Origin of the sequence: Algibacter sp. Ld11, assembly GCF_045066735.1 — a bacterium.
Lineage (GTDB): Bacteria > Bacteroidota > Bacteroidia > Flavobacteriales > Flavobacteriaceae > Algibacter.
Genome location: NZ_JBISHH010000009.1, coordinates 173015 through 215974, shown reverse-complemented (window position 1 = coordinate 215974; position 42960 = coordinate 173015). Strand labels below are relative to the sequence as shown.

The window sequence follows — 42960 nt, the reverse complement described above, 5'->3', positions numbered from 1 at the left end:
GATACCTTAAACGGCACTCTAGTAGATGATACCTTAATCAACATCACTTTAGATAATGATGGCGGATTAACGGGCGTTACTATTGATGCTGACGGAAACGTTATTGTACCAGCAGATGCAGACTCAGGAAACTACACCTTAACGTATACCATTTGTGAAAAAGCCGTACCAAGTAACTGTGATACCACGACAGTTGATATCGTAGTAGACGGTACCATCGATGCAGTTATCAACGACTTCACAGCAAGTCCAGTAGATGGCGTTGCCGGAGGAACAGCAGGCGATGTTACAGCCAACGATACCTTAAATGGCACTCTAGTAGATGATACCTTAATCAACATCACATTAGATAACGATGGCGGATTAACCGGCGTTACTATCGATGCAGACGGAAACGTCATTGTACCAGCAGATACAGACTCAGGAAACTACACCTTAACGTATACCATTTGTGAAAAAGCCGTACCAAGTAACTGTGATACCACGACAGTAGATATCGTAGTCGATGGTACCATCGATGCTGTAATCAACGACTTCACAGCAACTCCAGTAGATGGTGTTGCCGGAGGAACAGCAGGCGATGTTACAGCGAATGATACTTTAAATGGCGCTCTAGTAGATGATACCTTAATCAACATCACTTTAGATAATGATGGCGGATTAACGGGAGTCACTATCGATGCTGATGGAAACGTCATTGTACCAGCAGATGCAGACTCAGGAAACTACACCTTAACGTATACCATTTGTGAAAAAGCCGTACCAAGTAACTGTGATACCACGACGGTAGATATCGTAGTAGATGGTACCATCGATGCGGTAATCAACGACTTCACAGCAAGTCCAGTAGATGGTGTTGCCGGAGGAACAGCAGGCGATGTAACAGCCAACGATACCTTAAACGGCACTCTAGTAGATGATACCTTAATCAACATCACTTTAGATAATGATGGCGGATTAACGGGCGTTACTATTGATGCTGACGGAAACGTCATTGTACCAGCAGATGCAGACTCAGGAAACTACACCTTAACGTATACCATTTGTGAAAAAGCCGTACCAAGTAACTGTGATACCACGACAGTAGATATTGTAGTCGATGGCACTATCGATGCAGTTATCAACGATTTCACAGCAACTCCAGTAGATGGTGTTGCCGGAGGAACAGCAGGCGATGTTACAGCCAACGATACCTTAAACGGCACTCTAGTAGATGATACCTTAATCAACATCACTTTAGATAATGATGGCGGATTAACGGGCGTTACTATTGATGCTGACGGAAACGTCATTGTACCAGCAGATGCAGACTCAGGAAACTACACCTTAACGTATACCATTTGTGAAAAAGCCGTAACAAGTAACTGTGATACCACGACAGTAGATATTGTAGTCGATGGCACTATCGATGCAGTTATCAACGATTTCACAGCAACTCCAGTAGATGGTGTTGCCGGAGGAACAGCAGGCGATGTTACAGCCAACGATACCTTAAACGGCACTCTAGTAGATGATACCTTAATCAATATCACTTTAGATAATGATGGCGGATTAATCGGCGTTACTATCGATGCTGATGGAAACGTCATTGTACCAGCAGATGCAGACTCAGGAAACTACACCTTAACGTATACGATTTGTGAAAAAGCCGTACCAAGTAACTGTGATACCACGACAGTAGATATCGTAGTAGACGGTACCATCGATGCTGTAATCAACGACTTCATAGCAAGTCCAGTAGATGGCGTTGCCGGAGGAACAGCAGGTGATGTTACAGCCAATGATACTTTAAACGGCACTCTAGTAGATGATACCTTAATCAACATCACTTTAGATAATGATGGCGGATTAACGGGAGTCACTATTGATGCAGACGGAAACGTCATTGTACCAGCAGATGCAGACTCAGGAAACTACACCTTAACGTATACTATTTGTGAAAAAGCCGTACCAAGTAACTGTGATACCACGACAGTAGATATTGTAGTCGATGGCACTATCGATGCAGTTATCAACGACTTCACAGCAAGTCCAGTAGATGGTGTTGCCGGAGGAACAGCAGGCGATGTTACAGCCAACGATACCTTAAACGGCACTCTAGTAGATGATACCTTAATCAACATCACTTTAGATAACGATGGCGGATTAACCGGCGTTACTATCGATGCTGACGGAAACGTCATTGTACCAACAGATGCAGACTCAGGAAACTACACCTTAACGTATACCATTTGTGAAAAAGCCGTACCAAGTAACTGTGATACCACGACAGTAGATATCGTAGTAGATGGCACTATCGATGCGGTAATCAACGACTTCACAGCAACTCCAGTAGATGGCGTTGCCGGAGGAACAGCAGGCGATGTAACAGCCAATGATACCTTAAATGGCACTCTAGTAGATGATACCTTAATCAACATCACATTAGATAATGATGGCGGATTAACCGGCGTTACTATCGATGCTGACGGAAACGTCATTGTACCAGCAGATGCAGACTCAGGAAACTACACCTTAACGTATACCATTTGTGAAAAAGCCGTACCAAGTAACTGTGATACCACGACAGTAGATATCGTAGTAGATGGCACTATCGATGCAGTTATCAACGATTTCACAGCAACTCCAGTAGATGGTGTTGCCGGAGGAACAGCAGGCGATGTAACAGCCAACGATACCTTAAACGGCACTCTAGTAGATGATACCTTAATCAATATCACTTTAGATAATGATGGCGGATTAACGGGAGTCACTATTGATGCTGACGGAAACGTCATTGTACCAGCAGATGCAGACTCAGGAAACTACACCTTAACGTATACCATTTGTGAAAAAGCCGTACCAAGTAACTGTGACACCACGACAGTAGATATCGTAGTAGATGGTACCATCGATGCTGTAATCAATGACTTCACAGCAAGTCCAGTAGATGGCGTTGCCGGAGGAACAGCAGGTGATGTTACAGCTAACGATACCTTAAACGGCACTCTAGTAGATGATACCTTAATCAATATCACATTAGATAATGATGGAGGATTAACGGGCGTTACTATTGATGCTGACGGAAACGTCATTGTACCAGCAGATGCAGACTCAGGAAACTACACCTTAACGTATACTATTTGTGAAAAAGCCGTACCAAGTAACTGTGATACCACGACAGTAGATATTGAAGTTGGTGGAACTATTAATGCTGTTGTAAACGACTTTACAGCAACTCCTATAACTGGAAAAACAGGAGGTACTGCAGGTGATGTTACTGCTAACGATACCTTAAATGGTGTTGTGGTCAATGATTCAGAAATTAATATAAACTTAGATAATAATGGAGGCCTTGTAGGGGTAAGTATTGATGCTAATGGAAATATAATCGTACCAGCAGGAACAACTTCAGGAACATACACAATAACTTATACCATTTGTGAAAAAGCAGTTGCAACGAACTGTGATACTACAACAGCACTTATTGCTGTTGAAGACGCAGTTATCGAAGCTATAATTGATGATTTTAGTGTAACGCCTATAAATGGATATGATGGAGGAATAGTAGGAGACGTTACTCTTAATGATGCTTTAGATGGTGTTGTAGTAACAGATTCTCAAATAACAATTACATTAGATGATAATGGAGGTCTAATAGGCGCAAGTATTAGTGCTTTAGGAGAGGTAAATGTGCCAGCTGGCACACCTGCTGGTTCCTATGTGTTGGCTTATACTATATGCGAGAATTTGAATCCAAGTAATTGTGATAGTACAACAGTTACAGTTGAGGTTGATGCTGCAACAATTGGAGCTACTACTGATGATTTTACTTCAAACCCTATAAATGGATTAGAAGGTGGTGTTGCTGGCGATGTTACGCTTAACGATACCTTAAACGGAGATCCTGTTGATGATGGAAAAATATTTATTACTGATGATGGTGGTATTCCAAGTGCAAGTATTGATGCCGATGGGAATTTGATTATTCCGCCAAATACACCTGAAGGCACTTATACAATAGAATATACTATTTGTGAGAATCTTAATCCAACAAACTGCGATTCTGCAAATGTTACAGTATTAGTTGGTGCAGCTATTATCGATGCTGTTAATAATGATTTTACAACAACTTCTTTTGATGGTTTAGATGGAGGAACAACAGCTTCAGTATATACAAATGACACTTTAAATAATGACCCTTTTGTTAATACAGCAGTGACTTCAAGTATAGTTAATGATGGAGGTTTAACGGGAGTAACAATTAATAACGATGGAACAATTAATGTCCCTGAGAATTCAGTTGGCGGCACTTATAACGTTGAATATCAAATTTGCGAAGTTTTAAATACTTCAAACTGTGATACTGCAATTGCCTTAATTGTAGTTGATTTACCAATAATTGAAGCCATTGTAGATGATTTTATATCAAGTCCGGTAAACGGAACAAATGGTGGAGCTGTTGGAAATGTACTTGGTAATGATACAATCAATGGAGATCCATTAACTTCAAGTGAAGTTAATGTTACATTAACTTCTGATGGTGGTTTAACAGGTGTTATTATTGGAACAAATGGAGTTGTCGAAATTCCGGCAGGAACTTCTGCAGGAACTTATACTATTACCTATCAAATTTGTGATGTTATAAATCCAACCAACTGTGCTACAGCAACTGCAGTTTTAGAAGTTGGAGCAGGAACGATAGATGCTATAAATGACGACTTTACAGCATTGCCAATTATTGGTTCTGAAGGTGGGGCGCCAGGAAATATTCTATTGAATGATACACTAGAAAGTAGTGCTGTATTAGCTTCAGAAGTAACAATAGCTATAATTAATGATGGTGGATTAACAGGTATTATCATTGATGCCAATGGAGATATCACTGTGCCTCTTGGAACTGCAGCAGGAAGTTACAATGTGATTTATCAAATATGTGAAAACATAAATTCAGGAAACTGTGATAATGCAGTAATTACTATTGTTGTTGAAGCTCCAATTATTGAAGCTGTAAACGATGATTTTACAACAGCACCAGTTAACGGATTAACAGGAGGTATTACAGCTTCTGTATTCGGAGGAGATACTATTAACGCAAATCCTTTTGCAAATAATGATGTTGTAGTGTCGTTAACAGATACTGCAGGGTTAAATGGAGCAACAATAAATACAGACGGAACAATAAATGTTCCAGCCAACACTCCGGCAGGAACATACGTTTTAGAATATCAAATCTGCGAAGTGCTAAACCCTTCAAATTGTGATACAGCAACAGTAACTATTGTTGTTGGAGCTGCAAATATTGATGCTATTAGTGATGATTTCAGTGCAACTATAATCGATGGTGAAACAGGAGGGACAGCTGGAGATGTCACATTAAATGATACTTTAAATGGAGTTCTTGTAGACGATAATTCAATTGATATTACTTTAGATGATAATGGCGGATTAATTGGAGTTGCTATCAATAATGATGGAAGTATAATTGTACCTCCAAGTTCAACTTCAGGAACGTATACCATAACATATACTATTTGTGAAAATTTAAATCCGACTAATTGTGACACAACTACAGCTATTGTGTCAGTAGGAGAAGCGGTTATAGACGCAATAGTTGATGATTTCACAGCAACACCAGTTAACGGTATTGATGGAGGTGTAGTAGGAGATGTTACTTTGAATGATACACTTAATGGAAACCCTGTAACAGATGCTAATATTTCTATTACACTTAATGATAATGATGGTTTAATAGGAGCTAGTATCGATATTAATGGACTTGTAAACGTTCCAGCAGGAACACCAGCCGGTAGTTATGATATTACATATACTATTTGTGAAAATTTAAACCCAACTAATTGTGATACTACAACAGTAACCGTATTAGTTGAATCGGCAGCAGTCGATGCAATGGTTGATGATTTTAGTACAACTCCAATAAACGGAACTACAGGAGGAAATGTTGGAGATGTTACTAGCAATGATACTTTAAACGGAGATCCTGTTTTGGACACAGATATCACAATTACTTTAGACAGTAATGGAGGATTAAATGGTGTTTCAATAGATATTAATGGTAATGTAATTGTGCCTTCAGGTTCTATGGCAGGTACTTATGTTGTTTCTTATACAATTTGTGAGAATCTAAATCCTTCTAATTGTAATACTTCAACAGTAACTATTATAGTTGAAGCAACGCCTATCGATGCAGTGGAAGATAATTACACGGCTACAGCAACAGAAGGTATTACAGGAATTACATATACAGATCTTTTAAATAATGATACTTTAAACGGAGTAACTGTAGATGTTAATGATATTTCGTTAACACCAAACACTAACGGACCATTAACAGTAAATGCGGACGGAAGCGTAGATGTTGCTCCTAACACAGCACCTGGAACATACACCGTAACTTATACAATTTGTGAAGTTGCAGTTCCTGGAAATTGTGATACAGCAACTGTAACCATAACGGTAAATACATCAACGGCTACACCTGTCGATGTAGAGCCAGATACAGTAGAAGCAGAGCAAGATGCACCTTTAGTGGTTGATGTTTATGAAAATGATAATTACGTTCCAATAACAGGCACATTAGTAACTACAGATCCAACAAATGGAACCGTAGTAATTACAGATCCAAACGGAACACCAAACGATCCGAGTGATGATGTTGTAACATACACACCAGATTCAGGATTTAGCGGTACAGATTCATTTGATTATACAGTTTGTGATAGTGAAACACCACAAAGTTGTGATACTGCAACTGTATCTTTAACGGTAAATGCCGCAGCATGTTCAAGTTCTGTTGATACAGATGGCGATGGTTTTACCGATTGTGAAGAAACAACAGGTATCGATGACCCAAGTACAGAAGCAATTCCAACGGGGATTTCAGATGAAACAGATCCATGCAGTCCAATATCAACTGGGTGTGTTGCAGAAATAACTGTTACTAAAATAGCAGATGTAGCAGGAACAAATTTAGGAGAACAAATTAGTTATTCTATTTACGTTGAAAATATTGGAGATTACGATTTAACAGAGATCGCTTTGATAGATACATTCTTAGACGCAAATGATGAAACATTAACATTAACTAGCGAACCAACTTTTGACGGAGCAGATTTAGGTAGCCCAGAAGGTACCTTATTAATAGGAGAAATAGCAACTTACATAGCTACATTTACAATTAATGAACAAGCTTTAAATGCCGGTGGAGTTAGTAATAGTGTTTCTGTATCGGGAAAAACAGCTAATAATCAAATTGTTGCCGATATAAGTGATGATGGTGACGATTTTGATGGCGATCTAGAAGAAGATGCTACAGTTACAGCACTTGGCTGTGTATCTGTTATAAACGAGTTTTCTCCTAATGGAGATGGTCTTGGGGACACTTTAGTTATTAATTGCATAGATAATTACCCAAATAACAGTTTAGAAGTTTATAACCGTTGGGGGAATATAGTTTACAAGAAAAAAAGCTATAGTAGCACTAATGAATGGGATGGAACTTCAGATGGTAGAAGTACTGTACTTCAATCAGAAAAACTTCCAGTAGGAACATATTATTATGTTTTAGACTTAGGAAACGGGTCAAAACCTATGGTAGGATGGTTATATATTAACAGATAATATTATCTTTAAGAAATAGATTTTATAAAAATGAAAGAATTTAAATTAAATACGCAGTCTTTTCTATTATTAATATGCTTCATCATATTTAGTAGTTTAGATGCCGTTGCGCAGCAAGATCCGCAGTATACTCAATACATGTATAACACCATGAGTATCAATCCGGCATATGCAGGGCAAAGAGAAGTTTTGAGTATAACAGGTTTATATAGAACGCAATGGGTTGGTATCGATGGAGCCCCAAAAACACAAACTTTAGGTATTCATTCACCATTAAGAAACGAGCGTATTGGTATAGGGCTATCTGTTGTAAATGATGCTTTAGGACCAGCAGAAGAAACCTATATTGATGCTAATTTAAGTTATAGCATACCTTTGGATTACGATTATACAACGCTATCGTTTGGAGTAAAAGCAGGACTTCATCAATTAAGTACCGACTGGAGTAAAGGTCAGTATCAAACCTCAGACCCTCTATTTAATGAAAATGTCAGTAGATTATCTCCTACCGTTGGGGTTGGTGTGTATCTCAGCAATAGAGAATGGTATTTAGGCGTTTCTGCCCCTAATTTATTAACCACAGATCATTATGATGATTTTATAGAATCGATAGCTACAGAGCGTATAAATTTTTATGCCATTGCAGGTTATGTATTCGATATTAATAATGATTTAAAACTGAAACCGTCAGCATTTATAAAAGCCGTTTCTGGAGCACCGGTAATTGGCGATATATCATTAAATGGATTGTATAGAGAAAAATTAACGCTTGGTTTAGCATGGCGTTGGGACGATTCTGTTAGTTTGCTTACTGGTTTTCAAATATCAGATGGCTTATACGTAGGTTATGCTTACGATTTAACAACCACGGGTTTAAATAACTACAATAGTGGTTCTCACGAAATTATGCTCCGTTTCGAATTACGAAAAGCAGGACGTTTATTATCCCCAAGATTCTTTTAAAGCCTAACTTTATGAAAATGAAAATACACATACTAACTATATTTTTAAGTCTAAGTGCAGTACTTAGTTATTCGCAAAAGGCCGATTATCAAAAAGCAAATAAAGCTTACGATAATTTTTCGTATGCAAAAACGAGCGATATTTTATTAGAAGTTGCGAATAACGGTTATACCTCGGTTACGCTATTGAAAAAATTAGCTAATTCGTTATATTTTAATAATGAAATGAAAGAAGCATCAAAATGGTACGGAAAACTTTTTGAGGACTTCGGCGATACGAATTTAGACAGTGAGTATTATTTTCGATATGCTCAAGCATTAAAAGCAACGGAATCTTATGAAGAGTCGGATGCTTGGATGCAGAAATTTTATGATACAAATAAGGACGATTTAAGAGGGAAAGCTTTTGCTAGTAAAAAAAATTATCTAGAATCAATTTTATCAGTTAGCCGAGATTTAGAAGTTGTAAATATGGATTTAAATACCGAAAAGTCAGATTTTGGTGCCAATCAATATAAAGACCAATTAATATTTGCTTCCTCAAGATTAGGAGAAAAAATATACCAATGGAACAAGCAGCCTTACCTAGATTTATACAAAGCAACAAAACAAGCCGATGGTTCTTATAAAAATGTAGAGGCCCTAAATGATGATATTAATACCAAGTATCACGAGTCTACAGCAGCATTTACGCCAGATGATGAAGTGATGTATTTTACTAGAAACAACTATTACAAAAAACGCTATAAAAAAGATGATGAAGGCGTAAATAGATTAAAAATATTTAGGTCTACAAAAAATATAAATGGTGATTGGAATAACGTAGAACCTGTTCATTTTAATAGTAGCGATTATAGCGTAGCACACCCAACTATTAATGTGCGAGGAACAAAATTATACTTTGCTTCAGATATGCCAGGAACTATTGGTCAATCCGATTTATACGAAGTAGATATTCTAGAAGATGGTACTTTAAGTAATCCTGTAAATTTAGGAGGATATTTAAATACAGAAGCTCAAGAAACGTTTCCTTTTATAAATGAAAAGGGCGATTTGTATTATTCCTCAAACGGGCTTTCAGGTTTAGGTGGTTTAGATGTTTATGTAGTTAGAGATTTTGAAAATAAGCGTGAAAGTAATCAACCTTTAATCGTTGAAAATCTAGGAAAGCCAATAAATAGTCCCAAAGACGATTTTGGTTATTACGAAAATTTAGGAACTAAAGAAGGTTTCTTCACATCAAACAGAGAAGGCGGAAAAGGCGATGACGATATTTATAGTTTTAAAGCGATAGAGTGTGAGCAAACTGTAAAAGGAACTGTTTTAGATAAAAACACGCAAGAATTACTAGCTGAAGCGACGGTAACATTATATTCCAAATCTGGAGATAAAATAGAAACTGTTATTACAGATCAGGCAGGAGCGTATAGTTTTTCTAAGTTAATTTGTAATGAACCTTTTTTAATTCGTGCAGAAAAGACGGATTATATTGGTGACGAAAAGAATTTTGTAACCTTAATGGGTACAGAAGATATGGTGATTGATTTGAATTTGGAAATCGATATTCAGGCCATTACACCATGTGCCGATTTAGCTAAAATTTTAGATATCCCTGTGGTGTATTTCGATTTTGATAAATATAATATTAGATACGATGCTGAGGTCGATTTACAAAAGGTATTAGTTTTAATGAATCAATACCCAACATTAAAAATAGATATTCGCAGCCATACAGATTGTAGAGGTACCGATGCGTATAACGAAACGTTATCTAGTAATAGAGCTAAGTCTACCAAAAACTACTTAATAAGCAAGGGTATAGATGCTAGCAGGTTAACGGCTAAAGGTTATGGCGAATCTCAGTTAATTAATAATTGTGAATGCGATTCTAATAACCAATCTACTTGTACAGAAGAAGAGCATAATAAAAATAGACGCAGTGAGTTTATAGTAACAAGTATAAACGGAAAGTCTTGCTTAGATAAATAGAAGCAAAACATAACGCATAAAAAAAGCCACTTTTTATAGTGGCTTTTTTTATGTAAAAATATATTTTAAGAGTATTCAGAAACAAAGTGAAACTTAATACTTGGGTATTTCTGTTGTGTCATTTGTAAAGAGAAAGATGAATCGGCTAAAAACACTAATTGGTCTTGTTTATCCTTTGCAAGAAAACGTTGTTTTACTCTCACAAACTCTTTGTACTCCTCGTTTTTAGGGTCTTCTGGTTCAACCCAGCAAGCTTTAAAAACATTTAAGTTCTCGTAGGTACATTTAGCACCATATTCGTGCTCTAGTCGGTATTGTATAACTTCATATTGAAGTGCTCCAACAGTTCCAATTACTTTTCTTCCATTGAGCTCTAAAGTAAATAACTGTGCTACACCTTCATCCATTAACTGGTCGATACCTTTAAAAAGTTGTTTCGATTTTAATGGGTCGGCATTATTAATATATCTAAAATGTTCTGGAGAAAAACTCGGTACACCTTTATAATTTAAAATTTCACCTTCTGTTAAAGTATCACCAATTTTAAATGTTCCGGTATCTTGTAAACCTACAATATCACCAGGGTAGGAGATGTCTACAATTTCTTTCTTTTCAGCAAAAAAGGCATTCGGACTAGAAAATTTCACTTTTTTATTATGACGAACGTGTAAATAAGGTGCGTTACGTTTAAACTCTCCCGAAACAATTTTAACAAAGGCTAAGCGGTTTCTGTGGTTAGGATCCATATTGGCATGTATTTTAAATACAAAACCAGTAAATTTATCTTCGTCAGGTTTTACTAAACGCTCTTCACTTTGCTTTGGTCTTGGTTTTGGTGCAATTTCAACAAAACAATCTAGCAATTCGCGAACTCCAAAATTGTTTAAAGCAGAACCAAAAAACACAGGTTGTTGCTCACCATTTAGGTAAGTTTCTTTATTGAACTCTGGATAAATACCTTCAACAAGTTCAATTTCTTCACGAAGTGTATTTGCAGCTTTTTCACCAACCAGTTTATCTAATTCTGGTGATGCTAAGTCCGAAATTTCAATAGTTTCTTCTATATCTTTTCTACTATCACCACTAAATAAATTAACGTTTTTCTCCCAAATATTATAGATGCCTTTAAAATCGTAACCCATACCAATAGGGAAACTTAAAGGCGCTACTTTTAGACCGAGTTTTTGTTCTACTTCATCTAACAAATCAAATGCATCTTTACCTTCACGATCCATTTTATTGATAAAAACAATCATAGGTATGTTACGCATGCGGCAAACTTCAACTAGTTTTTCTGTTTGTTCCTCAACACCTTTTGCAACATCAATAACAACAATAACGCTATCTACAGCGGTAAGTGTTCTAAACGTATCTTCAGCAAAATCCTTGTGCCCAGGTGTATCTAGTATATTTATTTTTATACCATTATACTCAAAAGCTAGTACAGATGTTGCTACCGAAATTCCACGCTGACGTTCAATTTCCATAAAATCACTGGTGGCCCCTTTTTTAATTTTATTACTTTTTACGGCACCAGCTTCTTGTATTGCTCCACCAAATAATAATAATTTTTCTGTTAAGGTTGTTTTACCTGCATCGGGATGCGAGATAATACCAAAAGTTCGTCTGCGTTGTATTTCTTTTAAAAAACTCATAAATTTATGTTGAAAAGCGATTGCAAATATAGCCGTAAAAATACATTTATTATAAGGTTTTAAATTTTAAAAAGGATAAACTCCTTGTAATTATCATTATCCATTCATTTTAGGCATACATTGGCCCCTTGGCTTCTTCCGTTTAAATAAGTATTATTCTTTTTTTTAAAAATTAGTTGGTATTTTTGTCTTCTATGATTGAAGAAAAAGTTGTTTTAGTAAACGAAAAAGATGAGCAAATTGGTTTAATGCCAAAAATGGAAGCTCATGAAAAAGCAGTTTTGCATCGTGCATTTTCTGTATTTATTTTTAATGATAAGAATGAGTTAATGTTGCAGCAACGTGCATTAACTAAATACCATTCGCCTGGACTTTGGACTAACACATGTTGTAGCCATCAACGCGATGGTGAAAGTAATTTACAAGCAGGTAAAAGACGTTTGCAGGAAGAAATGGGTTTTGTTACCGAACTAAAAGAAACCACATCTTTTATTTATAAAGCACCCTTTGATAATGGCTTGACGGAGCATGAATTCGACCATATTATGGTAGGGCATTATAATGATGCTCCCGTTATAAATCCGGAAGAGGTTGAAAGTTGGAAGTGGATGCTTGTGGAAGATGTGAAAGATGATATGGCTAAACATCCAGAAGAATATACCGAATGGTTTAAAATTATTTTTGAAAAATTCTATGAGCATATAAATATATCTTAATATGGAAGTTACAGTTAACAGAAAAGCACATTTTAATGCGGCACACAGGTTGTATCGCAAAGATTGGAGTTTTGAAAAAAACGATGCCGTTTTTGGTAAATGCAACAACCCTAATTTTCATGGGCATAATTACGAGCTTATAGTTAGCGTTACCGGTGAAATAGATAAGGAAACAGGTTTTGTAATGGATATGAAGGTTTTAAAAGACCTTATAGAAGTTGAAGTTGAAGATCAACTTGATCATAAAAACTTGAATTTAGAAGTTCCCGAGTTTAAAAATTTAAACCCAACAGCGGAGAATATAGCTGTGGTAATCTACAATAAACTAAAGCCGAAGTTAGATGCAAAGTTAGCTTTGGCGATAACACTTTATGAAACTCCAAGGAATTTTGTAACCTATTCAGGGAAATAAATACACGTTTCTCATTATCTAATACAAATAAATCTAAGTTTTTAATGTGGTAATAACAGTACAATATTAAAATAGTACTAAAAATGTAAACGGTTTAGAAGTTTATGTTTAATTTTGTAAAAAATTTAAAAGCAATTAAAATGGCAAATGTTAGAAACCTAAAAAAAGACATTAATTATGTTTTAGGTGATATTATAGAAGCAGTATATGTTTGGGAATATGCAAACACAGATAAAGATACTAAGCAAAGTGAAGCAATTATTGATGAAGCGATAGCTACTTTTGACGAATTAATAGTTAAAGTAAATGCTAAAAACGATAACGCAAAAGCGCATTTTAAAGCTATTAACGCAGAGTTAGAAACGAAAGGATTGGCTTTAATCGAAAAAATTAACAATTTAGGATAAATTTTTTGACAATAATGTTGCACATGTAATTTTAGATACTATATTTGCACTCGTTAAAAAAGCCGATGTAGCTCAGCTGGCTAGAGCAGCTGATTTGTAATCAGCAGGTCGTGGGTTCGAGTCCCTCCATCGGCTCTTAAAAATAAAAAAGACCTTTCAAATTTGAAAGGTCTTTTTTTATGCTTAAAATGTAAGGTTTTCTTATTTCTTTTCGGAAGCTTTAATGTCATCAATAAATTTTTGTAATTCCTGTCCGTATTTAGATGCTTTTACATTTTCGGTTAGCGATACGTTAATAGTATCTAATAAGCTTGTTTTAGCATTGTATATTTCGGTTAAAGCTAAATAAGGAGCAACCTCGCTATCTTTATTGTTAAGCGCGAAATTAACCGTAAACAAGTATCTACGTTTTAAAATGCTATTGTATTGCTTTTCTAAAGTGTTTAACTTTGTGGTATCTCCAGCAATTTGTGCATCGAACTTATCTTTTATTAAATCTAAGTTTCTATCGTTAAATTTACTAATCATGGTTTGGTAATCTTCCAATACTTTTTGCTGTTTAGATCCTGTAATTTTAGCATCAAACATAAAGTTTTTAAGAGAAGTATTTATTTCTGTAATCCCTTTATCTGCAAAAAATGAAATGCCATCTTCTTGTTTACTGTTTTTATCTAAAAATAAAAAGAAAACCTCTGGAGACTCTAACTTACTATGTAATTCAAAATTTGGATTTCCGTTTATAATTAAAGAATCAACATTAACAAGTGCGGAATCTTTTACTTTTTTAAGATAAACAGTCCCTTTTTTTAAACCATCAATATGGCCTTTAACCGTTAAATCGTGTTGTTCTTCTCCACAAGAAACTAATAAACAAACTAGTAATAATACAAGTACTCTATTCATATAAAATTATGCTTTTTTTTAGTGAAGCAAATATCTCACTTTTATATTTTAAATGCTAATGCCGATAATTGAAATATTTTAGTTAAAACTATCTAAAAAAAGATAAGAGTGTAAAGTTTGGCACGCCGTTTGCTTTTAGATTAAACGTTACGCTTTATGTAAAAGTTTATTGAGTGGTTACTTTAAACTGTAAAGGTGTAACTCATATTTTGATTGGTTAGTTAGAAAAAAAGCATCCGTTTTCGGATGCTTTTTTTGTTTTATAGATCTTCAATTTTTAATTTTTGGAAGTCGTAATTTGTGCATTTCACCGATTTTTTTGAATATTTAGTCTTGAATTGTTAAAATTTAGTGTATTTCATCGATTTAAAAGGTTTTTAATCGTGTGGTTAGGTTTTAAAGTTATATATTTGAATAGTTCTAAATAACACATTTTTTAGATCAATGGATTAATTAATTAGTATTTGCATTATGTAGTTGAAATGGAATCCCAAATCTAACATCATAATACTAAAGCAAATGATAGAAAACCGAGTTTGAGGGAACTCGGTTTTTTTTATGCTCAATTTTTAGTGATGCATTATTTTAGCTAACTTCGCTACTATGAATTTTAAATATCTCTACTTAGTTTTACTCACTTCTGTATGTTCGTTTGCGCAACTACCAGATGGTTTTGTTTATGTAAAAGACATTATACCAGATATACATGTAGAATTGCGCTACAATACTGGTAACAATTTTGTTGGGAAACCAGTAGACGGTTATAAATCCAACCGTTTAATTTTAACAAAGCAAGCCGCAGAAGCTTTGCGTTTAGTGCAAGAAGAATTGGAAGATAAAAATTTATGCTTGAAAGTATATGATGGATATAGACCGCAACAAGGCGTAAATCATTTTATGCGTTGGGCTCGGGATTTAAATGATACAATAAATAAAACAATTTTTTATCCTGAAGTTAAAAAACGCACCTTATTTAAAGCCGGATATATAGCAACTAAATCCGGGCATAGTAGAGGTAGTACTGTCGATTTAACAATTATGGATGGAAATACAGGCGAAGTTTTAGATATGGGAAGTCCTTTTGATTTTTTCGGAGAAGCCTCGTGGGTAAATCATTCTCAAATATCAAAGGAGCAAAAAGAAAACCGACAAATACTTCAAAAGGTTATGCTTAAACATGGTTTTAGAAATTATTTTAAAGAATGGTGGCATTTTACACTTAGATGGGAACCATTTCCTAAAACATATTTCGATTTTCCTGTTGAATAGAGCTAGGGTTCTTATAGAGAATATTAGGTTGTGAGAGGCAAAGCATAGAAGTTGAAAAATCACTCAATAATTTCACAATCACGAATATATATATTTTGTAACGGCCAATCTCCTTTTCCTGTTTTTACAGCTGCAATTTTATCAATAACCTCCATGCCACGAGTTACATGCCCAAAAACAGTGTAATCGCCATCTAGAAAATGCGATCCACCATGTTGTTGAATAATAAAAAACTCGTAAGGTGACGCTAGTTTATGTGGGTTTTCAATGGCGCTGCTTGGCATAGAAATAACTCCTCTATCATGCTTAAAGCCACGCTTAGTATCTGGTGGTAACAAGTATTTACCAATTTTCCCTCGTTTTCTCGATATTTTAATATCGTCGCTATTCCCTGCTTGTACCATGTAATTATCAATAACACGATAGAATTGGGTGTCTACAAAGTATTTTTGTTTCGTTAAAAATATAAAATTCGATCTATGGAATTTAGTTTCATTGTAAAGTAAAATATCAAAACTTCCAAAGTCGGTAGTTATTCTTACTTTATTCTCTTTGTGGTGTTTATCATATTCTAAAAAAAACTCCATGGCGCTTCTAGAATCCAACTTTTCAAAAGGGGGTTCTTTCTTCTTTACGGTGTCTTTTTTTATGGTTTTTGTAACTACAGTTTCTGGAGTAGATTTCTTCTTAGATTGTTTATCTTCACAATTCAGAAATAAAAAAAAGAAACATAAAAGCAAACCTATACGCATATCAATGAATTTTGATGAATTTTTAGAATCGATTTCAAAAATAAAAAATATACCGCTACCAGCCGAGACTTCTCAGTTTAAAATGGTACCACCTTTTCGGCAAGAACTTTTAAGGCAACAAAAGGAAGCTATTAAAAATGCTAAAAAGGCAGGAGTTCTAGCCTTGTTTTATCCCAATATTAAAAATGAAACCACTTTTGTTTTAATCTTACGTAAAATCTATAAAGGTGCGCACTCAGGGCAAGTCGCCTTTCCTGGGGGAAAATTAGAGTCTAGCGATAAATCTTTGCAAGACGCTGCTGTTCGCGAAACCTTTGAAGAGGTTGGTGTACCCATAAAGGATATTAAGGTTATTAGAGAATTAACCGAAGTTTATATTCCGCCAAGTAACTTTTTTGTGCATCCTTTTATAGGTGTTTCTTACAAAGAACCTCATTTTATTAAACAAGATGATGAAGTTGAGGCTATTATAGAAATAAAATTACAGCATTTTTTAGATGAAAACATCGTGATTCAAAAAACAGTTAAAACCTCGTATAGTCTTGAAGTCGAGGTGCCTGCCTTCAATTTGAACGGTCATGTAGTTTGGGGAGCCACAGCAATGATGCTAAGTGAAATTAAAGACTTATTAAAACAGCTTTTCTAATCTACTAGAATTGTTACATTTGTATTTTAGTATATTAACTAATCAATTTGACGTGTGAGTTATGGGATTGTTTAAAAGAAATCCGTTCGGACATATATTGTTTTTAAAGAAATGGCTGATTAGAATTTTCGGTGTGATAACACATAGAAGGTTTCGTGGCTTTAATGAACTTCAAATTGAAGGCTCTGAAATTATAAAAGATTTACCCGGCACCAATGTACTTTTTGTATCAAACCATCAAACCTATTTTGCAGATGTTGTAGCCATGTTTCATGTGTTTAATGCGAGTTTAAGCGGAAGAACAGATTCTATTAAAAATATAGGCTATATCTGGGATCCAAAACTTAATATCTATTATATAGCAGCAAAAGAGACTATGAAAGCAGGTTTATTGCCAAAAATATTAGCTTACATGGGATCTATTAGTATAGAACGTACTTGGAGATCGGAAGGTAAAGACGTAAATCGCCAGGTTAAAATGAGCGATATTTCTAGTATTGGAAAAGCCTTAGAAGATGGATGGGTTATTACCTTTCCGCAAGGTACAACCACACCTTTTAAACCTATTAGAAAGGGAACGGCACATATTATAAAGCGATACAAGCCTATTGTTGTACCAATAGTTATTGATGGTTTTCGTAGGTCTTTTGATAAAAAAGGACTGTTCATTAAAAAGAAAAATATTTTTCAATCTTTCGAAATTAAAGAACCTTTAGAAATAGATTACGAGAACGACACGCATGCTGATATTGTTGAAAAAATAGAATATGCCATAGAGCAACATTCATCTTTTTTAAAAGTAGTTTCTCAAAAAGATCTTGCAGCTCTTGAAGAATTGAATAAAAAGCGCGAATGGTAAAACATTATGCTTTTAATGTTTACCGTTTACACTTAATTTAATGCCAAGAACAGCCTCCAACGATCAGGTGTTTTCAAACTTAAAAAACTATTTTGGGTACGATTCTTTTAGAGTAAATCAACAGGATATTGTAGAATCTGTACTCCATAAAAAAGACTGTTTGGTTATTATGCCTACAGGCGGTGGGAAATCTATTTGTTTTCAACTTCCTGCCTTATCTTTTAAAGGTGTTACCATTGTAATTTCGCCACTTATAGCGCTAATGAAAGATCAGGTCGATGGTTTAAACGCCAACGGTATTCCTGCATCTTATTTTAATAGCAGTCAAAGCAGTGATGAGCAATTTGCTATTATAGAAAGTGTTATTACAGCAGAAATAAAATTACTTTATGTTGCGCCAGAAAGTTTGGCCGCGTTACAAAATATTTTAACCGAAAAGTATATTAGCTGTGTTGCTATAGATGAAGCACATTGTATTTCTTCTTGGGGACACGATTTTCGTCCGTCATATCAACAGTTGGGTTTTTTAAAATCTACACTTCCAAATATTCCATTTATTGCATTAACGGCCACTGCCGATAAAGCAACAAGAGAAGATATTGTAAAACAATTACGGATAGAGCATGCGCAACGCTTTATTTCATCCTTTGATAGAAAAAATATTAGTTTAGAAGTTCGTACAGCCAATAACCGAATTTCTCAAATTATCAAGTTTATAAATGCTAGACCTAATCAGTCAGGGATTATATATTGCTTAAGCCGAAAAACTACTGAGCAATTATCCAAGAAATTAAAAGCAAATAAAATTCATGCGGAAGCCTATCATGCAGGCTTAAATTTTGAAAAAAGAAGTAAAGTTCAAGAATCTTTTATTCGGGATAAAACCCAAATTGTTTGTGCTACAGTTGCTTTCGGTATGGGTATCGATAAGTCTAACGTACGTTGGGTAGTACATTATAACATGCCTAAAAATATTGAAGGTTATTATCAGGAAATAGGTCGAGCAGGTCGAGACGGATTAAAATCTCACGCGTTATTATTCCATAGCTATGCCGATATTATTCAACTGCAAAATTTTGCAAGTGGAGCTGCTAATGAAGCCGTTCAAATTGCTAAATTAGATAGAATGAAGCAGTTTGCAGAATCTACTACTTGCCGACGAAAAATTTTGTTGAGTTACTTTGGGGAGTTACTTGGAGGGGACTGTGGTAATTGTGATGTTTGTAAAAATCCACCACAGTTTTTTGATGGAACCATAATTGCTCAAAAAATACTTTCGGCTGTTTATCGTTTACAAGAAAAAGAAGCCATGGGCATTATTATAGATGTACTTCGTGGTTCTCAAAATGCAGCTGTTCTAGCAAAAGGTTATCAAAATGTGCGAACATTTGGAATTGGGAATGATATAGCATGGAAGCATTGGCAACATTTTGTGATTCAACTTATAAATCAAGGGTTTTGTGAAATCGCTTTTCATAAAAATAATGCGTTACAGCTTACAGAGTTTTCGAATAATGTTTTGTTTAAAGGAGCTAAAGTAGCATTAACAAAACCATTAGTAATTACAGAAGTGAAACCTGTAGTAAAGGAGAAGCGTACCCGTAAAACAAGGACTAAAACCACAAAAAGAAGGACTAAAACGACTGCTACGACCGATAATCTATTTGAGCGCCTTCGTAGGTTGCGATATAAAATAGCGCAAGAAGAAGATATTCCAGCGTATTTGGTTTTTAGTGATGCCACGTTAAAAGAAATTGAAAAAGAACGCCCTTTGAGTGAAGACGACTTTTTAAGGATTAGTGGAGTAGGGCAACGTAAACTTGAGGTTTACGGTGATGAGTTTATGACTGAAATCATGAATTTTATGGGGTCTAAGCCTAAGAAAGCTAAAAAAGGAGACACTTATTTAAAAACTTACGAGCTTTATAAATCGGGGTTGTCTATAGACGAAATTGCTATGCAACGGAAATTGGGCACTACTACGGTTTATTCCCATATTGCTAAATTATACAGTACGGGGAAAGAAATAAATTTATACGATTTTGTTTCTAAAAGTGATGTGGAAGCTGTTATAAAAGCGAAGAAAGTGCTCGGTGATCCAAAAGCATTACGGGCATATTTTGATTATTTTAACGAAAGTATCGATTATTTTAAAATTCGCTTAGCATTAAGTATTATTGAAAAAGACTAATTGTTTTAGTTCGAGTTTTGTTTAAAATAAGAGAACTTCGTTTTAAGCCTATAAAATTTATAAATTATGAGTTCACCTTTATTTGAAGATGAAATTTTCGACAAGCAAAATTATTCGGTAAATCGATTGCCAAAAGGGGATTATGAATATTGTGTTTTTAAAAATTGTGATTTTTCTGAAGGGTTTCTATCAGAGGTTCGGTTTTTGGAATGTGAGTTTATTGATTGTAATTTGAGTTCCGCAAATTTAACAGGAACTTCTCTGCAGGATGTTAAATTTATTGGCTGTAAAATTCTAGGTGCGCATTTTGAAAGTTGCAATCCTTTTGGTTTTGCTGTGTCCCTCGAAAACTGTCAGCTAAATCATGCGTCGTTTTACCAAGTTGATTTAAGTAAGACCAAAATAATTAATTCTAAACTACAAAACGCAGAGTTTACTGAGGCCAATTTAAGCTCTTCTATTTTTGATGACTGCGATTTTAAAGATGCTAGTTTTCAAAATACTAATTTGGAAAAAGCTGATTTTCGAAAAGCTATTAATTATAGTATTCACCCAGAACAGAATAGAATTAAAGGAGCTAAGTTTTCTTTAGATGGTTTGGAAGGTCTTTTAGTGTGTTATGGTATTGTGGTTGAGAAGTGAGTTTCGTAAGGTTAAGTATTTGGATTAGGTCTATCATATCTAAGATAGAAAATATCACATTTTATTCTTATCTAATGTGAAAAATCTACTCACGAACAAACTTAAACAACCAACAAGTTTGTGATAAAGCTAAGCTTCGGTATTTTCGCCCGCGTTAGGGATTGCAGAGAAAAGCCCACAGCCCGACATAGGAGGTGCGAGGACTTGCAACGTAAAGCCCGACCCGTTAGGGAAACGCCCAATTATTTTACAGCTAATTCAGCTAAAAAACTTTCTATTAATCCTTTGGGGTGGCTTGTTTGTGGTATGGCAAAATCGAACCAATTTTGTAAGTTGTCTTGTAGTCCGGCATTGTTTAAATAGTTGTGCAATGCGAGGTTTAGACCTTTGGTGTATTTTGGATGATTGGCACCTTGTTCATCTTTATGATATAAATCGTTTTGTGCAAAACCTTCGAAAGTAGGACCTGTTATTTCTATGCCAAAGGCTTCTGGGTTTTGACCAATTGGGCTGTGTATTGTTGTTGTAAATTGGTGCCAAAAAGCGGATTGTATACAGTTTCTTTCGAATAATTGCCTTACAACTTCAAGAGAGTCGATGGTTTCTTGTTCAGTTTGGGTTGGAAATCCATACATCAGGTAAGCGTGAACCATGATGTTATTTTGTGAGAAATGATGGGTTACTCGTGTAACTTGAGCAATATCTACGCCTTTTTTCATTTTGGAAAGTAGACGGTCCGAGGCGACCTCTAGTCCGCCGGTTACGGCTATGCAACCCGATTGTGCCATGATTTGGCATAAATCAAAATCGAATGTTTTTTCGAATCTAATGTTTGTCCACCACGTAATTTTTAGCTTACGTTCTATAAGCTCTTTTGATAGGGCTCGCAACATTTTTGGTGGTGCAGCTTCGTCTACAAAATGGAAGCCTGTAATGCCGGTATCTTTTATTATTTTTTCAATTTTATTAACTAAATCTACTGCAGTTGTGTTTTGGTAGTTGCCAATATAATCTAAACTTACATCGCAAAAGGAGCATTGTTTCCAGTAGCAGCCGTGAGAAATGGTTAGTTTATTCCATCGCGCATCGGTCCACATGCGGTGCATAGGGTTTACTACATCTAAAAACGAAATGTATTTATTAAACGGCAATCCGGAGTAATTGGGTGCGGGTAAGTTTTTGTGATGATAAATTGTATTGGGAGTTTTATTTTTATAAACCACCTTATTGTTTTCTAAAACAAAGGTGCGTTCTAGTTGGTCTATATCAATATTGCCATCCAGGTAATTTACCATTTTTAACAAAGGACCTTCGCCATCATCGAGAGAGATAAAATCGACAAATTCAAAAATTCTAGGATCTTCTAAGGAGCGTAATTCGGTGTTGCAATAGCCTCCGCCAAAAGCCACGTAAATATGAGGGAAAAGTTGTTTTATAAATTGAGCACAGCGTAAGGCGGCGAATAAATTTCCCGGGAATGGAATAGTAAAACATACTAAATTTGGATTTTGACCTTCAATTTGAGCGACCAAAATGTCGAGCATTTTTTCTTCAATAATTGTTGGCTGATAACTTAAGAACTCATCCAGTTGATTAAAACTACTTGCTGAGGTCGCTATTTGTTCGGCATATTTGGTGAATGCAAAAAACTCGTCGACGTTGGCTTGTATAAAATCTCCTATTTCTTCAATAAAAAGAGTGGCGTAATGCTTGGCTTTATCTATAATACCTATATCGCCAACTGCCCATTCAATTTGGGTATTAACATGTTTTAAGCGATGACCCAGTGGTAAAAAATTAGCTCTTATTATTTTATGCGCTGTTTCGATATCGTGCTTTTGAAGGAATGCAATAACGGTATCTACTCTAGATATGTAGAGCGATTTCATTTTACGAACTTCAGGGTAATTATCATTGTCTAAAGCTTTCGCCTCTTCAAAAATAGTTCTCAAAAAATCGCTTTTAAAAACAGCTGTAAATAGTTCTATGCTTAAATCGTAATGTGGTACAGATATATCGTGTACTTCCAAGAAGCCCTTAAGATAGGCTGTTGCTGGATATGCCGTGTTTAATTGTGTAAACGGTGGTGTTATAAAAAGGACTTTGGCTCGCATGCTGCAAAGATAACCTTCTTACAAAAGAAATAACAACGTGTAAATATAATATTTATCGAATAAATAATTGAACTTGATTGACAGCTGAACTGTTCGCAGGAATGCCACCATTCCATGTATTTACGCTACCTATAGAGTAAAACCAACTACCACTATTTACGGATCCATCTAAGTACGTGCTCCCTCCAGACAGCTCTAAACCTCCCCAAAAGCTCTGGGTCATGTCAATGTTAATAGCTGTGTAACCAGTTACTGGCCTCGTTGCCGAAGCACTCGTTCTTGGGTCGAAGGTTTGGCTCCAATGATTTCTTAAACCTAATGTTGGATAATATATTCTAAACTCGTAGGCTGCAGCGTTTTTAATTTCGTCTAGTTTACTTAAAATAGAATATTTATTAGTGGTTAAACCTGGAGATGCGACGTTAAATTCACTGGCTTCTGCATCATTTGCCCAGTAACCTCCAGCTGTATTATGATTGAATACTAAGGTCCATCCTCCACCGTCATTGGTCATGTCGCAATAACAATCGTAGGCTGGAGTAGGGCCATTCCCATCTGGATCTATAGTGTAAATACCATCACTTGTAGCGCCAGCATTTAGATAAGCTAAGCAATTAGCTAATATTGGCGATACTGTAACATTGATATTGCAGGTGTCTCCTTTTTCTAAATAAGTAATAGTAAAGTTATCTGTTTGTTCGGATATAGGAGTTCCAGATCCGTTTAATGTGATGGTATTTAACCCTATGGCATTAAATACTCCAGATGCAGAAAAACTATAGCCATTTACCGTATTTGTAGTAATGGTATAAGCTTCTATAGAGTTAACAAGAACATCTACAGTAATAGTATTTGTTACGTTCAACGGTGAGCCCATAGCATAACCACCATTTGCCGCGGGAGAACTACATTGTAAAGAATTATTTGGAGACTCTCCTAAACATCCAGACCAAGTTGTGCCTTTGTAATATTGAAAACAGTTGCTGTCTAGATTGTAAATAAACAAACCTTCTACAGGAGATGCTATGGCATTTCTTTCTGCAGAGGTCATTCTCGGAAGTAAAACACCTTGTGTTTTAGAATTGATTTCTAGTATGGATGATGGGTCTGGTGTTGTTGTTCCGATGCCTACTTGAGAAAAAATAGGGCTATAGGTAAATAGGCATATTAGCAATGCCAGAGGGATTTTTTTCATTATGTCGTGTTCTTAGGGGTTACTAAAATAGATGAAAAAAATTAAAAGTAAAGACTTGTTTGTATTTTATTTTATTGCAGGCTATTAGCTTTATGGGGCGGTTTTTATTTGCTGTGTTCCGAGGGTTCACAAAAAAAGCATCTCATTATTCTATAATGAGATGCTCGTTATAACTAAAAGGATGTCTATAATATTGTGTTATAGTCCTTTTTTTAGTTCCTCTATAGTTTTAGCCATAACAACACCAGGTAATTTTACTGGAGCTGCAACTTCTGCTAAAAATGTTCCTTTAACTTCACCTGTTTTGTAAGTAGTAAAACCAATTCTGTATAAACCAGCGGTTAAAGCTTTGGTTGGGCTTCCAACTTCACTTTTGTATCTTAATAAAGAGTTATAGCTGCTTCCACTAGGTTGCTTAGGCATTTCGCTACTGTCATCATTACTAGCAAGCCTTGTCCAAGTTGCATTTTTAGCAGCATCTACAGTAATATCTTCTTTTTTGAAAATAGTAGAACGCTCTAAAGTAATGTAAGTATCGAAATAATCGCTAGAAGATGCATTTTCTGTGTAAGCCGCCGATTCTATGGCATCTTTAATTTTTGTTTTAGCTACAGGAGACAACATTCTAACTCCTAATTCTGGAGCAACAGCAGGAACCCATAAATAAATGTAGTAGAATTTTTTACCGTCTACAACTTCATCTTCATTTCCTGCAGAAGCATATCCTAAATAAGATATAACATCTGTGTAAGGTACTTTAATTGTTTTTGGCCCTATTTTCTTTTCAATAGAACTTCCAAACTTTTTTAATTTTTGTGCTTCTGCGTTAAATATTGCACAGAAAGCAAATATTGATAATGCTGCTAATTTAATTCTCATGTTTTTTTTTAATTGAAATTTGTTAATAATAGACATCCTTATATTTTTATTTAAGTTCGAAAGTTACAGTAACGCTATGTGGTTGTAAACTTGTAGTACCGTAACTTTGTATATACTGCGTGTTTGTGTTTAAATCTGAAATACTTACTATTTCTCCAATAGTTTTGTTTATCTGTTTAGAAATAAGTTCTGCTTTTTTTCTAGCATTTTCAATAGCTTTTGTTGAAAGTTCTGAAAGTTCTTGATTGGTTAGCTTTTTAGGTTCTACTTCGCTACTGGCAATTGATGCACCTGAAGATTTTAAATTTATTATTTTTCTAGCTTCATCTTTATTTGTTGTTCGTAAATAGTAATATGCCGCTTCTCTGCTTTGCCCGTAAGACATAGCGAGCTCGTAGTAGGTATTTCTTTTGAACCTGCTAAAATCTATTCCTATTTCGTCTAATTTTTTTATGTAATTACGTTTTACGTCTTCTAATGATGTGGCTTCCACTTCCACTTGGCCGTCGTAAACCATTATTTGTTGTAAGGCGATTATAACGGTGTAATTTTGGTCTGCTATTCTTTTTTCTGTTTCTCCAAGAACTTCAATAGTGTTGTTTTGTTCTTGCGAAACTAATGGAATTGTAAAGAATAAGGCTACTAAATAAATGAGTTTTTTCATGATAATAAAAATTAATTTTTAGCTTTTTAGAAGAATAATATTGAAGCCACTATCATCCAGGCTCCTACAAATAAACCAACAATACCAAGCTTACCTTGTTTAGGTGCTAATTTCTCTCTAAGTGCTACTGCTTTTTCTTTTGCAGCTTCATTTTTTGATAAAACAAACTTGTTAATTAAGCTAAATCCTAGCATAAAACCTAAAACAGCTTGTACAAGACTTCCTGCTAATAATGTTGCCCACCAGATTGGGAATGTTGTAATCCAACCTAAATTTAAAATTGAAAAAATAATACCCCAAACCCCATAAAAACATAAAATAAGTCCAATCCAACCTTGGTAAGGCTCTATTTTTTCTAAAAGTTCTTTTGCATTGGGTTTCTTTGAAAGCAGTAGAGAAGGTACTGCGATAATACTTAATAAAATTAGTGTAATTCCGAAAGTCATAATTTTGATTTTTATTTGTTTTTTTAATAAGCATGCTAAGCTTTGTTTGAGTTTAACTCACCATGTGTCTTATTTTCTTGTACAAAAGTATAGTAATAGGTATCCTAGAATAACCCCGTATTAAGTGAAAATGAATACCCTGAAAACAGGGTGTTTTGTTTTATTTAGCTCATAATCAGTTTCTTATTTTTTTTTCGGGTATCAATTTTTTTATGTGAAAAGCCAAAATGTAGCGTTTAGAAATAAAAAAAGACTCTTTAAAAAGAGCCTTGGAGTTGTAGTGGTAAAAAAGTTTTCTAGTTAAGATGAGACGTAACCTTTTTTTATAGCGTATTTAGTAAGGCCAGCAAGGTTTCTAACATTTAGTTTAGTAATTAAGTTTTTTCTGTAACTTTCTATTGTGTGTTTGCTTAAAAAAAGTTTGTCTGCAATTTCTTGAGTTGTAAATTCTTCTGCAATTAAGGAGATAACTTCAACCTCTCGCTTTGTTAGTTTAATTTCTTTTTCTTTGTTTTTTTCAAACTTATTTTGAAGGTAAATATCTTTGATTTCTTTTGCGAAATATTTTTCTCCTCCTAAAATAGTTGCAATAGCTTTTAGAAATTCTTCTTTCTGTGCGTTTTTTTGCAGGTACCCGTCTACATTACTTTCAATTAAATCATCAATAATTTCAGGAGTGTTATGCATGCTTACCACTAGAGTTTTTATACTTCTATGGTTTTCTTTTATCCATTTGTTTAAAGCGATGCCATCTACATCGGGCATGGTTACATCGGTAATAACCAAATCGATTTGTTCTTCGGTATTTATTGATATGTATTTTTGAACGTGGCCACCATGCTTAGCTGTAAATAGAATATTGTAATTACTTTCTGTTTTTAGAATACTTGATAAGCCATCTAAAAACATTTTATGGTCGTCGGCAATAATAAGGTTATGCTTCATTTATTTTTATTCTAAGGGGATTTCTATATTAATACTTGTACCTCTGTTTATTTTTGAGTCAATATGTAAGGTGCCATGGTAATCTTTTACTCGGTTTTTAATATTGGTAAGGCCAATACCAAGTGTTGTTACAGAGGTGTCAAAGCCTTTGCCGTTATCTTCATAAACAAAAAATATACATGCGTTAAGTAAATCTAGTTGAATGTCTATAGTGTCGGCTTCGGCGTATTTAAGAGTATTGGTTGTGAGTTCTTGGCAAATAGAAAATAATTCGTTTTGAAGTATTTTATTGAGGCTGTTTATTTTTTCTTCATCATAAAAATTAATATTAATTTTTACGTTACTCGCGTCTTGTACTGTTTTTATATATTCTGTAATTAAAGATACAAAATCGTTTTCTCTAATTTTTTTCGGCAATAAATTATGCGATAGGTTTCTAACTTGCTCATAAGTATCATCGAGTTGACTGTAAATTAATTGTACTTTATCTGGATGGTTCGTGAGCTGACTGAATTGTAATTTTATAGCCGCTAGATTCCCGCCAATACTATCGTGCATTTCTTGAGCAATCTTTTTTCGTTCTAAATCTTGCCCTCTAATAGAAGCTTTTATAATTTTTATTTCCTGATCTTTTTTTAATGAATTAACCCGTTGTGTATTAACCTCTTTTTCTTTTAAGTTCAGCAAACTCTGGGCTTGTAGTTTTTGGTAGTAAATAACCAATAGGCCAATAGTGGGCACTAGTAAAATGAAAAAGGCTCCTAACACAATGTATTTAATGGTTTTTTCTCGATCTAACTCTAAGGCTTTTAATTGCTCTTTTTCTTTTAATAAAGCTATTTCGTTTTTACGTTTTTCTGCGTGATTTTGTAATTGCAAAACTTCATTTTCATTTTGTTTGGTAATAATAGCTTTCTGAAGTTCGTATTTTTCTATAGCAGCATCTTTGTTCTTAATATTTAGAGTTTTATTTAAGTTTTCTATTTTTAATAATTTTATTGTTTTCTCCTTTTCAAGCGTTTCAAACTTAACTTCCAAGCGGTTAATTTCTTGTTTTGTTTGTAAATTATCTATAGAGTCTTTTAGTTTAGAATATCGCTTACTGTATGTGTAAGCTGTGCTATAATCTTCTTTTCGAGCCGCTAGTTTTTCTAACATCAAATAACTATTCATCTGAATATTTAGTGCGTCAGAATTAATAGCTTTAGTTAAGGTGTTGGCGTAGATTAAAATAGCTTCGTCGTTTCTTTGTTTATTGTAAAATAAGGTTCCTAATTTATCCGATATGATAAGTTCTAAATTTTGAAAATTATTTTCAAGGCTTATTTTTTTAGCTTCACCGTAGGTGTAAATGGCATTGTCAATCTCGTCGTTATTGGCGTAATTGTCTCCTATGTTAATAATAACGTTTATTAAAGCCTGTATTTTACTAGAGTCTTTTTGGCAAATTGCTTTGGCTTTCTGTAAATAAATATTGGATATTTTATATTGTAAAAGCGATGAGTAAATAGAACCTAAATTTATGTAGCTTCCTAAAATAATTTCATCATCATTAGAGTATGTAATGCATTTTTCAAAAAGTTTTTTAGCTTCTTCTGTTTTGTTTAAAGCAATGTAGGTGCTTGCTAATCCGTGTAAATGCGTGTAGTAAAGGTTTGTTTCTTTATGTTTTTCGCTTAATTCGGCACCTTTAATATGCCATTTTTTGCTTTCGTGATATAAGCCTTTATTTTTATTATTAAGAGCGAGTAACTGGTAGGCTAATATGGTTAACCGATTTGCTAAAGAGTCGTTAACAATAGATTTGTGTGAAAGCGCTTGGTTAGTGTAATAAATAGAAGAATCTACCGCGGTATAATTGTTATGGTAATAAGCAAGCAATAAATTGGTGTTTGCGATAGCTTTATTGGTTTTAAAAGTATGTAATAAAACATGTGCTTTATTATAAGCCTTTTTTGTAGAACCAGAATTAAAATAGTGATATATAGAGTCTACTTGCTTATCTTCTAGTTCGCTAGATATGTGTGTTTGTGCTACACAAATAGTGCAATAGCATGAAAATAAATATGCAATTATGTTTTGTAACTTAAAAGGCATTTGCAAATGTAGGCTTTGTGGCAAGCATTAATATCCCTGAATTCAGTGATTTGATGTATTCAAAGAGCGAGGGTGTTTTACTATAAATATTTAACTTTAAAACAATTAAGGTTTTGCAGTATGGTTTAACGCTGTAAATTTAAATATAATATCTTTCTTAGTCATTTAAATTCGTTAATAACTCGTTATAAAAGGCGGTTTAAGTAAGTTGTAAAATCCTTATTTTGCACCTTCTATTTTAAAGCCGAATAAGTGAAAGTCTGTATAGCCGAAAAACCAAGTGTTGCCCGCGAAATTGCTACCGTTCTAGGAGCAAATACTAAACGCGATGGCTATTACGAAGGTAATGGTTATGCAGTAACATACACCTTTGGGCATTTATGCACGCTTAAAGAACCTAACGATTATAAACCCTATTGGAAAAGCTGGGATTTGAATAATCTACCTATGTTGCCAGAAAAATTTGAAACTAAAGTGGTTGCGAATGATGGTATACAGAAGCAATTTAGAATTGTAAAAAGTCTATTTGATAAAGCCGATGTGGTTATAAATTGCGGGGATGCCGGGCAAGAAGGAGAACTTATACAGCGTTGGGTAATGAACGAGGCTGAATATAAAGGCAAAGTAGAACGTTTATGGATATCCTCATTAACAACGGAAGCCATAAAAGAAGGTTTTCAGAATTTAAAACCCTCTGAAGATTATGATAATTTATACTACGCAGGATTTTCTAGAGCTATAGGTGATTGGCTTTTGGGAATGAATGCAACAAGATTATACACTGTAAAACATGGTGGGTATAAACAAGTATTGTCTGTTGGACGTGTGCAAACACCAACATTAGCGATGGTTGTTGGGCGGTTTAAAGATATTGAAAACTTCAAGCCGCAACCGTATTGGGAATTACAAACGCTGTATCGCGAAACGCTTTTTAGTTATGAAGAAGGCCGTTTTCTTAAAAAGGAAGATGGTGAATCTATGGCGAACAAGGTAAAGGAGAGTGAATTTGAAATACAATCTACCACAAAAAAGAAAGGTAAAGAATACGCGCCAAAACTCTTCGATTTAACAGGGCTTCAGGTTTATTGTAATACGAAGTTTGGGTTTTCTGCAGATGAAACTTTAAAAATTGTTCAGAAATTATACGAACAAAAAGTAGTTACTTACCCAAGAGTAGATACCACCTTTTTACCAAACGATGTGTATCCCAAAGTAGCTGGAATACTTCAGAAACTTACAAATTACTCAACCCTAACACAACCGCTTTTAGGAAAGAAAATAAAGAAATCAACGAGAGTTTTTAATGATAAAAAAGTAACCGATCACCACGCTATTATTCCAACGGGAATTCAAATTAATTTGCAATACAATCAGCAGCAAGTGTACGATATTATCGTAAAGCGCTTTATAGCTGTTTTTTATGATGATTGTACGGTTTCTAATACCACAGTTTTAGGAAATGCAGCTCATGTTGTTTTTAAAACCACAGGAAAAGAAATTTTACAAAAAGGTTGGCGTGTTGTTTTTGAAAATCCCAATGCAAAAGAAAAAGAGTCTGGTATTTTACCAACCTTTGTAAAAGGTGAAAAAGGACCACACGAACCCTCGTTTTTAGAAAAGGAAACCAAGCCGCCAAATCAGTTTACGGAAGCAACATTATTACGTGCTATGGAAACTGCAGGTAAGCAGGTAGACGATGAGGAGTTGCGAGATTTAATGAAAGAAAACGGTATTGGAAGACCATCTACACGAGCCAATATTATTGAAACACTCTTTAAGAGAAAATATATAAAACGTAACAAAAAACAAGTATTACCAACGGTTACAGGTGTTTTGTTGATAGATACTATACAAAATGAACTATTGAAATCTGCCGAACTCACTGGGTCTTGGGAGAAACAATTAAAAGATATTGAAAAAGGTACATATAGTGCTGGTGCGTTTATAAAAAACATGAAGCGCATGGTCGATGCCTTGGTTTACGAGGTAAGAAGCGAAACTAAGCGTGCTAATATTTCTCAGGCCAACGTGGTTAAAAATAGAGAGGCAAAAGCAACGGTTAAAAAGCAAGCCGGAATTATGGCAGAGGTTTGCCCGAAGTGTAAAAAAGGACAACTTTTAAGAGGGAAAACAGCTTACGGTTGTAGTGCTTATAAAGATGGTTGTAAGTTCGTGTTGCCTTTTAGTTTTGGCGATAAAAAAATATCAGAAAAACAATTTATTCGATTACTTCAAAAAGGGTCGACAGTAAATTTAAAAGGCTTTAAAACTGAATCTGGAACCGTGGAGGGTTTACTTCGTTTTGATGATGATTTTAAATTGAAACTGGAACCAAAAGTTAAGGTTGAAGCTAAACCAAAACCAAATGCGCCTACTCAAGAAAGTGCCGATAAATTAACCTGCCCAAAATGTAACACAGGTACGGTTATAAAAGGAAAATCGGCCTATGGTTGTACCGCTTATAAATCGGGATGTGATTTTAAAATGACATTCGATACTGTTAAATCTAAAATTAACGGACAAAAACCAACCAAAGAACTTGTTTATAAAATACTAAAAGGGGAAGTGTAATATCTTTTCCATGCATTGTTGTTATGTCTGCGTACAAGAAGATATGATGCGAGTTTTCAAATTCATAGTTATGCGATACCTCCTAACATCTCTATAATGAAAGTCTTTTGAATTTTAAATTAGTTTATTTATTTCGCATTAAATTCTAACATATCATCAATAGTATTAGTGGTAACCGAATGATAATTTTCACGCGCTTTTTTGTAAATAGCTAGTGCTTCAGCTGTTTTGTTATTTCTTTTAAAAGCCTTGTAAATAGTTGATACATACCAACGGCGTCCAACTTGAGTTAAAAACGTTTCAATCCTTTCATCTACATTATTGCCGTGGTAATTATGGTTTATAGCTTGCTCGTACCAAACCATAGCAATATACGAGTTGTTAGAATTTGTTAGGTTGAAGGTTTTGTCTAGTGTTTCCATTTGCTTAACCGACATGTTTTCTGGAAAATTACGAACAAAATGTACCCATTCTTGCGGTGTCCAAGTAGTTGTTATTGCTGTGTCTATCGAATTCGTTTTAACAAAATTTCTAACTATATCTTCAACCTTTTCAAATTTGTCTGAAACAATAATAGCTTGATTTTCTGGAATACCTGGTTGGTAAATCCATTTTTCCGTGTTAAACGTTATCCCATTTTTTTCTAACAAGTTTTCATTTAGATATTTAATGAATTTTTCAGTATTGGTAGTTGAAAACGCGTGAGATTCAAAATAGTTTTTTAAGAAAGCATCAAATTTTTCACGGCTTACAGTTTCTTCCAACGTTCTTAAAAACAGATACCCTTTATCGTAAGCAATACTATTCATGCCATCATCTGGATTTCTTCCTTCTAAATGCAGTTTCAATTTGGTATCTTCTGGTGTATCTTTAAAACCTTCAAGTTCTTCTTCTAAATCTTGTCTGCCAATTCTAGCCAGCATATTAGCGCGATCTTTTCCGTAAAGGGCTTCCATAATACGCATTTCAAAGTAAACGGTAAAACCTTCGTTAAGCCAAAAATCATCCCAAGTGGCATTGGTAACTAAGTTCCCAGACCACGAATGCGCCAACTCGTGAGCAATAAGTGATGTTAAACTTTTGTCGCCTGCAATTACAGTGGGTGTAGCAAAAGTTAAACGCGGGTTTTCCATGCCTCCAAAAGGGAAACTAGGAGGCAAAACAATAACATCGAATTGCTCCCAAGCATAAGTTCCGTAAAGTTTTTCTGCGGAAGCCACCATGTTTTCCATGTCCGAAAATTCAAAGTGCGCTTTGTCTAGCATCGATTTTTCGGCATAAACACCTGTACGGTTGCTAATAGGTTTATAAGCAATATCTCCAACGGCGAGTGCTATTAAATAAGGTGAAATAGGTTGTGCCATTTTAAAATTGTAAACACCATCTTGTGTTTTTGTTTTTGGATTTTCGGCACTCATAACTGCCATAAGTTCGGCCGGAACTGTAACTTTAGCGTTGTATGTTAATCTAATTTGTGGACTATCTTGTATCGGGATCCAAGTACGTGTTAAAATAGCTTGACCTTGTGTAAATAAAAAAGGTTGTTCTTTATCGGCTGTTTGTTGAGGTTTTAGCCATTGTAAAGCTTCTGTTCTATCAGTGGTTTTGTAGAATACGGTAACGCGTTTGGTATCTTTTTTAATTGAAATACTTAAAGGGATTCCTAGTGTTTTATCGAAGTTACCGATAGCGAAATTTGTGTCTTCCCCATCAGCTTGCACGTTTTCAATATCTAAATATTTGGAGTCAAGAATAATTTCCGAGGCATCGTTATTATTAATAAGGTAAGATGCTGTTCCAGAAATAATTTCGGTAGCAAAATCAACTTTAATATCTAAATCTAAATGAGTAATTACAGCCTCATTTGGTTTTGCGAAAGAGTGTGGCTCTTCAATATAAATCATTAAAGGAGTTTGTTTTGTTGTGTCGTTGCAGCTTGAAAGTAATAAAAGCGTACAGCTAAGAACAGAAACTAGGATTCTCATATAAAATTGAAATAGTTTGAATGTAAGAACGAAGTTAGTCGTTTTTGTTATAAAATCCATAAATAAATGAAGGACGAATAAATAAAACGTACATTCGCACTTTAATAATTCGAGGTGATGTTTAAAAAATAAATTGTCATCTCAAGGACTCGAAAAAAGAGTTTTACTAAACAATTTATATGTCATTTCAATCTTTAGGCTTATCCGAAGCCTTGCTAAAAGCGATTAGCAAAAAAGGATACACTACCCCAAGTCCAATACAAGAAAAAGCGATTCCTCCAGTTTTGGAAGGTCATGATGTTTTAGCTTCGGCACAAACAGGAACAGGGAAAACTGCAGGTTTTACATTACCACTTTTACATATTTTATCGGAAAACCCGAAAGAAAAGTATAAACCTATACGTGCTTTAATTTTAACGCCAACGCGTGAGTTAGCAGCCCAGGTTTATGCTAATGTTAGAGAATATAGTGAGTTTTTAAATTTACGTAGTGCCGTTATTTTTGGTGGTGTAAACCAGAAGCCACAAGTAGCAACACTTCGTCAAGGTATTGATGTTTTAGTGGCAACGCCAGGGCGTTTATTAGATTTACAAAATCAAGGGTTACTATCACTTAAACGTGTGGAGATTTTTGTATTAGATGAAGCCGACCGTATGTTGGATATGGGTTTTCTACGCGATATTGAGCGTGTTATTAAATCTATGCCAGAAAAACGCCAGAATTTAATGTTCTCCGCAACGTTTTCTAAAGGTATTAAAAAGTTGGCTCATGGTATTTTAAATCATCCGGTTCAGGTTGAAGCGACTCCAGAGAATACTGCAGTAGAGGCGATTACTCAAAAAGTATATCGTGTGGCTAAAGGTTTAAAAACAGGCTTAATTATTAAATTAATTTCTGATGGAAATTGGAAACAAGTTTTAGTTTTTGCACGTACAAAGCACGGCTCTAACAAACTATGTGAAAAACTGGATAAGGCCGGTATTTCGGCAGCAGCTATTCATGGAAATAAAAGTCAAGGTGCTCGAACCAAGGCTTTGGCTGGTTTTAAAAGCGGACGCATTCGTGTGTTAGTCGCAACGGATATTGCAGCACGTGGATTGGATATTCCGTTATTACCACATGTTATCAATTTTGAAATCCCAAATATTCCTGAAGATTACGTGCATAGAATAGGTAGAACGGGTAGAGCAGGAGCCAATGGTGTTGCTTTATCTCTTGTTAGTGCAGATGAAACTTCTTTTTTACGAGATATCGAAAAGCTTATTGGAAATAAACTTCCGGTTGAAGTTTTGGAAGGTTTTGAGCCAGATCCAAACGCTTCTACGGCACCTATAAAGCAAGGACAAGGACGTAATAGAAACTCTAGACCATCTAATAAATCCGGGAATTCTAGTAGAAGCAACAATAAAAGTAGTAATTCTAGACGTCCGAAACGTAATACAGATAGACGTAAATAAAAGATGAAGCAAGTTTTAAAAGATAAAATTATTGAAGTTTGCGATAAAAAAATAGCAGCAAAAGGAGACACCGTTGGTGTTTCCTTTTATGCATTTTTTAAAAATAAAAATGATAATCCGGAATTGTTAATGGAAGCCGCTACTTGGTGGATTGAAACCCATAGACTGGATCATTTTGAAAAAGCAGTTAAAATAAAAGCATTGGTCAATGGAATCTCAACCAAATAATCCCTTACACGGCGTTAAATTAGAACAAATTATAAACGATTTGGTCGCGCATTATGGTTGGGAGTATATGGGGTATAATATTAAAATTAAATGTTTTACCGATAATCCATCGGTGAAATCTAGTTTAAAATTTTTGCGTAGAATGCCATGGGCTCGTACAAAGGTTGAAAACATGTATTTAAATATGCTGAAGAATAAGGAACGCTAGTGGTTCTTTTTTTTTGCTTTATTTATTGCAGTGTTCTAATCTTATCCGAAATGTTTCCGCGTTCACCAATTCGGGCTACCAGAAGTATCATTTTCACTGTAAATTTATGATTTGTAATGCTTTTTGAGAATTCGGTTATATCGAAATCTCTTTGCAGTATAGCTTGATCTTTAGAGGATATATTGGGTTGATTAACCAGAGCATTAGCAAAAGTCCAAGCACCGTCTCGTGCCACAGTCATGCTGAAGTTTATTAAAAAATCATCGACCTTATTCGTTAATTTTAGTATTTTTAATAGAGTAGGCCAGATTTCAGATAAATCTTCTAAAACCTCCGCAACGAGTGCGCCTAAAATGGCGTTAATTTTATTAAAATCAGCCTGTAAATCACTAATTGTAGTTGGGTTTGATATTTCCGCAGCAGCAATACCAAGATCTAAATTAATATGTGCATTCATTCCTAAAAGTAAATGTTGTAATACTATTGGACGCCATTGCGTAGCTGTTTCAAAGGCCGATAACCACGATTCAGAAATAGGTTTACCTGCTTTGTAATTGGAGTAAGCGATTAGATAGCGATTTGCGAAAATGACGTCTAATTTCTCCATACGAGCATCATCATCGAAATAATTTGTGCCTAGTTTATTTTTTACGGTAATGGTTACTTTTTGATATAGTGCTGCAAAATAGCCCAGTGTACTTTCGTCTTTAATCGAATCTTGAATAATGTATTCTAAATGTTCAATAACCTCATCAATAGTATTTGCGATCATGTTATTGGCATTTTTTTGTTAAGTTTTAATCTATTAAAATCTCTAAAATTTTTATAGCTGTTTCACTAATTTTTGTTCCAGGACCAAAAACGGCAATGGCGCCAGCATCAAACAAAAATTGATAGTCTTGCTTTGGTATTACACCGCCAACAATAACCATAATATCATCGCGATCATAACTTTTAAGTGCTTCAATAACTTGTGGAACTAATGTTTTGTGTCCGGCTGCTAAAGATGAAACGCCTAAAATATGAACATCATTTTCAACAGCTTGTTTAGCAACTTCTGCAGGTGTTTGAAACAACGGACCAATATCAACATCGAACCCAATGTCGGCATAACTAGTCGCTATTACTTTGGCTCCACGATCATGTCCATCTTGCCCCATTTTGGCAATCATAATTCTTGGGCGTCGTCCATCTTGCTCAGCAAAAATATCTGCTAGTTCTTGAGCTTTTTTAAAGGATTTATCGTCTTTTATTGCTTTACTATACACGCCAGAAAAGGATTTGGTTTGCGCTTTATATCGTCCGAATTCAACTTCTAAAGCATCACTAATTTCACCTAAAGTGGCCCGTTCTCGGGCGGCTTCAATAGCTAAAGCTAATAAATTATTTTGTCCTATGCGCGCGGCTTCAGATAAATTTTCTAAAGCTGTTTTTACTTTTTCAGAATTTCTACTCGATTTTATACTGTTTAAACGCTCGATTTGGGAATTTCTAACCGATTCATTATCGACTTCTAGCGTAGAAATCGGAGCTTCTTCTTTTAAAACATATTTGTTTACTCCAACTATGATATCTTGGTTAGAGTCTATTTTAGCTTGCTTTCTAGCTGCAGCTTCTTCTATTCTAAGTTTGGGTATGCCAGCTTCAATAGCTTTAGTCATACCTCCAAGCGCTTCAACTTCTTCAATTAAAGTCCATGCTTTCTCTGTAATATCTGCCGTTAGCTTTTCAATAAAATAACTTCCGGCCCAAGGATCTACGGTTTTTGTAATTTGCGTTTCAGCTTGTAAATAGAGTTGTGTATTTCTTGCTATTCTTGCCGAAAAATCGGTTGGTAGGGCAATAGCCTCGTCTAAGGCATTAGTGTGTAAACTCTGCGTGCCTCCAAATACTGCTGCAGTCGCTTCAATAGTTGTTCTAGCTACATTATTAAAAGGGTCTTGCTCCGTTAAACTCCATCCCGATGTTTGACAATGTGTCCGTAAGGATAGTGATTTTGCATTTTTGGGATTAAATTGTTTAACAAGTTTAGCCCATAACATTCGGGCGGCTCGCATTTTAGCAATTTCCATAAAATGATTCATGCCAATACCCCAAAAGAAGGATAATCTTGGCGCAAACGTATCAATATCTAATCCGGCTTCTAGGCCTTTTCTAATATATTCTAACCCATCGGCTAAGGTATATGCGAGTTCAATATCGCAAGTGGCTCCTGCTTCTTGCATGTGATAGCCAGAAATACTTATGCTATTGAATTTTGGCATGTTTTTACTCGAATATTCAAAAATATCCGAAATAATACGCATCGATGGTTTTGGTGGATAGATGTAGGTGTTACGCACCATAAATTCCTTTAATATATCATTCTGGATAGTGCCAGCGAGTTGTTTTGCAGCTATACCTTGCTCTTCGGCTGCCACAATGTAAAAAGCCATAATGGGTAAAACCGCACCATTCATGGTCATAGAAACCGAAATTTTATCAAGTGGAATTTGGTCAAAGAGTATTTTCATGTCTTCTACCGAGTCTATGGCTACGCCAGCTTTCCCAACATCTCCAACAACACGTTCGTGATCGGAATCGTAACCGCGATGTGTTGCTAAATCGAAAGCAACTGAAAGTCCTTTTTGTCCAGCTTTTAAATTTCGTTTGTAAAAAGCATTGCTGTCTTCGGCTGTAGAAAAACCTGCGTATTGCCTAATGGTCCAAGGTCTTTTTGCATACATAGTACTGTATGGGCCACGCAAATACGGTGGAATTCCTGCAGCAAAATTGAGATGTTCTAAACTTTCAAGATCTACTTTTGCATAGGTGGATTTAAACGGAATGCCTTCAGAGGTGATAAACGGTTCTTGCTTATCGACCTCTAAGTTTGGACTTTCAGTTTTTACCTTTAAAGTAATATGTTGAATGTTTTTTCTCAATCTTTTATGTTATTTAGAAGGTGTTGGTCTTTTATTAAAATCTACTTTTTGCTCAACAACAGGCTTTTCTTTTACATTCGATAAATCGACATCAAAAAGTTTAGCGTAATATAAATCTAAAGCAACGTAAGTCGCTAAGTATTTATCACTTGTTGCTACGCGGTAATTTCTAGCTATTGGTGTTCCAAACAATGCAGGTGTCATACTATTAGTTTGTACCAAAGCATCGTAGGTTGTTTTTAATTTTTTATCTTTTAGGTTACTCGAAATACAAGCGAGTAGGTCGCCTTTGTAATTTAAATGACTGTTGGTATTATTAGCATCCCACAAATCATTTTCATTTTTTAAAGCTTGAAAAACTTTTACGGTATGTGGAGAAACAATATCCTCGTATTTTACACGGTTAATGGTTGCAGCTCTAAGAAATTGTCCATAGGCATTGGCAATATTTTCTCGTCCGTTTTGTTTGTAAAAAGCGGTAATATCAGCTTCAAAGCTAAATAAAGCTTCATTTATTAAAGCGTTGTTTTGCTGGTCGCACATAATAACGCTTCCTTTTTCAGCAAACTTATAATCATTAAACTTGTTTTCTTTTTTGCAACTTGAAAAAGTTAATACTACTAAAAATAAAATAAGGTTAAATGTCGATTTCATTTTGTTTTTCATTTTTTAATCGGGTTTGTTCTACTTGTTCTGCTAATCGTTTTTCTATTATGGGCACAATTAGTGTTTTTCTTTTATTGGTTTTTACAAAAGGATACAACTCTAATTGTTCGGCCATTTTATCGTTTGGGTTACTGTGTTTATTTGTGCCTAATAAAATACGCTCGCCCTTGTTAAATTGATCTTGTTCTTTAACGGCGTTTTCTTTTATTTTACGCTGAATGGTTCCTGATTTTAACTGATTTAAAAATCCGCCATTACGTTCAATATCTTTAAATAATTCTAGCGCTTTTTCTGCTAATTGCTCCGTTAGCGATTCAATGTAATACGCGCCATCGGTTGCATTATTCACTTTATCAAAATAGCTTTCATGCTTTAAAATTAGTAATTGGTTTCTAGCAATACGCTCGCCAAACTCATTATCTTTATGGTAAATGGCATCGTAAGGTAAATTACAAACATGGTTCGCTCCGCCCAAAATCGCACTCATACATTCTGTGGTGGTGCGTAACATATTGGTGTTGTAATCGTATAGTGTTTTATTCCGTTTTGTTGGTATTGCTGTAATATAGCAATCAGTATTAATGTTGTATTCTGAAGCTAAAGTATTCCATAATAGTCTAAGCGCTCTAAGTTTTGCGATTTCAAAAAAGTAATTAGAACCTACCGAAACCGTAAACATCGTTTTAATTGCGTTTGAAGATTCTGGACTTATTTTTAAATGATTCAGATATTCATTAGCGTGGGCTAGGGCATAGGCCAGTTGCTGTACCATGTTTGCTCCTGCGTTTTGGTATAGGCTGGTATTTATGCTGATTGATTTTGAGGGTTGAAAACAGGTTTCAAATTTTGTAAAATCATCACTTAAATTCGTGTGCCAATTACCGGTTTTAGCAAGATTACCAATAATATCTATGGCCATACTGATGTTTGTTTGTCCTGGAAGAGCGACCACTGAATTAATAAACGCTACAGATAAAAAATGCAATTCTAAATGAATAGAAATACATTCCGTATCAATATTTTTCATTAAATGTTCTATGGAAATATTTTCTTCGGAAGGAATAATGAAATGAATATGCTCTGCTCCGCGTTTAATGGCATCTACAGCTTTTAGATTCGATTTTTCCGTATGGGCAACAAAAATGGTTTGCCCAATTTTCCAAGTAGAACTATTGGAGGTTGACGGTGTATGGTTTTTTAAATCGTCTGCGTTGTAAAATGGTTTTATGGCAATATCTTCGTTTGAGTTCCAGATAAGGGTATCGTTAAAATCAGCTCCATTTAAATCGAACTGGATTTTTTGTTTCCACTGTTTAGTAGAAACCGAATCGAAACCATCAAACAAACCTTTAGTCATCTTTTTTCACTTTTAAACTGTCTTCATATTCAATAATATAAATATCTTCATTTTCTCGTTTCATGAAGTATTCCTCACGAGCAAACTTCTCTAAGCCTTCTTCTGAGCTTAATTTTTTAATGGCTTTATTATCGTTTTCAATTTCACGTTTATAATATTCCTTTTCGTTTTCTAAAGCTTCAATATCTGTATTTAATTCATGATGAATAAGCCAAGAATTTGCGTCGAAAAAAATCATCCAAATTAGGAAACCTGCAAATATCAATATAAACCAATTTTTAAAAGGTTTTAAATATTTGCTTGTATTTTTATTGAATTTCGCCATTTAGAGTCTGTCGTTAATAATAGTGCGCACAATATCTACCGCAACCGTATTGTATTTGTTGTTTGGTATAATAATATCGGCATATTCTTTCATAGGCTCAATAAATTGGTCGTGCATGGGTTTTAGCGTGGTTTGGTAACGGGTTAAAACCTCGTTTATATCGCGACCACGTTCGGTAATATCGCGTTTTAAACGTCTAATTAAGCGCTCGTCTGTATCGGCATGTACAAATATTTTAATATCAAACATATCACGAAGTTCAGGATTTGTAAGTATTAATATACCTTCAACAATCATTACTTTTCTCGGATGTGTTAAAATAGTATCGCCCGTTCTGTTGTGTTTTACAAAAGAGTACACGGGTTGATGTATGTTTTTTCCTTTTTTTAAGGCTTTTAAATGTGTTGCTAATAAATCGAAATCTATAGATCTTGGATGATCAAAATTTATATTACCACGCTCATTGTAAGACAAGTGTGAGTTGTCGTTATAATAAGAATCTTGCGAGATTACACCCACTTCACCCTCTGGCAATTCATGAAGAATTTGATTAACAACCGTTGTTTTTCCGCAGCCTGTACCGCCTGCAATCCCTATAATTAGCATGTTTTTTTGTTTTGTGCAAAGTTAATTAATTGTAAAGGTTTAAGGAATCTTTATTTTTTAATTTTTGCAACCTCGTCTTCTGTAATTATTTTATCATTTTTGTTACCCCAAGCGTTGGTTATGTAATTCATAACATCCGCTATTTCATCGTCACTTAAACCCAAAGGCATCATGGTGCCATTGTACACTTTACCATTTACAACCATACGCCCAGTTTGCCCAAATTTTATTGCTTTTATACTCGCAACTCTTTCTTTTTGTAAAAAGTCCGATTTTGCCAATGGCGGATATACACGCTCTACACCTTTACCACTTGGTAAGTGACAAGACACGCAGAAATCGCTATAAATTCCGCGACCACGAACAATACTTTCTTTTAATGGATCGGTTTGCGAATAGCTCGATTCATTTGGGATTACGCTGTATAGTGAACAGCAAATTAAAATGCAACATGCAACTAATTTCATAATTCAATTTTTATTTATTCGGAATAATTTTAACGATACCAGTATTTTCTATAGCTACGTAAATAAAGCCATCTGGAGCCTGAACCACATTACGTACTCGGCCCATACCTTTAAATAATTCTTCACGTTTCACGACCTTGTTATTTTCTAGTACTAACCGTTCTAGGTATTGAAATTTTAAGGAGCCTACAAGTATATTGTTTTTCCAGTCTGGGTATTTATCTGAGGTTACAAAAGCCATACCACTTGGTGCGATAGAAGGTACCCAATAAAATAGAGGTTGCTCCATGCCTTCTTTTTCTGTGATTTCGGTAAATGCGGTACCACTATAGTTTACACCATAAGAGATTACTGGCCAACCGTAATTTTTACCTTTTACAATAATATTAATTTCGTCGCCACCTTTTGGGCCATGCTCATTTACCCAAATAGCTCCCGTTTCGGGATGTATTGCCATACCTTGTGGGTTACGATGGCCGTAGCTATAAATAGCAGTTTTGGCATCGGGTGTATTTACAAACGGATTATCTGTTGGAATGCTTCCATCATCATGTAGACGATAAATTTTACCACAGTCTCTTGTAAGATCTTGTGGGTTTTCGTCACGATTACCACGTTCACCAATAGAGAAATAAAGGTAACCATCGTTATCAAATTCAATTCTAGAGCCAAAATGCTGTCCTTTTTTTGTGTTTGGTCCGGCTTTGTATAATAGTTGTTTTTCCACAAAAGCATTATCTTTCAATTTGCCACGCATCAGGGCAGTATTACCACCATCGCCTTCACCTTCCGCGGAAGCGTAT

At 34.9% G+C, this 42960-nt stretch carries 34 protein-coding genes and 1 tRNA gene (1 of these 35 running past the window's edge); 16 read left to right on the top strand and 19 right to left on the bottom strand.

Annotation, left to right across the window (positions count from 1 at the left end; genetic code table 11):
* The 3 genes from ACJJV4_RS05415 to ACJJV4_RS05405 form a co-directional block, all read left to right on the top strand.
* On the top strand, positions 1-7620 hold a 7620-nt coding region (locus ACJJV4_RS05415; protein WP_405292448.1), incomplete at its 5' end, for an Ig-like domain-containing protein.
* Between the two features lie 30 nt (positions 7621-7650).
* The gene (locus ACJJV4_RS05410; RefSeq protein WP_405292447.1) at positions 7651-8583 is read left to right on the top strand and encodes a type IX secretion system membrane protein PorP/SprF; all 933 of its coding nucleotides are present in this window, start codon (positions 7651-7653) and stop codon (positions 8581-8583) included.
* 17 nt (positions 8584-8600) lie between these two features.
* Positions 8601-10571 carry an OmpA family protein gene (locus ACJJV4_RS05405; RefSeq protein ID WP_405292446.1) on the top strand — a complete coding sequence of 657 codons (1971 nt, stop codon included), beginning with the start codon at positions 8601-8603 and terminating at the stop codon, positions 10569-10571.
* Between the two features lie 65 nt (positions 10572-10636).
* Here ACJJV4_RS05405 and ACJJV4_RS05400 read toward each other — a convergent pair whose 3' ends face one another.
* Positions 10637-12226: a peptide chain release factor 3 gene (locus ACJJV4_RS05400; RefSeq protein ID WP_405292445.1), complete on the bottom strand. Its 1590-nt coding sequence runs from the start codon at positions 12224-12226 to the stop codon at positions 10637-10639.
* A gap of 194 nt (positions 12227-12420) precedes the next feature.
* On the opposite strand from ACJJV4_RS05400, the gene idi reads away from it, so the two are divergent.
* From idi to ACJJV4_RS05380, 4 genes are all read left to right on the top strand, one after another.
* On the top strand, positions 12421-12942 hold the full coding sequence (gene idi / locus ACJJV4_RS05395) for an isopentenyl-diphosphate Delta-isomerase (protein ID WP_405292444.1): 522 nt from the start codon (positions 12421-12423) through the stop codon (positions 12940-12942).
* A gap of 1 nt (position 12943) precedes the next feature.
* Entirely contained in the window at positions 12944-13354 is a 411-nt protein-coding gene (locus ACJJV4_RS05390; RefSeq protein WP_405292443.1) for a 6-pyruvoyl trahydropterin synthase family protein, read from the top strand.
* A 140-nt stretch (positions 13355-13494) separates the two neighbouring features.
* Positions 13495-13761, top strand: coding sequence for a hypothetical protein (locus ACJJV4_RS05385; protein ID WP_405292442.1), 267 nt, complete (start codon positions 13495-13497; stop codon positions 13759-13761).
* A 61-nt stretch (positions 13762-13822) separates the two neighbouring features.
* A tRNA-Thr gene (locus ACJJV4_RS05380) sits at positions 13823-13896 on the top strand.
* Positions 13897-13962: 66 nt separating this feature from the next.
* On the opposite strand, the gene ACJJV4_RS05375 is transcribed toward ACJJV4_RS05380, so the two are convergent.
* Positions 13963-14664, bottom strand: coding sequence for a DUF4369 domain-containing protein (locus ACJJV4_RS05375; RefSeq protein ID WP_405292441.1), 702 nt, complete (start codon positions 14662-14664; stop codon positions 13963-13965).
* Positions 14665-15267: 603 nt separating this feature from the next.
* On the opposite strand from ACJJV4_RS05375, the gene ACJJV4_RS05370 reads away from it, so the two are divergent.
* Positions 15268-15933 carry a M15 family metallopeptidase gene (locus ACJJV4_RS05370; protein WP_405292440.1) on the top strand — a complete coding sequence of 222 codons (666 nt, stop codon included), beginning with the start codon at positions 15268-15270 and terminating at the stop codon, positions 15931-15933.
* Positions 15934-15992: 59 nt separating this feature from the next.
* Here the strand turns inward: ACJJV4_RS05370 and ACJJV4_RS05365 are convergent, their stop codons facing one another.
* Complete coding sequence (locus ACJJV4_RS05365) at positions 15993-16685, bottom strand: peptidylprolyl isomerase (RefSeq protein ID WP_405292439.1); 693 nt, start codon at positions 16683-16685, stop codon at positions 15993-15995.
* 4 nt (positions 16686-16689) lie between these two features.
* Between ACJJV4_RS05365 and ACJJV4_RS05360 the strand changes: the two genes are divergently transcribed.
* The 4 genes from ACJJV4_RS05360 (at position 16690) to ACJJV4_RS05345 (ending at position 21023) form a co-directional block, all read left to right on the top strand.
* On the top strand, positions 16690-17331 hold the full coding sequence (locus tag ACJJV4_RS05360) for an NUDIX hydrolase (RefSeq protein ID WP_405292438.1): 642 nt from the start codon (positions 16690-16692) through the stop codon (positions 17329-17331).
* Between the two features lie 61 nt (positions 17332-17392).
* The gene (locus ACJJV4_RS05355; protein WP_405292437.1) at positions 17393-18190 is read left to right on the top strand and encodes a lysophospholipid acyltransferase family protein; all 798 of its coding nucleotides are present in this window, start codon (positions 17393-17395) and stop codon (positions 18188-18190) included.
* 40 nt (positions 18191-18230) lie between these two features.
* Entirely contained in the window at positions 18231-20381 is a 2151-nt protein-coding gene (recQ, locus tag ACJJV4_RS05350; protein WP_405292436.1) for a DNA helicase RecQ, read from the top strand.
* Between the two features lie 66 nt (positions 20382-20447).
* Positions 20448-21023, top strand: coding sequence for a pentapeptide repeat-containing protein (locus tag ACJJV4_RS05345; RefSeq protein ID WP_405292435.1), 576 nt, complete (start codon positions 20448-20450; stop codon positions 21021-21023).
* A gap of 242 nt (positions 21024-21265) precedes the next feature.
* Here the strand turns inward: ACJJV4_RS05345 and ACJJV4_RS05340 are convergent, their stop codons facing one another.
* From ACJJV4_RS05340 to ACJJV4_RS05310, 7 genes are all read right to left on the bottom strand, one after another.
* Positions 21266-23137, bottom strand: a complete 1872-nt coding sequence (locus ACJJV4_RS05340) for a B12-binding domain-containing radical SAM protein (protein ID WP_405292434.1) — start codon at positions 23135-23137, stop codon at positions 21266-21268.
* Positions 23138-23189: 52 nt separating this feature from the next.
* Positions 23190-24332 carry a fibrinogen-like YCDxxxxGGGW domain-containing protein gene (locus tag ACJJV4_RS05335; RefSeq protein WP_405292433.1) on the bottom strand — a complete coding sequence of 381 codons (1143 nt, stop codon included), beginning with the start codon at positions 24330-24332 and terminating at the stop codon, positions 23190-23192.
* Between the two features lie 198 nt (positions 24333-24530).
* Positions 24531-25211 (bottom strand): Lipl32 family lipoprotein, encoded by a 681-nt coding sequence (locus tag ACJJV4_RS05330; protein ID WP_405292432.1) that lies wholly within the window; start codon positions 25209-25211, stop codon positions 24531-24533.
* Between the two features lie 46 nt (positions 25212-25257).
* The gene (locus ACJJV4_RS05325; protein WP_405292431.1) at positions 25258-25875 is read right to left on the bottom strand and encodes an SIMPL domain-containing protein; all 618 of its coding nucleotides are present in this window, start codon (positions 25873-25875) and stop codon (positions 25258-25260) included.
* Between the two features lie 26 nt (positions 25876-25901).
* Complete coding sequence (locus tag ACJJV4_RS05320; RefSeq protein WP_405292430.1) at positions 25902-26321, bottom strand: hypothetical protein; 420 nt, start codon at positions 26319-26321, stop codon at positions 25902-25904.
* 300 nt (positions 26322-26621) lie between these two features.
* Positions 26622-27266 (bottom strand): response regulator, encoded by a 645-nt coding sequence (locus ACJJV4_RS05315; protein ID WP_405292429.1) that lies wholly within the window; start codon positions 27264-27266, stop codon positions 26622-26624.
* Positions 27267-27272: 6 nt separating this feature from the next.
* Positions 27273-29363, bottom strand: a complete 2091-nt coding sequence (locus tag ACJJV4_RS05310) for an ATP-binding protein (RefSeq protein ID WP_405292428.1) — start codon at positions 29361-29363, stop codon at positions 27273-27275.
* A gap of 252 nt (positions 29364-29615) precedes the next feature.
* Between ACJJV4_RS05310 and ACJJV4_RS05305 the strand changes: the two genes are divergently transcribed.
* A complete protein-coding gene (locus ACJJV4_RS05305; protein ID WP_405292427.1) occupies positions 29616-31934 on the top strand; it encodes a DNA topoisomerase 3 in 2319 nt (772 codons plus the stop codon).
* A 128-nt stretch (positions 31935-32062) separates the two neighbouring features.
* Here ACJJV4_RS05305 and ACJJV4_RS05300 read toward each other — a convergent pair whose 3' ends face one another.
* Entirely contained in the window at positions 32063-33919 is a 1857-nt protein-coding gene (locus tag ACJJV4_RS05300; protein ID WP_405292426.1) for a M1 family metallopeptidase, read from the bottom strand.
* 179 nt (positions 33920-34098) lie between these two features.
* On the opposite strand from ACJJV4_RS05300, the gene ACJJV4_RS05295 reads away from it, so the two are divergent.
* The 3 genes from ACJJV4_RS05295 to ACJJV4_RS05285 are packed head-to-tail and all read left to right on the top strand — an operon-like array spanning position 34099 to position 35812.
* Positions 34099-35376, top strand: coding sequence for a DEAD/DEAH box helicase (locus ACJJV4_RS05295; RefSeq protein ID WP_405292425.1), 1278 nt, complete (start codon positions 34099-34101; stop codon positions 35374-35376).
* Between the two features lie 3 nt (positions 35377-35379).
* Positions 35380-35604 (top strand): DUF6500 family protein, encoded by a 225-nt coding sequence (locus ACJJV4_RS05290; RefSeq protein WP_405292424.1) that lies wholly within the window; start codon positions 35380-35382, stop codon positions 35602-35604.
* Positions 35585-35812: a VF530 family DNA-binding protein gene (locus ACJJV4_RS05285; RefSeq protein ID WP_405292423.1), complete on the top strand. Its 228-nt coding sequence runs from the start codon at positions 35585-35587 to the stop codon at positions 35810-35812. Before ACJJV4_RS05290 ends, ACJJV4_RS05285 begins: the two co-directional genes overlap by 20 nt.
* 22 nt (positions 35813-35834) lie before the next feature.
* Here ACJJV4_RS05285 and ACJJV4_RS05280 read toward each other — a convergent pair whose 3' ends face one another.
* The 8 genes in view from ACJJV4_RS05280 to ACJJV4_RS05245 are tightly spaced (at most 50 nt apart) and all read right to left on the bottom strand, a layout consistent with a single transcriptional unit that may run on beyond the window.
* On the bottom strand, positions 35835-36584 hold the full coding sequence (locus ACJJV4_RS05280) for a DUF5995 family protein (protein WP_405292422.1): 750 nt from the start codon (positions 36582-36584) through the stop codon (positions 35835-35837).
* A 25-nt stretch (positions 36585-36609) separates the two neighbouring features.
* Positions 36610-38736 carry a methylmalonyl-CoA mutase gene (gene scpA, locus ACJJV4_RS05275; protein WP_405292421.1) on the bottom strand — a complete coding sequence of 709 codons (2127 nt, stop codon included), beginning with the start codon at positions 38734-38736 and terminating at the stop codon, positions 36610-36612.
* Positions 38737-38745: 9 nt separating this feature from the next.
* Positions 38746-39390: a hypothetical protein gene (locus tag ACJJV4_RS05270; RefSeq protein WP_405292420.1), complete on the bottom strand. Its 645-nt coding sequence runs from the start codon at positions 39388-39390 to the stop codon at positions 38746-38748.
* A complete protein-coding gene (locus tag ACJJV4_RS05265) occupies positions 39374-40759 on the bottom strand; it encodes a methylmalonyl-CoA mutase subunit beta (protein ID WP_405292419.1) in 1386 nt (461 codons plus the stop codon). Before ACJJV4_RS05265 ends, ACJJV4_RS05270 begins: the two co-directional genes overlap by 17 nt.
* Complete coding sequence (locus tag ACJJV4_RS05260; RefSeq protein WP_405292418.1) at positions 40752-41084, bottom strand: septum formation initiator family protein; 333 nt, start codon at positions 41082-41084, stop codon at positions 40752-40754. The genes ACJJV4_RS05265 and ACJJV4_RS05260 overlap by 8 nt, the downstream gene beginning before the upstream one ends.
* Entirely contained in the window at positions 41085-41690 is a 606-nt protein-coding gene (gene udk, locus ACJJV4_RS05255) for a uridine kinase (RefSeq protein ID WP_405292417.1), read from the bottom strand.
* A gap of 50 nt (positions 41691-41740) precedes the next feature.
* Entirely contained in the window at positions 41741-42157 is a 417-nt protein-coding gene (locus ACJJV4_RS05250) for a c-type cytochrome (protein ID WP_405292416.1), read from the bottom strand.
* A 10-nt stretch (positions 42158-42167) separates the two neighbouring features.
* A protein-coding gene (locus ACJJV4_RS05245; protein WP_405292415.1) for a PQQ-dependent sugar dehydrogenase crosses the window boundary here: on the bottom strand, positions 42168-42960 show its 3' portion. Its footprint extends 332 nt past the window's final position; the window shows 793 of its 1125 coding nt (coding positions 333-1125); its start codon lies off the right edge, out of view; the stop codon is at positions 42168-42170.

What these genes read in the sequence shown, in the direction of transcription:
- ACJJV4_RS05285 (WP_405292423.1), top strand. Translation starts at nt 35,585, where the DNA reads ATGGAATCTCAACCAAATAATCCCTTACACGGCGTTAAATTAGAACAA.
- ACJJV4_RS05390 (WP_405292443.1), top strand. Translation starts at nt 12,944, where the DNA reads ATGGAAGTTACAGTTAACAGAAAAGCACATTTTAATGCGGCACACAGG.
- udk (WP_405292417.1), bottom strand. Translation starts at nt 41,690, where the DNA reads ATGCTAATTATAGGGATTGCAGGCGGTACAGGCTGCGGAAAAACAACG.
- ACJJV4_RS05280 (WP_405292422.1), bottom strand. Translation starts at nt 36,584, where the DNA reads ATGATCGCAAATACTATTGATGAGGTTATTGAACATTTAGAATACATT.
- ACJJV4_RS05295 (WP_405292425.1), top strand. Translation starts at nt 34,099, where the DNA reads ATGTCATTTCAATCTTTAGGCTTATCCGAAGCCTTGCTAAAAGCGATT.
- ACJJV4_RS05345 (WP_405292435.1), top strand. Translation starts at nt 20,448, where the DNA reads ATGAGTTCACCTTTATTTGAAGATGAAATTTTCGACAAGCAAAATTAT.
- ACJJV4_RS05400 (WP_405292445.1), bottom strand. Translation starts at nt 12,226, where the DNA reads ATGAGTTTTTTAAAAGAAATACAACGCAGACGAACTTTTGGTATTATC.
- ACJJV4_RS05310 (WP_405292428.1), bottom strand. Translation starts at nt 29,363, where the DNA reads ATGCCTTTTAAGTTACAAAACATAATTGCATATTTATTTTCATGCTAT.
- ACJJV4_RS05325 (WP_405292431.1), bottom strand. Translation starts at nt 25,875, where the DNA reads ATGAAAAAACTCATTTATTTAGTAGCCTTATTCTTTACAATTCCATTA.
- ACJJV4_RS05365 (WP_405292439.1), bottom strand. Translation starts at nt 16,685, where the DNA reads ATGCGTATAGGTTTGCTTTTATGTTTCTTTTTTTTATTTCTGAATTGT.
- ACJJV4_RS05265 (WP_405292419.1), bottom strand. Translation starts at nt 40,759, where the DNA reads ATGACTAAAGGTTTGTTTGATGGTTTCGATTCGGTTTCTACTAAACAG.
- ACJJV4_RS05300 (WP_405292426.1), bottom strand. Translation starts at nt 33,919, where the DNA reads ATGAGAATCCTAGTTTCTGTTCTTAGCTGTACGCTTTTATTACTTTCA.
- ACJJV4_RS05330 (WP_405292432.1), bottom strand. Translation starts at nt 25,211, where the DNA reads ATGAGAATTAAATTAGCAGCATTATCAATATTTGCTTTCTGTGCAATA.
- ACJJV4_RS05340 (WP_405292434.1), bottom strand. Translation starts at nt 23,137, where the DNA reads ATGCGAGCCAAAGTCCTTTTTATAACACCACCGTTTACACAATTAAAC.
- ACJJV4_RS05410 (WP_405292447.1), top strand. Translation starts at nt 7,651, where the DNA reads ATGAAAGAATTTAAATTAAATACGCAGTCTTTTCTATTATTAATATGC.
- idi (WP_405292444.1), top strand. Translation starts at nt 12,421, where the DNA reads ATGATTGAAGAAAAAGTTGTTTTAGTAAACGAAAAAGATGAGCAAATT.
- ACJJV4_RS05385 (WP_405292442.1), top strand. Translation starts at nt 13,495, where the DNA reads ATGGCAAATGTTAGAAACCTAAAAAAAGACATTAATTATGTTTTAGGT.
- ACJJV4_RS05375 (WP_405292441.1), bottom strand. Translation starts at nt 14,664, where the DNA reads ATGAATAGAGTACTTGTATTATTACTAGTTTGTTTATTAGTTTCTTGT.
- ACJJV4_RS05370 (WP_405292440.1), top strand. Translation starts at nt 15,268, where the DNA reads ATGAATTTTAAATATCTCTACTTAGTTTTACTCACTTCTGTATGTTCG.
- ACJJV4_RS05320 (WP_405292430.1), bottom strand. Translation starts at nt 26,321, where the DNA reads ATGACTTTCGGAATTACACTAATTTTATTAAGTATTATCGCAGTACCT.
- ACJJV4_RS05290 (WP_405292424.1), top strand. Translation starts at nt 35,380, where the DNA reads ATGAAGCAAGTTTTAAAAGATAAAATTATTGAAGTTTGCGATAAAAAA.
- ACJJV4_RS05405 (WP_405292446.1), top strand. Translation starts at nt 8,601, where the DNA reads ATGAAAATACACATACTAACTATATTTTTAAGTCTAAGTGCAGTACTT.
- recQ (WP_405292436.1), top strand. Translation starts at nt 18,231, where the DNA reads ATGCCAAGAACAGCCTCCAACGATCAGGTGTTTTCAAACTTAAAAAAC.
- ACJJV4_RS05250 (WP_405292416.1), bottom strand. Translation starts at nt 42,157, where the DNA reads ATGAAATTAGTTGCATGTTGCATTTTAATTTGCTGTTCACTATACAGC.
- ACJJV4_RS05270 (WP_405292420.1), bottom strand. Translation starts at nt 39,390, where the DNA reads ATGAAATCGACATTTAACCTTATTTTATTTTTAGTAGTATTAACTTTT.
- ACJJV4_RS05315 (WP_405292429.1), bottom strand. Translation starts at nt 27,266, where the DNA reads ATGAAGCATAACCTTATTATTGCCGACGACCATAAAATGTTTTTAGAT.
- ACJJV4_RS05355 (WP_405292437.1), top strand. Translation starts at nt 17,393, where the DNA reads ATGGGATTGTTTAAAAGAAATCCGTTCGGACATATATTGTTTTTAAAG.
- ACJJV4_RS05260 (WP_405292418.1), bottom strand. Translation starts at nt 41,084, where the DNA reads ATGGCGAAATTCAATAAAAATACAAGCAAATATTTAAAACCTTTTAAA.
- ACJJV4_RS05335 (WP_405292433.1), bottom strand. Translation starts at nt 24,332, where the DNA reads ATGAAAAAAATCCCTCTGGCATTGCTAATATGCCTATTTACCTATAGC.
- ACJJV4_RS05360 (WP_405292438.1), top strand. Translation starts at nt 16,690, where the DNA reads ATGAATTTTGATGAATTTTTAGAATCGATTTCAAAAATAAAAAATATA.